Consider the following 57,671-nt stretch of genomic DNA (forward strand, 5'->3'; position numbering starts at 1 on the left):
AACCACCTGCGAGCCACACCCAGTTACGGGCCAGGGGGGTCTGCGCACCGATCAAGCAGCATTCATGCCCACTCGACTCCCAGCTCCGCGAGGGCAGCGCGCTGCTCCTGCGCGAGCTTGTCGCGGCGGGTCTTGGTGTTGGAGACCCATACGCCCAGTTTCACGAGCACCGGTTCCGTCTCGCCGTCGACCGTGATCCGCTCTGCATGAGCCCTGGGGACGCGGTCGTGGCCTTCGCGGGCGATGTACTGAGCGAGGGCCGCAAGGCCCCTCGGGAAGGCCATCGATGCCTTCCCGGAGCCCTTGGCTGTGGGGGCCGGGACGGGCCGTTCGGCAGGCTGTACGCCCAGCCTGGAGAGGCGCTGTTGCTGCTCCTTCGACAGCTCCGTCCAGGAGCTGGCCTGCCGCTGGAGCCATCGGCCAAGGTCATCGCCTTCGAAGAGCACGCCCGGCTCAATCTGCGGCAGCATGCCGTCGGCATCGACGAGGTCGGCGAGGATGCGGTAGTGGCGTTGCCAGTCCAGCGGCCAGGTGATGGTCTGCATGAGGATGGCAGTAGAGATTCGTCACCTGGATGTCAGTGAGATAAGCCTAGTGACCTGCTATTTGTCACTGCCAGGGCGTGACGAACGGGCGCTGAAGTGAGTGACGAACGGCCAGGTCATTTTCATGCCGACTCCTATGACAGTCGCCATTTTCCCAGTTCAGAGAGGGCTCTTAAGGGAGATCTGGGGCGGGGATGTTGACCTTGAGTGTGGTGAAGCCTCCCGGCCCTCCGATGCCGAGGAGAAGTGAACCATCTGCGTCGCGCAGGGTCGTGATGGCTTCGACGGGGGCGGCAGTGACGAGCGTGTGGAGCTTCTCTGCGGTGAGCGGATCCCACAGGGTCAATGCGTGACCGCTGCCGCTGGCCAGGAGGTGATGGGTAGCGGACAGCGGTACGGCTGCCAGGGACTTGGTCCAGGGTGAGGCGATGTGGGCATGGGGCTTCCAGGTTGTTGTGTCCCAGGTCTGGATGCGTTCTCTGGTGGCCGCGGCCAAAAGTGTCATGCCATCGCTTTGAAGGACTGCGAGAGCCTTTACGTCCGTCCTCTGCCGGGGAATGCGTACTTCTATCACCAGCTGCTGTGAAGCGAGGTCCCAGAGCGTGACGCCGCCGCTGCTGCCGAACGCGATCCACTGGCTGGTTCCGTCCGGCGCGGGAACACCTACGACGGCGCGTGGAACGGCGGATAGTTGAACCGGCACGAAGGAGCTCTGTCCATCATCGATGGATGTGAGGAGCACGCCGTGCCGGTCGGCGGTGGCTACCAGGGCTGAGCCCGACGGCCAGTCGAGGAGGCAACTGGGCGCGCTCCTTTCGGGTCTGTTAGCCGTCTCGTGCTTGTCTGGCCGTTGGGGTCCGCTCTGCAGCAGGGTGTCCCGCACGACGTCCCAGACCGCAACTCCGTAACCGCTGGCGACTGCCAGGTGTCCCTCGGGCGTGGCATACAGCGCCGACGCGGGGCGCGGGGGCAGACGGCGGTAGGGGCGGCGTCTGCCTGGCCTGACGATGTCGACACCTGTTGCTGTGCCGATGGCCCACACCTTCTGCGTCGAGGTGCCGTCCAGAGAGATAGGCAGGGTGGTCAGTGCGGTGACAGGGCCGAACTCCAGGGCGGTTTCCCGGGGCATGGGGCTTGAGTTGGAGTCCCACACCCGCACGCCGGCCTCACTGGCCGTGGCCACCCGCCATTGGCCCTGACTCGAGGGCAGAGCCGCCATGGCAGTAATCTTTCCTACGCGGGCTGTGTCTATCCGATGCCACGCCGTCCGCTGCAGTTCCCACACTTGCACCGATCCCTTTCGTTCCAGGGCGAGTGCCACATGGTCACAGGCGCCAAGGATCTGGACGGGGTGCGCACCCGGCCCGTCACCCAACTGCCGGCATCTGCCTGTGTCGGGATCCCAGACCACGACGCGCTCGTCGGTCATGGCGAGGACCAGGTCGGTAGCTTCCTCACGCCGCACACCCAGCAGCTTGCGCACCCTGCCTGGAACTTTCACGCGCATCGTGTTGCTGCCGCTTGCCAGGTCGTGCAGCAGCAGATGGCCCTTGGTGTGGGAAGCGAGCAGGGTGCGTCCCTCGGGCCCGCGGACAATCGCGTATCCCACAGCCGAGGAGGGCGCCTCGTCTGAGGACTCGAACGAAGGCGGGCCGATGCGGTTGTCATCGGGGTTCCAGATGAAGGAGCGGTTGCCCTTGCGGATCAACAGACGCCAGCGCTGATGGCCATCAGCGACGACCTGGACCCGTGAGGTGCCGGGAAGCGGGGCTGAGCTGACACGCAGCCCGGACAGCGGATCCCAGACTGCCGCGCCTCGTCCTCCTGCGGTGGCCAGGAAGGAGCGCCCGCTGCTGCCCCGGATCTCGCACATGCTCTGCACATGGCCGGCCGGAAGGTTCAGCAAGTGCTGGCCGGACGAGGCATCCCAAATGCCTACCCCGCCTTTTGTGCCGATTGCCAGCAAGGCACGCTTCGGCGATATCTCGATGGCGGTGAGCGCAGGCACATGCTGCCCGACCGACGCAAGCACATTTGTTGCCGACTGCCACCAGCCGCCGCGGGGGTCCAGCACAGGCAGAACATCCGGCTCCGGCCGGTCGTCACCGCTGAGCTCGGCCAAGTGCAGGGCGATGCTGCTGCGCCGGGAGGCATTATCGATGCCCTGGTCGAGGTAGGGCTCGATCAGGGCGGCCGCGGTCACCGTCAGCTGGCCTGCGTGCGCCGGACCGTCCGGCAGCGGCAGGCCCAGTTGCGCACGCAGGGAGTGAGACGTCTCCTGGGCCAGCAGCTGCACGGGGACATGCGCATCGTCCAGCACGTTGCCGGCCGCGGCGTGCGTGACGAGGTGACGACGGATGTAGGGGTGGGCGAGTGATGCAGGGTCCGTAGGCACCAGGCCGGCCAACGCCCGGGTGATGTCAGCCTGCTCTCCGTCCGCAGAGGGCTGGTCCTCCTGGCCGTGAGCGGCGGAGGAGGAACCGACGAGCCAGGCAGGCTCCTGCGTCAGCACCTTGGCGATCTGCTGGTGCACCGGCCGGTAGGTCAGGCGCCCGTCTTCCTCGCTTCTGGCGAGGTAGCCGGTCAGCCGTGTCGTCTGCACCGTGTGGATGGCCGCGTTGTATGTCTGCACCGGCACGGGGCCTGCGACTGGAGCGTGCAGCGCATGCGCGACGGCCGGCCAGACGTCTGCCCAGGGTAGGCCTGAACCGGCGCCGAACGCGGTGGCCCGCATCACTCTTACCAGCAGTTCCACGGGCACATCGTGATCACGCGCCACCTCGCCTACATCCTCTTGGAGCAGCGCGACCGTTCCCTGACTGAGGCGATCCCGCCACAACGGAGCACTCAGATCCTGCACCTGCTCGGCAGTGCGCAGCTGTTCTGCAGCCAGGCGAGCGTCCAGGAAAGACGGAGCCACTGCCCGGGCCACCTCTTCGGCCGCGGCCCGGACGCACTCGGCCGCACCCGCATACGGCCCCGCTCCGCTGCCGCTGAGCAGGGCCTCCACGTACGCAGAGATGTCGTTGCGAGCCGTGGCCTCGTCAGTGCGCTGCACCTCGATGGGCACCTGCTGGCGATCGTCATGAGCCAGTGCCCGATAGAGCAGCTTCAGAAGTTCATCCGCATCCACATCCCGCAGATGCGCCGAACCATCAGCTGACGCGGGCGGTGAACTGCGCACGCCCAACACCATCCGCAGCAGCGGCGCATGCTCGTCCGACTGCATGCGAGCGAGAGGCAAGACGACGTCGTTGAGACAGGCAAGTGTGTTCCGGGCCTCATCCAGCCCGTCGATGACCACCGTGGGAACCCTGCCCGCCAGGGCGCGTGCGGACAACAGCTCCTGCAGCTTCTGCAACGGCGCTGTCCCGGAATCAGACACATCAGCGCCCAGCGCACCAAGCAGATCCTCGACCAGGGCCAAAGACGTCTTGTTGCGGGCAAGCACCGCAGCATCCACCGACCCCACAGGAGGCCGTTCCTCCTCCGCCACGGCCTCCGCCACCTGAGCCAAGTCCGGCTGCGAGAGGAACACCGGGTCGGTGAGCGTCACCAGGCGCGCCAGCAGAGCCGACTTTCCCGAGCCTGCAGCGCCTGTGACCACCATGACTCCGCTGCCTTCCCGGACGAACGAGGTCAACTTGCGCATCACGTCATTGCGGCCGCTGAAGTACCAGCCCGCATCCTGCTCACCCGCCCGGCCGGAGGCGCGGTCGCGCCAGTGGTCGGCGAACAGACCTGCCGCGTCCGGAAGCTCACGAACAGCAGCACCCAGTTCCCTCGGCGCTTGATACCGCGGATTGGGCAAGCACGGGCTGGGCTCCTGCGAGACCTGTGAGGGCCATACCCATTCCGCTCTGATCAGCCCACGATCGTTCTCGGCGACGGTGTCGAGGAGCTGCTGCCATTCCCTGAGTGACAAGTGGGGGCCAGCGAACCCTGGTTCTTCGCTGTCCAGTCTGTCCAAAGCACGCTGGAGGAGCTCGGTGAAGGATCCGACTGGGGACTCCAGGTCGTAGTCGCAGCCTGCGACAACCGCGAGGGAACCCGACGTGCGGCGAGTGCCCAGATCACGCAAGACTTCCGGTACCTCGTTGGCCAGCGCCCCAGCGAAGCAGGAGTCCACCATGACCAGAACGTGTCCGGCCCTACTTCCCATAGCGGCGCTGATGACCTCGCTGGTCGTCAACGCCGTACCAGGCAGCCGGCTGGTATCTGTGCGGGCGAAGCGCAGGTAATGACGGCCGGAGGAGGGGCCTCGTTGCCCGTGGCCGGTGATGTAGACGACGAGGGTCTCCCCCCGCTGCGCACTGACAAGATCCTCATCGGCCAAGAACTTGCGTACCTGCTGCACAGAGTGCAGCGTCTCCTGCGGCTCCTTGAGCGTGAACTGCCGCTCGGGTCCCAGGCCGGGATCGGCCAGCCATCCGGTGACAACCGCGACCTGGTCGGTGATCCCCTTGACGAAGTCGGCATTGCCGTCTGCATAGTCGCTCACCGCGATCACGACCAGCCGACGCATTTGACCTGTCGGCATGCCTACCAAGCCCCTCAGCCCCTCATCCGCCCCGCTCAAGGCGAACACTCTACCCACGGACCCGGCCGACCTCTGATCCCGAGAGAGTAGGACGGCTAGCATCCGCATAGTGCCTCACGACCCGGTGGCACTCGGCAGAAGGGCGGGGGAGTGGACGATCTGCAGGTAGTGGGTGTGCACGGTATCCGGCAGCGGGACACCAACAAGGTCAAGCTGGCCGAAGACTGGAGCCAGGCGCTGTCCAGGAGCATCGCCATGCACATCGGAGCGAACGCTGCCGCACCGGGGATGACCACCCCGTACTACGGCGATGTCTTTCCCCGTGGCCGATTGCAGCTCGGTGACAACGAGGAAGCGGCCGAGCTGGAAGCGGACGGCGACGAAGAAGAGTTCCTCCTGCAGGCTCTGGAAACGCACACTCCGCCGGACGTCGCATGGCAGCCGCCAGCAGGCACCCTGGGCAAGGTGCCGCGCACGTCCCCCCGTGTCACCGCGGCTCTGGCAGCAATTGATCGCCGTTTCGGCCCCCGTGCGGGACAGGCAGTGCTCAGCAGGCTCAGCGAGGTGCAGGGCTACTTCAGCGACAAGCACAAAGACAAGGCCGACGAGGTCCGAGACCGGGTACTGCAGTCGATCAAGCAGACCGGCGCCACGCTGATCATTGCCCACTCCCTTGGCAGTGTCGTCGTGTACGACATGTTCCGCCGCGGTCAGATCCCGGCGTCGGTGAACCAGCTCATCACGTGTGGCTCGCCACTGGCCTGGCTTCCCATTCACCGCAAACTCCGTCTGGAGACGCCAGGGACACTGCAGCTGCCGACGCACGTGGCCTGGCTGAACGTCCTCGACCCCTACGACCCGATCACTGCGGGCCTCGGCCTTGCCGCCCTGGCACCGGATGTTACCGACGAAGTCGTCGACAACCAGGACGACCCCCATTCCGCTGAGCTCTACCTCGAACAGCGACCCGTGGCACTCACCGTGCACGCCCGCATCACACAGCAACAGCCCGCACCGTGAAAGCAGTCGCGTCCCTCCGAGCCCGGGCCCTTGATGCGGGAGGCTGAGAGAGCCTGTCCAGCAGAGATACGGAACGGCGCCGTCCTTTCCGCGATTGAGCGGCAGGCCGACGCTTTCGAAGACTAGTTGACGGGCTGACAGCGATGTGGTCTGGCACAGCCTCAAGCGCAACGTCGAAGCGGGGCGGGGGGAGTGGTCACGTCATCAGACCGCGAGCCAGCGGGGGTTCCTAGGGCCTGTTGCGAAAGTGGATCTTGCACGTGAAATGATCACGCGTTGTGGCACGTGGAGATCTGACGGACGAGCAGTGGGCCCGCCTGGAGCCTCTGTTGCCCAGCGGCAAGAAGCCCGGACGCCCGCCGATATGGACCCGGCGGCAACTGGTCAACGGGATACGGTGGCGGACCCGGACCGGGACGCCGTGGCGCGATGTGCCCGAACGGTATGGGCCGTGGGACCGGGTCTACGACCTGTTCCGGCGCTGGCAGCGGGACGGGACCTGGAAGCGCATCTTCACCGAATTGCAGGCCCAGGCGGACGCAGAGGACCTGATCACCTGGGATGTGAGTGTCGACTCCACTGTCTGCCGAGCCCACCAGCACGCCGCCGGAGCGGCGAAAAGGGGGATCTCCAGAAGGAGCCGCCCGGCGGCATCGACACCGAGCCGGCCGACCACGGACTCGGACGCTCGCGCGGCGGGCTGACCACCAAGCTCCACCTCGCGGTCGAGCAGGGACAGAAGCCCATGTCCCTCGTGATCACTGCCGGTCAGCGCGGGGACTCACCCCAGTTCGAACCGGTCCTGGAGAACATCCGGGTGCCTCGCCTCGGCCTGGGGCGCCCACGCAAGCGCCCGGACAGAGTCCGTGCCGACAAGGCGTACGGCTCCCGGAAGAACCGCGCCTACCTGCGCGGACGCGGGATCCGATGCACGATTCCGGAGAAGAAGGACCAGATCCGCAACCGCAAGAAACTCGGCTCCCGCGGCGGTCGTCCACCGGCGTTCGACAAAATCGACTACCGCGAGCGCCACGCAGTGGAATGCGGGATCAATCGCCTCAAGCGCCACCGGGCCGTGGCCACGAGATACGACAAGCTTGCCGTCCGCTATGAAGCAACGGTGCTGGTCGCGGCCATCAACGAGTGGCTGTGACCAGCTACCCGGACCGTGAGCGTGTGAGCCTCAAGAAGACATCGCTGCGCGGTCGGCCTCGCTGCGGAGAACACAGAATTCATTGCCTTCAGGGTCCGCAAGGACGGCCCAGCCGGCACCATCGGGTTCCCGGCGATCGGCGACGAGAGTGGCACCGAGGTTCAGCAGCCGCTCGACCTCCTCCTCGCGCGATGTCTTGGGGCGCAGGCACAGGTGGATCCGGTTCTTGATCGTCTTCGGTTCTGGCACCTGGTTGAAGTGCAGCAGCGGGCCCTCCGGCAGCATCACCTCAGTCTCCAGCTCACCCGGTTTGTCCTCCGGATGCAGCGGACAACCGAGCGCCTCGCTCCAGAACCGAGCCAGCTCATAGGCATTCACACAGTCGACCGCCACGTTCTGCACTACCGAAACCATGCACGAGATCCTGCCTGGAGCTCCGCTCGGTCCGCAAATTGCGGCCAGACCGCACCAGCACTTTCGCAACAGGCCCTAGATGGACATGGGGCGTGGGGTCGGGACATCAAGACATGACTACCCCCGGAAATCCGCAGCCGTTCTTGTCCCTGCACACGCAGTCGTCCTGCTGATCGCCCTCGCGATCGGCTTCGCCATCGGTGCCCTGACCCTGATTACCGGCGCTCCTGCAGCTGCTGCCCTCATCGCAGGCCTGACGAGTGCCGGGGTCAGCGTTGTGCCCTTGCGTGGTCTTATCCAGTAGCCCTTACGGGCTAGCGCCAGCTCATCGGTGCCGAGCTCGGCTGTACGACGCCTCTCGCCTCAGGGAGGCGTCGTACACATCCCGCACCGAGGCGTTTCAACGCGATCGCGAGTCGGGTTCGGCTGTCACGCTGCCGACCGGTTCACTCGGGGCGCGGTCTGCCCGCTGCCTGATACGGCGCCTGATGCCGTGCGCTATGGCTAGCGTGAGTGCTGCCGCGAGACTCGCCATGTACTCGGCCGCAGCTGAGCTGAGCATGTTCACCTGCCCTCCGTCGGCACTGGGGCGCAAGGGCTCGATGCGGCGCGGTGGCGCAGCCCCAGCCGTCTGAGCTTCCGACGCACCCGGTTGCCGAACGCATCCGGATCCACGGCGCCGCCCAGAGCCGCAGCCTGGCACCATGTCATGCGCTGTGTGCCGTAGGCCATGGCTACGGCTCTTTCCGCGGGTGCCAGGTCCGCGAGCACGGCCAGGACGCGAGAATCCTCCATCTCTTCACGCATCAAGCCGTCCTCCGGGCGCCGGCTGTCAGTGATGACATCTCTCAACGAAACCCCCGACGCGACAGCGTCTTCCAGCAGCCGCACCGTCCGACCGCCGGTCTTTCGCTCCCAGAGCGGCCGCAGGAAGCGATGTTCCCCTTCGGTATGACGGTGCAGCAGTTCCATGACCTCGGCATCGCCCCTCAAGTGGCGGCCGAGAGCATTGACCCAGTCACCCAGCAGCGCCATCTCCACGGCCGGGCGCCACGCTTGCGGCCGGCCAAGATTGAGCCAGGTCCGGGAGAACTCGTCCACGGCTGTGGTATCACCCTCGATGCAGGCGTTACGTGCCACGAGCGCGGCCATGACGGCCTCGCGGGTCGTGAATGCTTCCGGGCCGCTGAGCTGTCCGGCGAGCGTGTGCAGGACGGCGGCGACGAAGTTCACGGGGGAGTGCCTCGCGTCGGTGTCCCAGCCCTTTCTCCGGCTGTACAGCACTGCGTCCATGACATCCCGAGCGAAAGCACTGTCACGCTCCTGGTCCATGTTCACTGCATGATCGGGAAGGCGCTGCTCGCTCCACAAGCGCACCATCTCGTACGTATGGCGCACAACAGCCCTGCGGCGGGCCCTCTCGCCGGGGCCGAGCGCAGATTCGGTCGGTTGCTTGGCCATTCGGAGCAGCCTCTCAAGCACCCGGGGGCCCGCAGGCCGGGCATGCGCCAGCCACGCGCCCCGCTGTACGGCCATCGGCTTGATCCGCACCGTGTACACCGCCTCGTGTACGGGTCTTCGCACCAGGCTCGGCCGCTTGAGCGGGCAGCGCACGCGTCCACCGTCGGCACAGCAGTCCTGGCACAGGTAGCGAAGGCGGACATTCCTATCCAGCAACTGATCCTGCGCATGACGGAGGAAACGGATAGTCCGCAACGCCATTGACTTGGCCTCGGGTGCCCCGTCCTCGGTGGGCGAGGTGAAGGGGACGGGCAGGCGGTCGGTCCGATCCTGGGTGTCAGCCAACAGGCGTAGCACCCACTCCTCCAGCGCAGCGTGAAGTGCCGAGACGTCTATGCGGTCGTCGTCCTCGAGATTCGAGTGACACAGCATGGCCATGCGATGCTCCTTACCTGGGGCGCGTGATGAGGGTGCTATCCCTAAAGACCGGCCTGAAGGAGAATCGGCAATCACCCCCACCTTTTCGCAAGTGACGTGCGTCACAAGCGGTGTTGAGGGGTCACGCTCCTGAACTCAGCGATGTGCCACGCTGCGGCTTGGGCTGAAACCTGTCGGGCGAGCTCGTCCGACGCCGAATGATGTCGGTCGACGTACCGAAGATCGAAGCGAGGATTCCCGAGCCGAGAGTGACGGCTTCTCGCTCATCCGTGGGCTGCTGTTCCCGAGCGGCCTCAAGAAAGCGGACAACCTCGAGGTCGAAGCCGGCGTCCAGCAGGCAACGGCCGCGACACCGCACTGCGGGGCGTGAGCTCGATGCAGGTGCACGTCCTGCTCATCACCGGCCCCCGCATGCAGCGGCCCGCCTGGTGGTTCATCCCAGCCGTGAACATGCCGCTCCTCCTCTCCGCGCATGAGCCTGCTGTCCGGGAGCCACGCAGGCTCGGGCGCTGGCCGGCCCGCTGCACCGTGACAGGTTCCGCGAATGGCTTGGTGCCGCCAGTTGCCTTAACGAAGGAGTAACCAGTTGGAGCGCGACTTCCGGCACACTCGCCGATGAGCGACGCAGACTGCAGGACACTCAGACGACGCGGACGAGCACGTCGCGCCCTCTCAGGAGCTCAGCCAGTGTGCCGGTCTCGCTTTCGGGTAGTGCGATGGCGGCCAGGCGGCGGGCACGGGTGACCGCGACGTACCAGATACGCAGTACTTCGTCGGTGGCCGGGTCCGCTGTGGCCCAGGGCTGGGCGCTTCCGGCATCGGGCAGCAGCAGCAGGACCCCGTCAGCTTCGTCGCCCTTGAGCTGGTGGACGTTGTTGGTGCGGATGCCGGTGGCCGACTGGGGCCGTGAAAGGGTGGGTTTGCCGGCTGGGCGGCCCTTACTGCCTTGTGGGGCGGCTCCGGGAAGAGGGGGCCAAGCTTTCATGGCTTGCCATACCTGGGGGCCCCATTCCTTGTGGGGTGCAGGCAGGCCTGGCTGGGCGTGAGGCGGTGTCTGGCGCTGATGCGGTCGGTGCCGCCGGTTTCTCCCGGATACCAGTAGCCGAATGATCCTCACGGAGTCGGAACTCGGGGACACCGCGAAGACGGGCGACGAGCAATGCACCACCACGACCTACGCCCGCAACACCGCGGCCAATATCCTCACCCTCGTCTCCGAGGCCAAGACCGTTGCCCGAGCGTGCGGCACCACCCCCACGCTGCCCGATGACCTGATCTCGGCACAGCGGAACTATTACGACGGTGCGACCAGCCTCACCACCGCACCCGTCAAGGGCGATGTGACCCGCCTGGACGAACAGGACGCCAAGGGCACCGGCTATCTCACCACCGCCACCCACACCTACGACCAGCACGGCCGCGAGAAGACCGCGACCGACGCCCTGCAGAACACCACCACCACCGAATACCTCCCCGTCACCACCGAGGCCCCCACCTCGATCAAGGTGACGAATGCGGCGAAGCACGAATCCACCACGACCTACGAGCCCGCCCGCGGCGTCGCCACGGCGGAGGTGGATGCCAATGGGAAGCGCACCGACGCGGTCCATGACGGCCTCGGCCGCGTGCTGAAGGTGTGGGAGCCGGGATGGACCAAGGCCGATCACGGTGACAAGCCGTCCGCCCAGTACAGCTACACGATCTCCAAGACGGCTGCCAACGCCGTCGCCACCAGCACGTTGAAGCAGAACGGCGACTACCGCACCACCTACGCGCTGTACGACGGGCTGCTGCGCGAACGCCAGACGCAGGCGCCGGCCACCGGCACCCAGGACCGCATCATGACCGAGACGATGTACGACACCCGTGGCTGGGCCTGGCAGTCGTACGCCGCCTACTACGCGGCCGGGCTTCCCTCGGCGGAGCTCGAGTCCACCACGGTGAACAAGGTCCCGGCCGCGACACGGAACCTGTTCGACGGCATGGGCCGGATCACCGACTCGCTGTCGGTCAAGTATGGGGACGAGCAGTGGCGCACCAAGATGGCTTTCGGCGGTGACCGGACCACGGTGATCCCGCCGAAGGGCGGAACCGCTTCGACCACGGTGACCGACGCGCGTGGGCGCACGACCGACCTGCTCCAGTACACCGACACAGCACGGACCGCCTCACAGAAGACCACGTACACGTACGGAAAGTACGACGAACCGAAGGCGGTCACCGACCCCGACGGCAACGTCTGGAGCTACACCTTCGACAGCCGTGGCCAGAAGACCGTGGTCGACGACCCGGACCAGGGTGAGGTCCACAACACGTACGACGACGCCGGTCGCGTCACGGCTGTGACCAACGACCGTCACATCACCCTGACCACGGAGTACGACAAGCTCGGACGCAAGACCGGCGTCAAGCAGGGCGACACCGTACTGGCGAAGTGGACCTACGACACCCTGGCCAAGGGGCAGCTCACCAGTAGCACGCGTTACGTGGACGGCGCCGCGTACACCACCGCGGCCGGGGCCTTCGACGACCGCTACCAGCCCACTTCCACCATCACCACGGTTCCCTCCGCGGCCGGAGGACTGGCGGGTACGTACACCTGGACCTACGGCTACAAGCCCGAGACCGGGGCTCTGCTCTGGACGTTGAACCCGGCTGTCGGGAACATTCCCGCCGACCGCGTCACCACCAACTACAACAGCGACGACCTGCCCTTCCGCGTCAGCGGCGGACTCGGCGTCCTGGTCTCCAACACGACCTACGACGAGTTCTCCCGCTCCCAGCGACTCGAGTACGGGGCCACGCTGGGCAAGAAGGTCTACAAGTCCCAGATCTACGACGAGCACACCGGCCGCGTGACCCGGCAGATCACCGACCGGGACATCGCACCCCAGCGCGTGGACGACACCTCGTACTCCTACGACCCCGCCGGTAACGTCACCGGAGTGACATCGGTCAGCGGCCAGGACACGCAGAAGTCCACCGACACCCAGTGCTTCAAGAACGATCCCCTGGGCCGGCTCTCCGCGGCATGGACCGCGAAGACGGACTGCGCCGCTGGTCCTTCGACAGCGACGGTTGGCGGGCCCGACGCCTACTGGCAGAGCTACGGCTACGACGCCCTGGGTAACCGCACCGAGCAGACCGACCACGCCGCCACGACCACCGGCACGGACGCGATCACCACTTACACCCACCCCGCGCCCGGAACGGGCCTGCCCCACGGTGTGCAGCAGGCCAAGGTCAACGGCGGCCCGGACAACGGCCGCACCAGCACCTTCGAGTACGACGAGACAGGCAACACCACCAAGCGCACCATCGGCACCACCACCCAGAACCTGACCTGGGACCCGGAGGGCCACCTCGCCACCCTCACCGAGGCCGGCAAGACCAGCAGCTACCTCTACGACGCCGACGGCAACCGGCTCATCACCAAGAACGCCGACGGCTCCAGCACCCTCACCCTGCCCGACGGCGACCAGCTCGACCTGGCCGCGAACGGCACCAAAACCGGTACCCGCTACTACACGCACAACGGAGAAACCGTCGCGGTCCGCACCGGCGGAACCATCTCCTACCTCATCAGCGACCACCAGGGCACCGCGATGAGCGCCATCGCCATCGGAACCCTCGCCATCACCCGAAGAAAACAACTCCCCTTCGGCCAGCTCAGATCCTCACAGTCAACGGCCTTCGGAAACCGCGGCTTCGTCGGCGGAACCAACGACCCCACCGGCCTCACCCACCTCGGCGCCCGCGAATACGACCCCACCCTCGGCCGCTTCCTCAGCGTCGACCCCATCATCGACACTGCAGACCCGGCCCAGATGAACGCCTACAGCTACGCCCACAACAGCCCCCTCACCAAATCCGACCCGGACGGCCTCCGCCCGGACGGACCCGCCGGCGGCGCCACGTACAACGACGACCGTTGGGCAGAAGACCGTGGAATGAACGCGGGGTACACGTACAAGAGCGGAAAATGGGTCTGGCACCAGACACCCAAATCCTGGTTCGATCCCCGCTATCAGGCGTATCGGGCCAACCCAAGCGGATACAAGGTCTACCACTACAATGCGCAGGCGGTAGCTGCGAAAAAAGCTCAAGCTGTCAAACTAGCGGCCGCCCGAAAAGCTAACGCCGATGCCGAGCGCCGCGAGATGGGCGTCAAAGAGGCCATCTCGGAGATGACCGTCGGAAACCTGAAGAAGTTGTGGAACAGCTACACTTCGGGAGATACTGCGGGGCGCTGCCTTAGCGGTTCGGCGGGATTCATAGTCGGGGGCACTGGGCAAGTCTGCTTGGTCACTACCAAGCGCCCCGACGGAAAGACAGACTATGGGCTGTCTGCCAACTACGGTGCGGAGATGTTGTCGTTCGGGGCCGGTCTGCAGTACGAGATGTATGGCAGCAACGCTGACGATTTCGAACAGCTGCGAGGCGACAGTACCGGAGCTAATGCATCCCTTGGGATGGGCGTGCAAGTCTCCGGCAGTCACGAATACGCCATAAATCGGTCGGGGAATTCGGTTACTGTAGTACGAAATAGTCGCGGAGAGCCTGTCACGGCCACCTCCTTGGCTGCAGGGGCCGGGGTTGGGGTCGAAGTAGGTGTACAGAGCGCATATGGCACTAGGATAGGGCACCTCTTCACCCGGTAACTTTGGCGATCACTTGAGGCGCACGGACCTATCAGTCCGTGCGCCTCCGGAGGTAAGAATGTACGAAATGATCCTTGCGGCTCGAACCTCGCATTCTGTGAACTACGGAGAACTCACCATCGGGGCAATTGTCGCTATATTTGGATCCGTCCTGGCATTGAACACTCGAGGCTGCGCCGAGGCGGCTGCCGACTTCTTGGGAAATAAGGCGTTCCCGGCCCTCTATCACAATGAAATCTTCTTGAGAGTTCCGGCCGCATTCTTTGCGATATTGGGGTCGATATTCGCTTTGATAAACATCAAAATTCTATTCTTTGGGTTCTAGTACTTCAGTCGCGCTTCTTCATTTGTCCTGGCCACAGGGCCCTTTTGAAGCCTAGTGTTTCGTGATCCCGTTCATGTCAGTTCGAGTTGTTATTGACGAGTTTCTTCACGTTGGTCGCGACGAGTCTGACCTTCGCGAGGACCTCGCCAGCGGTCGCGGTCCAGGTGAACGGGTTCGCGCTCTCGTTCCAGGAGTTGATGTAGTCGCGGATCTGCTTGATCAGGACGTTGACGCTGGAGAAGGTTGCCGCGGCGGATGGACTGTCGGGTCAGGATTCCGAACCGGATCTCGATCAGGTTCAGCCACGAGGACCCGACGGAAGTGAAATGGAAGTGGACGTGCGGGTTCTTGGCCAGCCACTCCTTGACCTCCGGGGTGGTGTGCGTCGAGAGGTTGTCCAGGACGACATGGATGTCCTTCTCGGCGTGCAATCTGACGCCTTCTTCAAGAAGGCCAGGAAGTCCTTGCCGTTCCGGGTCGGCTTGCACTCGCCGATCACTTCGCCGGTGGTCACGTTCAGGGCGGCGAACAGGTTCGTGGTGCCGTGCCGGACGTAGTCGGCGGTGCGCTTCTCGCTCGTCGCCTGGATCTGCGTCTTCTCGTCAATCGAGAGGACCACCGCGCCACCAGGTGGGGCGAGGTAGAGGCCGATCACGTCGGCGACCTTCTCCGCGAACGTGGGGGCCTTCGAGATCTTGAAGGTGCCGTTCCGGTGCGGCTTGAGATGCTCCTCGCGCCAGATTCGCGCGATGTAGTGCCAGGACCCGGAGATGCCCTCGGTCCGCTTCAGGTATTGCGCCAACTCGCGTGTGGACCAGTGCGAAAGCCCCGTGCCATCGACAAACCGCAACCCAGAGCGGCACCGTCTCCTACCTCATCAGCGACCACCAGGGCACCGCGATGAGCGCCATCGCCGTGGGAACCCTCGCCATCACCCGAAGGAAACAACTCCCCTTCGGCCAGCTCAGATCCTCACAGTCAACAGCCTTCGGCAACCGCGGCTTCGTCGGCGGAACCAACGACCCCACCGGCCTCACCCACCTCGGCGCCCGCGAATACGACCCCACCCTCGGCCGCTTCCTCAGCGTCGACCCCATCATCGACACCGCTGACCCGGCCCAGATGAACGCCTACAGCTACGCCCACAACAGCCCCCTCACCAAGTCCGACCCGGACGGCCTCCGCCCGGACGGCCCGGCCGGCGGCGCCACGTACAACGACGATCGCTGGGCCTCCGACCGTGGAATGAACGCGGGGTACACGTACAAGAGCGGAAAATGGGTCTGGCACCAGACACCCAAATCCTGGTTCGATCCCCGCTATCAGGCATATCGGGCCAACCCAAGCGGATACAAGGTATTCCACTACAATGCACAGAAGGCCGCACAAGCAAGGGCTCAGGCTGTAGCGGCGGCCAAGGCGCGAGCCGACGCAGCACGACGCAAGAAAGAAAGCGTTTTGAGTGCAGTTGTGCGTGGATTTAATTCTACTCGCTCCGCCGGTGGTGGGACCCCTGCAGGAATTCTCCTCTCCAAGTTGGGTGGAGCGGTTATCGAGGGCGTGGCCGCAGCCACGGGCTTGACCAATGCTAAAGGTAGCTGCGCTTATATGAGCTTCGGAATTGGTTCGGTGTATGGAGCCTCCTTCTGCATCGTTATGGTTAGGCGCCCAGACGGGTCCACCCAAATCGGGACTACTCGCTCCCTCTCGGCAGGTGGGTTTGGTAAAGGGTTTGGCGGAGGCGTGTCGACTCTCAGGAGCAATGCAGACGATATCGGGGATTTTGAAGGCTTCGGACGCGACATCGGTGGCGGAGCGTACAGGGGGGTTGGTATTGAAGTCAACCATGAAACGGCCATCGGAACAAAGAACTCCCAAGGGCAGCAAGTGTATTCGGCTGAGCTTGGGGCCGGTGTCGGCACAGGCTTTGAATTCAGTGCAGGTGAGAACTTCACTTGGGCTAGAGAATGGTGAAGGCAAACTATGAACGGAGCTGAGTTCGAATGCTATCGACTCTTGTCGGCGTGGCATTCTTGTTGTTCGGGGTCTCGCTTCTCGGGAACTTCTGGAATGTTGCAGGGAGAATATTCGAACGGGTCTCCGACTTCGTGAATGACGGGGTGGCCACAGTGAATACCTTCAGGATGATCGGCGTGTTTGTTGTGGTTATCGGTATAGGCTGGGTTGCGGAAGGGGTGCGACAAATTCTTTAGTCTCGATCTTTCTTGACGCTGACGGATTCGGTGCCTCGCCGCATTGCCGGGACGTCCGCATGCATCCAGCATGCGGACGTCCCTCCGCCTGCGATGCGCCATATCTGGTGTAAATAAGATCCAGAGTGGCAAATGATTCCCGCTGTTGAGCGTGCATGTCTCAGTCATCCTGCTCACCGTCGCATGCGTGGGTGTACTCATCGGCTGGGGTTTGCCCGCGTTTCACTTAGGGCTTGCAGAAGAATAAGTTGCGTGTTGCCAGTCTTGACACCACAGCTCAGGCCGGGTGTTCGAGAGCAGGTTAATTCCCTGCAAGTTACAACGGCTAACACAATGAGGTGGATCGGTCCTGTTGACCGTGTCCGCGTCAGGAGTAGGGCGTTGTCCGGGCATGGGGACTTCGCCGTGGATTGTGTCGGATGACCTGTGGGAGCGGATCGAGCCGCTGCTGCCACGCAAGGAACGCCGATTCAGGCACCCGGGCCGTAAGCCGCTGCCGGACCGGCAGGTGTTGTGCGGCATCCTCTTCGTGCTGCACACCGGCATCCAATGGGAGTACCTGCCCGCGGAGTTGGGCTTCGGCTCGGGCATGACCTGCTGGCGGCGGCTGCAGGACTGGAACGAGGCCGGCGTCTGGCAGCAGCTGCACGAAGTGCTGCTGGCCGAGCTCAACGCGGCGGCCCGTCTCGACTGGTCGCGTGCGGTGGTCGACTCCAGTCACGTGCGGGCCATATAAGGGGGAGCCAGACGGGACCGAGTCCGGTCGATCGTGGCCGAACCGGATCGAAACACCACCTGATCACCGACGGAAACGGCACCCCGCTCGCCGTGATCCTCACGGGTGGCAACCGCAACGACGTCACCCAGCTCATGCCGCTGATCGACGCCATCCCGCCCATCAGGGGCCGGATCGGACACCCCCGGCGCAAGCCGGACTCACTCTTCGCGGACCGCGGGTACGACCACGACATCTACCGCGACCAGGTCCGACAACGCCGCATCGTGCCAGCCATCGCCCGCCGCGGCACCCTCCACGGCACCGGGCTGGGCACCTACCGCTGGGTCGTCGAACGCAGCTTCGCCTGGCTCCACGGCTTCAACGCCTCCGCATCCGCTGGGAACGACGAGCAGACATCCACGAAGCCTTCCTCAAACTCGCCTGCTGCCTCATCACCCACCGACAGATCAACTCATTGTGTTAGCCGTTGTAAATCAGCCATATTTGCCAGACAGGCAACACCACCAAGCGCACGGTCGGTACCACCACCCAGAACCTGACCTGGGACCCGGAGGGCCACCTCGCCGCCCTCACCGAGGCCGGCAAGACCAGCAGTTACCTCTACGGCGCCGACGGCAACCGGCTCATCACCAAGCACGCCGATGGCTCCAGCACCCTCACGCTGCCCGACGGCGACCAGCTCGACCTCGCCGCGAACGGCACCAAAACCGGCACCCGCTACTACACGCACAACGGAGAAACCGTCGCGGTCCGCACCGGCGGAACCATCTCCTACCTCATCAGCGACCACCAGGGCACCGCGATGAGCGCCATCGCCGTCGGAACCCTCGCCATCACCCGAAGGAAACAACTCCCCTTCGGCCAGCTCAGATCCTCACAGTCAACGGCCTTCGGCAACCGCGGCTTCGTCGGCGGAACCAACGACCCCACCGGCCTCACCCACCTCGGCGCCCGCGAATACGACCCCACCCTCGGCCGCTTCCTCAGCGTCGACCCCATCATCGACACCGCTGACCCGGCCCAGATGAACGCCTACAGCTACGCCCACAACAGCCCCCTCACCAAATCCGACCCCGACGGCCTCCGCCCCGACGGACCCGCCGGCGGCGCCTCCTACAACGACGACCGATGGGCCAGTGACCGGGGCATGAACGCCGGGTACACGAAGAAAAGCAGCAAATGGGTATGGAAGCAGACACCGAAGAAAGATCAAGAATCCCAGCGCCGGTACAGCAACTACCGTGGTGACTCCGGTAGGTACATGGTTCGACGCTTGCCCAAGTATGTTCCTGGCTATCAGATTCATCGAAGCAAGAAATTGCAGAATGGCCCCGATGTTGCTGGCGCGGTTAAGCGAGGGGCCAAGGCGGTGGGTACGAATATTAAGAGCACTGGTGACTACGTCATGTCATACAGCAGAACGTCAGGCATTTGTGTAAGTGGAAGCGCAATGATCGGTGCTGGTGTGGGGCGTTCTGCGTGTTTCATGAGCGTGGGGGATGATTATGCATTCGCTTGGACCAAAGAGGACCAAGTTGGAAGCCCCGATCAGCGCGAACCATCGTGGAACTTTCGGCACCAGAAATTCGAGAGGTGAAATTGTGCATAGTTTCACGATATCTGGGGGCCCCTATGCCGGAATTGGTGGAAACTTCGGGTCCGGTTATACTCACATCGCCACAGCGGGTACTGTTGCCGGCGAGGTGGGGGATTTCTTGAAGTTCTGGTAGTGGGTGCTGCTGCATCGTCAATACTAATGACGATGCAGCAGCTAATCGCCGCACGGTGTCAGATGCGGTATATCGCAAGACGGGGGGTGCCGCGCATGCTTGATGCATTCGGGTGTTCCGACAGTGCGGCGAGGCACCTTAGCTGTCGACGTGTGCTCGCGAGAGATTGCTGGAAACCCTTGGGTGGGAATCCAATTGACCCTTCCCGCCTATTGGTTAAATTTCAAGTCAACATGTAAGGAGGGGACAGTGTCAATCGGTGCAGAGATACTTGCGGCAGCTCCTGAGGCGGGGGCATCCTATGCATATGCGGCAGGACAGGGGATTGTTGGGGTAGCTGGGATTCTCCTGGCATTTAATTTTCGTGATTCTGCCTACAGAATACACAGTTTCTTCATGAATCGGGGCCCGTTTGGTCCTGGTCCTGGATTTAGCCCCGTCGTTATTCGACTTCTAGGAGCATTCTTGGGTGTCGCTCTGAGTTGGACATGTGTCTCCGTCTTGCTTGCTTAGCCTCGATCGTTCATGAGTCCTCGTCGGTTATCTGACGGGGACTCTTGCTTAGAGCTCGTAACAGGATCTTGTTGAAGCGTGCTGGTGGGGCGTAACCGGTGTGACGATTCGGCCGTTCGTGGGGTGTGGGTACTCGACCGTGGATCGTGGACGATGAGTTGTGGGCGCTGATCGAGCCGTTACTGCCGCCGTGGCCGGAGCGGTCCCCGGCTCGGCGCGGTGGTGGTCGGCCATCGCCCAGCCGACCACCTCCCGCGTCGCGAGATCGATACAGGTCGCCAGATACAACTTCCCCTCCAGCGTGCCGAGTTCGGTCATGTCACCGACGAGCCGCATTCCGGGTCTGGGTGCGGTGAAGTCCCGGCCGATCAGGTCGAGGGCGAATACCGCCCGCTTCGCCTGCCGGGCCAGGCCCCCACGCCGACGGCGGGTGATCCCGGCGATCCGGTGCTTGCGCATCAGCCGCTCGACCTTCTTGGAGTTCACCACCCGCCCGGCCCGCCGCAGGGCGGCGTGGATCCGCGGGGCCCCGTAGGCGCCGCGCGATCCGGCGTGGAGCACCCGGATCTCGCCCACCAGCACCTCCTCGGCCCGCTCCCGCACCGTCCGGGCCGGCCGGGACATCCTGTGCGCGTAGTAGGTGGAACGGGGCACTCCCAGCACACGGCACAGAAACGCAACGCTGTGACCTGCAGGATTACCCTCCGATGGCTTCTCCGCATCGATGAAACGACACCGTGCCGCGGTGTCTACCTCATCTTGTCCTGAGCGAAGAAGGCGGTCGCTTTTCCCAGAACATCGATCGTGGCCTCCTGCTCGCGAACCTTCCGCCGCAGCCGGACCAGCTCCTTACGCTCCGCAGTGGTCAAAGCCCCAGCCGGCCCCTCACCGCGGTCGATCTTCGCCTGCTTCACCCACCCGCGCAGCCCTTCCGGACTCACGCCCAGATCCCTCGCGACCTCGGTGACCGTCTTCTCCGACGACAACGCCAAAGCGACCGCGTCCCGCTTGAACTCGGCCGTGTACCGCTTACTCATGTTGCTCTTCTTGCTCACTACCTGTGACTGCTTCCTCCGGGACCATCCGTCCCAGTATCAAGCTGTCCAGCCAGCAGGGGGAACCTCAGAAGTGCCATTCATGGTGGAACCAGTTCCGAGCAGGACTGGCGGTCCTCCGCAGGACAACAGCCGTGGTTGGCAGGTGCAGCCGTGCGAGCATCAGACGTGGTCGCAGGGTGGCCGACGGTGTGCGGTACCGCGTGGTCGGCCCTGCGGTGGTCTGTTCTGTGGGGCCTGGCCTGCGGGCTTGCGCGGCCCAGCAGCTCGCGCGCCGACGGCGGCGGCACTACGGAGGTGGGCAGCCTCGTGCGGCCGCAGCCGCACGAGGCTGCCCGGGTGCTTCAGTTGAGTTGCGCCTCAGCGGAAAGCGGTGGTGTTGCGGGCGACCCATCCGTTGAAGGAGCGCGGTGCGCGGCTGAGGACCCGTTCCACGTCCGGGCTGATCCGCAGCTCGGCCGGGTTCGGGGCGGAGATGATGTCAAGGGTGTCGTCGGCGAGTTCCATCGGTACGAACCGGATCATCGTGGTCTTGGCCTCGTCGCGGGTGAGTTCGTGGAACCGTACGGGCGAGCCGAGCGCGGCGGCGATCGCCTCCGCCTGCTGACGCGGCGTGATCACCTCTGGCCCGGTCAGCTCGTACACCCCGCCGATGTGCCGGTCGTCCAGCAGGCAGGCCGCCGCGACCTCGGCGATGTCCGCCGGGTCGACGACCGGCACCCCCACGTCGCCGAACGGCGCGGCGACCGTCCCTTGCGTGCGGACGGACTCCGCCCATGCCAAGGCGTTGGAGGCGAAACCGCCCGGTCGCAGGACGGCCCAGTCCAGGCCGGACTCCCGCAGTGCGTCCTCCACCGTGCGCATCGCGACCCGCGACGGGCCGAGCGGCCTGGTCGCCACGCCCTGCGATGACAGCAGGACGACCCGGCGGACCCCGCTGGCCGCGGCCAGGCCGATGATGTCGGCCGGCCTGGCTTCGGGGGCGTGCAGGTCGCCGGACAGCAAGAGGAACAGCGCCTTCGCCCCGTCCAAGGCGGGTGCGAGGCTCGTGAGCTCGGCCAGGTCGGCCGCCACATGCCGGACTCCGTCCGGCATCGCCACCGCGCGCCGCGACACCGCCGTCACCTGCTCGCCCGCCTCGGCCAGGGCCTGTGTCAGAGGTCGGCCCACATTCCCGGTAGCACCGGTCACCACGATCATGTTCAGCTCCTAGTCCGTTGTGCGCTAAGGCAATTGACGCTAGGAGCCGGGCTTACTTTTCGTAAGAACGTACCCAGGGGTAAGCTCCTGACATGACGGAAGGTGCGCAGCTGACGCGGGCTGAGGCGGGCAATCGGTATGAGGTGTTTCACACCGACTGCCCCGCGCGTGACGTGGTCGACCACGTGACCAGCAGGTGGGGTATCTGGGTGCTGATCTCCTTGCGGAGCAAAGGCCTTCGGTTCTACGAGCTGCGCGACAGCATCCAGGGCATCAGCGAGAAGATGCTCGCTCAGACCCTGCGCGCGTTGGTCCAGGACGGCTTGGTCTGGCGGAAGGTGGAGCCGACGACACCGCCCCAGGTCACCTATGGACTGACCGAGTTCGGTCAGGACGTCAGCGAGCCGCTGACGGACTTGTTCGACCGGATCACACAGCGGCTACCGCCGCGCAGCCCGGGATAGTGCGGCAGTGGGCGGCCTCGAAGGCGAATCCAGCGTGACCTGGTCACATGGATGATGGTCGCCCCACACCTGACCTCGAGCCTGTCCTCCTCCCGCCTGTGCTGACTCGTTCCAGCCCGGCGGTCCAGAGCCACTCCAGCTCAAGCGAATCCGCACCCCACCGAATGGCACACAACGCCACCGGTTCCAACCGTCGTGGCCAGGTTCCAACTACCGTGTCCGGGCTCACCCGAACAGGTTGTCCCCGTCTCGGCGCACCCCGCCTATATCGAGTTCGGCCAGGTGCCAGCCAGGCCCGCGAAGGACGAGCCGGACCACTACCACTTGGACATCGGCTATGCCTTCGCGACGGGCGTCGCCGAGGTCGGACCTATCCAGGAGTCCGAGGTGACCGGCGCCGCCTGGTACCCACTCGATGTGGCGGAGCGCCTCGTCGGATCCCGGATCGCGCGGGCGGTCACCACATCGACCGGAATCAGGTAACCCCTGCACCACCGGAAGCTCTCGCGGCGGCCAGCTAACGGGCAGGGAGCATCCCGTCGTAGAAGGCACTGGGGCGGGCGCGATCGGCGTCACGCCTCCTCCGGGAGCTCGGCGACGATCACGAGCCAACTCGTCACCGTGACGTCGTCTGGCTTGTTCCCGGCGGTGGCCACGGCGAGGTTCGCCATCTTCTGCTCGTAGCCGCCTGACGTCCAGCACTCACCGGGAGCGAGACCATGAAGACCTGCGACAACACCTCGGTCGGCATCGTCATCACCGATCACCAAGGCCGCTGCCTGATGTTCGACCGCGCCACCTTCCCACCCGGCACGGCACCCGCCGCCGGCCATATCGACGACCACGGGACCGCCGAGGACGCGGCCCGCGCCGAGGTCGAGGAAGAGCTCGGCCTCACCGTCACCGGCCTCACCCACGTCACCGGCGGCTGGCGGGACAACCCATGCCGCCGCCTTCCCGGCGCGCGAAGCACCGGTCACCGCCACGAATGGACCGTCTACCTGGCCACCGTCACCGGCGACCTCACCCCGAGCGCCCACGAGACGAAGAACGTCCGCTGGATCGCTCCCGATGCTCTGCAGGAGCTGGCAGACCGGACGGTCGCCTACGCCCGGGGACACATCACGACGCCGAGTTCGAGGCCGCGCCCGGCATCGAGCCGGTGTGGATGCAGTGGCTCGCCAACATCGCCGCGATCCACATCAGCCCCGACGACCTGCTCCGGGTGGACCAGCTCACCAGATGATCGCAGCACGCCCTCCTGACCTACCGCGGCCGCCGCCCGGCTCCATGCCGAGCTCGACGCGCCGACTCTGCGCCATCGGCCGGCCCTTAAGTGCCCTGCTGCTACCGCGGGCCCAGACAAGCGAGTTCGCTGCCCGGGGTTGCGACTTGTGTGAGGTACGCCGGCCATGGGGGTCATGAACTCAGCGAAGAGCGTCACGCAGGGCCTCTTCCATGACAGGGAGCCGGTCCAGCAGCATCAGAGCTGCCTCGTGCCGCACCCGCCCGTAGGCCTCCATAGCAGCGTCGAGGATGTGCGGTCGTTCCACTGGTACCGACAAAGGAAAGGCCGAGCAGAGCATGGCTGCACAGCCGACACGAGGCGAGGACACGAGGTCGTCCACGGACGCCTTCGGGTTGGCGTCCCGGTAGGCCAGGGTGAGATCGGTGTATCCGGTGAGCCAGCTCTCCGCACTGTTGTCCAGCACGCTCTTGGGGTCGCAGCCAAGACGCGCGATCTCCCAGGCGAGGTACCCGGGTGCGGGCGGTCGGAAGTCCACGATCGCGGCTATCTCGTTGTCCTTGAACAGGACGTTGGGGCCGGCCGTGTCGCCGTGCAGGACCTGGACGGTCAGCTGTGGAAGCAAAGCGAGGGCGCGCTCGACGTCCCCCAAGATGGCTTGTCGCTCACGGGCCGCCTGCAGCGCCCACGTCTCGAACTCCCCGAGCCTGGGCATGTGCTCGTACGCATGGATCAGGTGCTCGAAGCGGTCACGTGAGGCGGCCACGTCGCACACCGCGGCACCGGGTTCCAGGGTGGCGGCGGCGGGGTGAGCGGCGAGCCGGCTGTGGAGGCGACCCATCGCTGTGCCGACGGCCGCCCACCGTGCACCCGCCAGGCCGCCTTCGGCGGTCTCGGTGTGCGGCACGTACGACCACAGGGACATCGGCAGGCGGCCCTGGGTCTCGATGAGTTCGTGCTCGCGCGTGCGGGTTGCCCGCGCGGTCGCGACACCTCCGTCGGCGCAGTACTCGGACAGTTCGACCGACGTCCGCTCCAGATCCAGGTGTTCCCGAGTGCGGTAGACCTTGGCGAAGTGTCGCCGACCCGCCTGGTCCACGACGGCGTAGTTGTCTGTCGCGGTGCCTTCCGGAATACGCGTGATGTCTGCCGGGTGCAGCCCGTACGCGAGCACCAGCGTGGCGGCGACCGCCATGATCTGCTCCTCCTCCGCGGTGCGGCCGGGTGGGGAAGGCACGGCGAGAGGCTTGGAGGCGGGCTGCTGAGATGCGGTGGACATGGTCTCCTCGTCGAAGCGCACAGCAATAGCGGTCAGATGATGGGCAGGCGTTAGGTGGTCGGGGCGATCCGGTGGCGGGCACGGACCGTGGCCGCCAGGGGATCAGCGGGCCGCGGCGGGCCGTGCCTGGGCCGCAAGGTCGCCGACGGACAACGCTTCGTCAACGCGGTCATCTGATTGCGCCTCCCTCGTTCGGCTTGTCGCAGTACCCGAGCCCCGGCCCGGCATCGCCACCAGCCGCCGGCAGGGGACCGGCCAACCAAACCGACACCGCGGCCCCTTGCCGCGTGAATCGGCTGATAGAGGCGATGACCGCAGTAACCGACACCGGTTCTTCGGGGCGAGGGCGACCAGTTCGGCATCGCACAGGCGGGGCGCAGGGCCGACCGGGGCGCCGCGCCGGGTAGGGATGCCCGTCGCATAAAGTGCGACCGCACGGGTGTCTACTGTCGTTCACCAAAAGATGATCTTGGGCGCCTTCGTTCTCGTCTCCGCAGGCATCCCTCGGGCCGCACCACCAGGAGGAATCAGTGTCATCCCCGCAAGTGATCACCCCCGAGGAAAAGCTGGCCGAGGCGAAGAAGCAGCTGAGCTTTCCACGAATTGTTGCGATTTGCGGCTCCACTCGTTTCATGGCCGAAATGGCTGAGGCCGATGTGCGGGAGACCGAAGCCGGACGGATTGTCGTCAAGCCGGGTTGCGACCTGAAGTCATCGCACGAACTCTGGTCCGATCCTGTCGAGGCCGAGGCGCTGAAGGTTCGACTCGACGCGTTGCACCGATCGAAGATCTTGCTTGCTGATGAGGTGCTCGTTGTCGGCGACTACATCGGAGACAGCACTCGAGCCGAAATCGCCTACGCCCGGTCGCTGGGCCGGCCCGTGCGGTTCACCCACCCCGAGGTCGACCCCGACGCCTGACCCGAGGACTCGCCCCGCACCCCCGCCGGCACCCCGCTGGAGTTGATCGTCTGGCGGGTCGCGTGGCGATGCGAGCGGGCTCAAGGAGCTGCGGAACGCATCGCGGCCATGATGGCTGCGGCGATGCGCTGCTGGTGGTCCATCAGGTAGAAGTGGCCGCCGTCGTACCTCTCGAGTCCGCGGAAGTCCGTCGTGAGCCTTCGCCAGGCGACGAGTCGGTTCTCACCGATCATATTGTCGCGCTGGCCCGTGAATGCCGTGAGCGGTACGGGCAGCGGCTCGGGGCTGCGGGGCGGAGTCCAGGTGTCCACGAGTTTGAAGTCGCTGCGGAACACCGGGGCGAACTTGCGCCAGACGTCGTCGTTGTCGAGGAGCTGCGGTGGGCTGCCGCCGCCGCTCCGCAGCCAGGCGCGCAGTTCGTCGTCGGCCATCAGGTGAGGGCTGCTGTCGGCGTCGGCGTCGCCTCGCGGGGCGCCGTAGGCAGACACCCCCAGCCAGGTGGGGAGCGGTTCCCCCTGGCGCAGGAGTCGGCGGGTGAGCTGGTAGGCGATCAGCGCGCCCATGCTGTGGCCGAAGAACCCGAAGGGCCGGTCGAGCAACGGTGCGATGGCGGCGTGGAAGTAGTCGACCAGCCGGTCGCAGTCGTCGATCAGCGGCAGGGCCTGCAGGGTGCCTCGGCCGGGGGCCTCCAGGAGGCACAGTTCCCAGTCCTCGGGGAAGTGCTCCGCCCAGCCCCGGTAGAGCAGGTGTGAGCCGCCGGCGTGGTGGAGCAGGAATAGGCGCACCGCTGGGTCGCTCACCGGCCTGGGGCGGATGAGCGGGGAAGTCGGCGGCTCGGGGGTTAGCTGCGAGGTGAGGAAGGCGTGCAGCTCGGCGAGGGTGGTGGCGCCACTGGCGGCCACGGCGTTCTCCGGGACGCCAAACGCGCTCTCCACGCGGGTGGAGATCTCCAGCATCAGCAGCGAGTCGATGTCGAGCTCGTGGGCGAAGTGCGCGTCGTCGGTGACCTCCTCGGGCTCGGTCTCCAGTACGCCGGCTATCAGAGTGCGGAGCTCCTCGATGGTCACGCTCGTCGTGGTCATGGGTGTTGTCCTCGTTCCTGCGTGGATGGGCGAAGGGCCGGCGGCGGGTTCAGCAGCAGAGCGGCCGTCGCGTCGCGGCGGGGGCCTCCGGCCGTGGCCAGAACGTTGCCGGTGGCGCCGCCCGCCAGGTAGGCGGCCGCGGCAGCGCACTGCAGGACGCCGAGCGCCCCGGACAGCGGGCCCAGCTGGGATTCCAGGTCAATCCGGCGCCGGGCTGCGAGCAGATGGCTCGCCCCGGCCCCGGCGGCTTCCGCCTCGTCCGCGAGCCACAGTCCGACAGGCCCCTCCTCGGTCGCCCCGGTGCCGACCAGCGCCGCGGCAAGGTTCCGGGCCCGTGCGTAGCCGGTGATCGTGGCGCGGGGCCGTGCGCCGCGGGAAGCGGCCGCGTCCGCGGGTTCCAGTACGACCGCGACCGCCGCGTCGATGGACTGCTGCCCGAGGACCCTCGTCACCACGTCGCCTGCGGGTTCGACGCCGACGACGACGGCTGCTTCGGCACGCCCAGCGATGATGAGGTTCCGGGCCCAGGCCACGGCGTCCAACCCGCTCGTTGCGCCGTTGCAGACGGAGAGGTTGGGGCCGCGCAGCCGGTAGCGGATGGCCACCCAGCCGGCGATGACGTTGCTTGAGGTCTGGGGCAGGGCCAAAGGGCTGAGACCCATAACGCCTGCCGTGGCGATGGTGTCGGTGGCTTCGCAGACGCTGTCCGCGTTGCCAAGGTTGGTGCTGACCACGACGGCGGTCGAGCCTGTGAACGTGTCGTCGGCGTCGGTCAGACCGGCGTCGTGGAGGGCGAACTCGGCCGCGCGCAGGGCAAGCCGGGACGCGCGGTCCTTGTGGCGCAGCTCGCGTCCGATCAGTCCGGTGGCCGGGTCGAAGCCGCCCTCACCCGGCAGCGGTCCGAGGAGGTCGCCGTACGTCGCGACACCGGGCAGCGCCAGGCCGATGCCCGTGACGACGACATCCCGGGCGTTCGGGTTGCTCGTGTGCGTGGTGCTCGTCGCGTTCATCTGGCTGCCTCCACGATCGCGACGGCGTTGATCCCTCCGAAGCCGAACGCGTCGATCTGAGCGATGGCCAGGTCGCCGGCGGCTGGGCTGCCCTGCACCAGGCCCAGCCCGGCGGCCTCGGGGATCGGATCGGCCAGGCCCAGGATCGGGGGGACCGTCCCGTTCTTCATGGCGAGCACCGCCATCACGAGGCTGAGCAGTCCCGAGCCGCCCAGGGTGTGTCCGGTCATCGCCTTGATGGCGGTCATCCGCGGACCCGCACCCGCGCCCTGGAATATCTGGCGAAGGACGCTCGCCTCCGTCGTGTCGTTGCGGGGGGTGCCGCTGCCGTGCAGCATCACCAGGTCGATGTCGCTCGCCCGCACCCCTGCTCTGCGGTAGGCGTCCAGCACCGCGCGGGTGATGCCGTCGGGGTCGGGCGCGGTGGCGTGGTGGGCGTCGCAGCCCATGGACACACCGCGCACCCGGGCGTGCACGGGCCCGCTCCCGGAACCGGCGCGCTGGACGACGACGGCCGCCGCGCCCTCCCCCATCAGCATGCCCTTGTGCGTGACGTCGAAGGGGCGCAGCGCGTCGGGGAGGTCGTTCTGCACCCGGTCGAGCGTGCCGAAGCCGCCCTCGGTAGCGGCGTCGGTGCCCGCGACGACGACCGTGTCGGCCAGACCGCCCTCGATCATGTCGGTGGCCATGCCGAGCGCGTACAGCGACGCGGAGCAGGCGTTGGCGAAGGTGTACGTGGTGGACGCCCCGAAGGCCGCCTTCAGCGCGGTGCCGAAGTGCAGCTCCTCAAGAGCGACGTCCGCGCCGTCGCGCCACCAGAGTTCGAGGCTGCGCTGCTCGCGCATGGTCGTCCCGACCAGCACGGGCACCTGGGCCAGGTCCTCGCCCAGGCCCGCGTCGTCGGCCGCTTGGCGCACGACGGTGGTCAGCCAGCGGGTGGCACGCCGCGGCAGGTCGCCGCCGCCCTCAGGCCGGTCGTCGATCTCGTAGGCGTACGCCGCCCGGTACTTGTCCGGGGCGAACGCCATCAGGGGCCTGCGGCTCTCCCGACCCGCGCACAGCGCGGCGAAGATCTCCCCGGGGGTGGCGCCGACGTTGGCGACGGCCGCCATGCCCGTGATGTTCCAGGTCACGATCGGGCTGCCGCCTTCCTCAGCTCGAAGACGGCCACCTTGCCGGTCGACGTGGTCGGGAGCTCGTCGAGGAACTCCAGACGGGCGGGGCGCTTGAAGGCGGCGAGCCCGCCACGGATCGCGGCGGTCACCGCGCGCCGCACCACGGCCTCGTCGGATCCCGGCCGGGCCACCAGGTACGCCACGGCCTGCTCCAGGCCGTCGGCGTCGCGGCCACCGACCACCACGCAGTCCTGGACCCCGTCGACACTGCGGACGACGCTCTCGATCTCACTCGGCACGACCTTGTAGCCGCCCAGGTTGAGCACGTCATCGGCGCGGCACAGATGGGTGAACGTACCGTCCGGCGCACGGCGCACCACGTCGCCGGTGTAGGCGCCGCCGTCAGCGAAGGTGACCGCCGCGGCCTCCGGCCGGCCGATGTAGCCCAGGGCGACGGTCGGGCCGGCGATGTGCAGCCGGCCACGCTCCCCGTCGGCGACGGGCGTGCCGTCCGCCGCGCGGACGGTCGCGGTGATCCCGGGCACCGGGACCCCGAAGGTTCCCGGCCGGTCCTCCTTAGGTGGGGTGCCGACGACGATGTAGAGGACCTCGGTCGCGCCGAGGCCGTTGAGCAGCTCGGCCTGGAATGCGGCGCGGATCCGCTCGCTGAGCGGACCGGGCAGGTTCTCGCCCGCCGCCACGCACAGCCGCACGGAGTCGACGCTGCCGGGGGCGGGCTCCGTCCCGGAGGCGTTCAGCAGCGCCGCGTACAGCCGTGGAACGGAGAACAGCACGGTGGGCCGGTGGTGCTGCAGCGCGGCGGCGAGGGAGTGTACGTCGACCGTGCCGCGGAGGAGCGCGACGCGGGCGCCGGCCGCCAGGGGGCACAGCACGGAGCTGCCGAAGCCGTAGCCGAAGGACATGCGGGCGCTGGACAGCACGGTGTCATCGGGCGTCAGCGTCAGGACCGTGCCGACGCCGTCGGCCATGGCCGCGATCGCGCCCGCCGAGTGCCGCACCCCCTTGGGCATGCCAGTGCTGCCGGAGGTGTACTGGACGAGCGCCTCGCTCCCCGCACTCCACGCGGCGGGGAGCCCGGCCTCCTGCGGGCGGTGCGCGGGGCCGGTCGAGGCCGTTGCCAGAGCGGCGCGGACGTCAGCGCCGGCGAAGCGGGTGGTCGTGGTGAACAGCTCCTCCAGGGCGCGCTGGCGCGCGGGAGCTGCGTCCAGGTGCACCATCGCGGCGGCGCAGTCGGCGGCGATGTAGCGGACTTCGTCGTCCGTGAGCACCGGGCTGATCACCACGGGGATGCAGCCGTGCCACCACAGGCCGAGGACGGCGGCCACGGTCGCCACGGAGTCGTCGGCGACCAGGAGGCCGCGGGCGCCTTCGGGTACTCCTGCGGCCCGCAGGGCGCCCGCGTACCCACGGGCTGCCTCCAGGAGGCCCGCGTAGGTGATCGCCCCGGCCTGGGGGTCGAGGTAGCTGGCCCGGTCACCCCGGCCGGCGTCGACATGGCGCGCCACCAGGCGGTCGATCAAGTCGACATCGACACCCTGGCGGCTCCTCGCCCGCTCGCCGAGCACGGCCACCGCGGCGTCGAGGCTGGTGAAGGCTGCCGCTTCCTGCGCGGACAGGGCCCCGAACTCGCGCTCGACCGCGACCACGACCTCGGTCTTCTCCAAGGAGCTCATGCCGAGTTCCTCGTAGAACTGGGCACCAGGCTCGATGGCTTCCTTGTCCACCTCAAGGACAGACGCCACGATCTCTCGCAGCCTGTCGCGCGCTATGTCGATGTGTTCCACCGGCGGGAGTCCTTTCCGTATCTTCGTAGCCGAGAAGCGGGGTCGGGTTGGACAGAGAGGACGAGCAGGCGACCTGTTCCGGGAACTGCACCGTTCACCGAGACCTGATCCGGGCGAAGATTCGGGAACGGGGTGGGGTGCGGCAGTCCTCAGCGGGTTGGGCTCAGGCGCCCAGGCCCACCTCGCAGGGGAAGGAGACCGACACGCCCTGGGGCTCCTCGGTGAAGATGACCCTCTTGCCGAGCGCGGACATGAAGCCGAGCTCGAAGACGGTGCCGCTTCCGACGCGACCGCCCGGGTTGCACACGACGACAGCGTCGGCCTGCCGAAACGCGTCCATGTGCCCGTACTTGTGCCGCCACCTGTCGCGTTCGTTCTTCAGCAGGTCCTGGTAGTCGAAGAGGATGAAGTCCGTGCCCTCGGTCTCCGGCTTGATCCTGGTGCTGCGGGGGCTGAGCACCTCGGTGCCGGTCTCGCGCAGCCGGGCGATGGTGCCCTCGATGGGCTCCAGCCACTGCTGGAAGCTGCCGCAGACGACGGCCGTCCGGAACTCCCGCCGGATCAGGCCTTCCAGCATGTCGTTCGAACCGCAGGCGGACATGCCCGTGTCCAGATAGAACCGCTCCAGTTCGGGCCCCACGACGTTGAAGTACAGGCCTGTGTCGACGTAGACGCTGTTGACCAGCGCGGCCGCCTCCGGCTGCGGAAGCTGCTGGAAGACCCCGGTGGCGTGCACCCGCGTGCTCTTGTTGTCGACGGCCTCGGCGTACTCCTTGAGCCCGGCGCAGAACTCGCCGACGCGCTCCGCTAACGCCTCGCCGGCGAGGCCGGCTCCGAACGGAAGTCGTTCCCTCGTGAGCAGCTGCAGTCTGCTGCCCTGGGAGCGGTGGACGCTGACGTGTTCCGGGCCGAAGTGGACCAGGATCCTGCCTTCTGACGCCACTGTGCTGTTCTCCTTCTTCTCGATCCGTCGCGTTGGGAGCCCTCAGCCGGGGAGCTGGCCGGGGAAGGTGCTGCGGAGGGCGCCGCTGCTAATCGCCTTCTCCGCGCAGAGCATTGAGGTACTTCTCGGAGAATTCTTCTTTTCTTCCGCTGTTGTATTGCGTGATGAAGCGCGGGTGCTCCAAGGGCACGATCTTCTTGAAGTACCCCTTTTCGCCGTTTAGGGCCGAGAGGAATTTGAAGTTCTCGCCGCTGCCGATGCAATAGCACACCGAGGTGTCGGTCCCGAATTCCAACTGGCGCTCCAGGGCGTCCACAAGGAAGGATCGCAGGAACTCCACCAGCTTCTTGCTCTCGTAGTAGTTGCAGTTGACCTCCCTTTCCTGGGTCTTCGTTCTCACCAGGCCGAGCGGGCACACGAAGCTCATGACGAAGTCGGCATAAAACCGTGTCCGGCCGCCGTAGCGCGCGATGACGTCGTGCAGGAACCCGGCGGAGGGCCGACTCACCGCATAGCCGTCGGCGACGTCGATTCCCGTGTCGCTTTCCAGGAGCTTCGCGTCTTCGAACGGGACCCCGGTCACGGCCGTGCCCCGCCGGGCGGGCGAGCTGCCCAGGACCAGCCGGCGGGGCCTGTCGTCCTCGTAGTACCTGCGGTAGAAAGCGGTCGTCACCTCGCGGACGCGCTCCTTCTGCGGGCCGCTGAAAGGGTTGACGACCCTGAACCCGGGGGGAAGTTCGAGCGTCGTGCCCGCGAGTCCCTCGTTGAACTGCAGGATGCGATCGGCAACCGTCGTTCGCCCGTTCATTGCAGAAGTCCTTCCTTCACGCTGTCCTCCAGGCCGTCCGGCCGCCCACGCCGTCCGCCGTCCTTCCCGCGGAGCCGACGGGACGTCGGCGACCGCGGCCGGCCGGGCAGGCGGAGGGTTAGACGGTGACCGCCGACAGGTAGATCTCGGTACTTGTTGGGAGCATTCGAACATCTTTGAACCCGGCGCACTCGAGCTCCGCGCCGATCAGATTGGCTGTGTCCATCCCGCGATAGAGGTCGACGAATTCAGTTCCGGGAATGATCAGTCCCGGCACGACCCAGCCCCGCTGAGTGTACATAAACCCGTTGGCCACGGAGACGATAATCACCGCGCCGGGCTTCAGCACTCTGTGCGCTTCTCGGGCCGCTGCTGACGTGTCGAAGAATGACGAGTTGTATGTCCGCAACGAGACATACAGATCGAAACTGCCGTCCGGCAGGGCGGACAGATCTTCAGCGCTGGAGACGACAATTCTCGAACGAGGAATTCGTCCGCTTATGTTTGCGAGGCCACTTTCCGCGATATCGGCGAAGGTGATTCGCGGGCAGTCGGAGAACAGGGCCGTTGCCTCGTGGCCAGCGCCGACGCCAACGTTGAGGACGTTGACGGCGGACAGGGGCCTTGTGGACGTCCTCCTGTACACCGACATGAAGTCGTCGGCCCACCCCGCGTCGGCGGTGCGGGCATCGAACGCGTAGTCGTAGGCGCCGTACTTCGTGTCGAACGCGGCGGCCAGTGCGTCGCCCACGGCGCGATCCGCCTCCTCAACCTCCGTTCCGTACCTGTGGGAGATGAGAGAGGCGAGCGCCGCCCTCCCTCGGTGCGCGTTGACGTCGTCCTTGGTCAGCGCGAACCCCATGGATACCAGCGTGGCGGTGACGGCTTCACTGATCCGGTAGGTGGAGTAGTGGGGGTTGCACTCGATGCTCTGCCCGCTCGCCGCATAGAGCTCCCGGTTTTGGTCCAGGATCTGGCGCTGGAGTTCGTCGGGGAAGCGCAGGACGTGGCCTCGCTCGGTGACGGGATCGCCACTGAGGTAGCTCGTCAGCGCGGGGTCCGGTAGACCGATGAACACCCTGTCGATCCGCACGTCGTTCAGGAGCTCGGCCAGTTCGAACGCGCCGGCCTCCGACAGGGTGTTGATCGTCAGATAGATGCTGTGCGCGCCGGACACTCCGAGTTCTCGAACCCTGTGCCGCAGAATGCGGGACCAGGACTCGCCGTGGACTTCGCCCTCGAAGGCGGAGCAGATCAACCGGCCGAGTTCGGAGACGAGCGCAACGCCGACTCGCCGACCTGGGTAGGGCGCCCTTTGTGCGACGCTAATGGCGTAGTTCATCCAGTAGGTACTGTTCGGGCTCATGTGGGCCTCTGTCCCTCGGCGGAACGGCGCGTCCTGTTGGCTGGCAAAACCAAGCGGGTGATCACCATCACCGGCGCCCCTCGCGGTGACACGAAACGTGAACCTCGGGTGAGGCCGCTGCGGCAACGGTCGGAGGACGACGAACACGCCGTCCTGGAGGTTCGCCGGGGCCGCTGCCTAGCACCATTGGGCTTCAACCGGGCAGGATGAGGCGACCATGAGGAGCGCTCACTCACGCTCGTCAGCAACTCCCGGAGAGGAAAGCCACCTTGGAGAGGGCGGAGCGGGCTACGTTCGCTGCGGAACTCACGCACTGGCGCAGCGTGCGGGGCCTGTCGAAGGCGGCTCTCGCCCAGCGTCTGAACATCGACCCCTCGTACGTGAGCCACCTTGAGGCCGGCCGGGAACACGGCAGCTCCCAGCTCGCCCGCCGGGCGGACACTGAACTCGACGCCGGCGGAGCACTGTGGCGGGCATGGCAGCGCACCGACGCCTCCCCCCAGACGGCCGAGCAGAACGACCCGCCGTCCAGCACCGGCCTGCTGGTCCTGGAGGACGAGGCAGCGCTCCGCTACGACGACGGACGCTTCCACCTCAGCATGCGCAGGCTCCTGCACAACAACGGTACCGAGCCCGTCACCCGCTACCTCGTACGAATCGCCGTCGACCGATACCCCTCCGAACCGGAACGGTCCAACGCCCTCTACCGCCGTAACCCTCTGACCTGGGAAGAACTCCAGCTCACGGCGCAATGCGCGGACGAGCCGATGGGCTGGACCGTCAAACACGACCGGGACGCGTTCAAGGAGGTGTGGCTCCAGTTCCAGAACCCAACGAGCCGCTTCCCTCTCTACCCCGGCCAGGAAGCCGAGATCTCCTACTCGTACTGCGTCGGCGCCGAAAAATGGGGTCCCTGGTTCCAGCGCGCGGTGCGACTGCCCACCCGACGCCTGGCTGTGGAACTGGCCTTCCCCCGAGACAGCGAACCGTCCGTCTGGGGAACCGAGACATCCATGAGCGCCGACTTCGCCCCACTGCGCACACCCCCACAGCGCACGGAACGAGGCGAGCACAGCGTCTTCTCCTGGGCCACCCTCGACCCGCCCCTGCACGCCCGCTTCCGCCTCGAATGGCGCCTGAAGAACGCACCCGACGAGAAAGAGAACAACCTCGTGAGCACCTTGTCCGCGAGCCAGGCCATGGCCAACGCCGGCATCGTCCAGGACGGCGACCCCGTCCTTACCCGCGCCGCCCGTCCCTTCGACCTGCCCACCGAGGCCGAAGAGGCCCAAGAGGTCATCACCTCCCTGCTGAACACAGTCGGCCGCGTCCGCCAACTTCACACGTTCGGCAAGGGCATGGGCATCGCCGCCCCCCAGATAGGGGTCGACCGCTCCGCCGCCGTCGTCTTCCCACCCGATGCCGGGACAGAGCCCATCGTGCTGCTGAACGCCCACCTTGCCGAGGCCTCCGAGGACGAGGACGAGCAGTACGAAGGCTGCCTCAGCTTCTTCGACGTCCGAGGACTCGTGCCTCGCCCGCTGAGCACCGTCGTCGCTCACAGCAGCCTCGACGGCTCCACCCACCTGTCGCGGTTCACCCACGGCCTGTCCCGGCTCGTCCACCACGAGGTCGACCACCTGGGCGGCGTGCTGTACCGCGAGCGCATGCGACCGGGTGTGCAACCGATCCCTGTAGAGGAGTACCGCGGGACCGGCCAGAACTGGACCTACAGGTAGGCTCCGGACGAAAGTGGAGTAGTGGCAGGCCGCCCTGCCCCTGCGGAGATGGCCCCCAGCCTCCAACCGTTGGCGCAGTCGCTGTTCCTCGAAAGGGCTGCTCCTCGCGTACTTCGAGGCCTGGGAGTAGAGGGAGTGTGCGGTCTCGGAGCGGCCGGATGTGTCCGCGGTCTGGCCGAGCACTTCCAGACTGTCAGCGATCCACTGGCAGGAGCCAGTCCCCACGTACTCGTGGCTCACGGTGAGTCCAAGCCGCTTGAATTCGTCGCGGTGACCGGCGGCGGAGTGGGCGTGTCTGAGGCAGGCTTGGGTCCGGGCCGCGTCGTGCGGGACGTCTGCGTCCATCGTCCGCGCGCTGGTGAAGACCTCGACGGCTCCACCCGCATCTGGCCGTCCCGCTTGCAGGCCACATCCCGAACCCGCCTCGTACAGCTCGCGTCCACTCTGGGTGGAGCGATTGCGAGCGCGTACGAGCGCTGCCGTCGCCCATCGATCCCCACGGCGATACAACGAGGGCCTGGCGCAGAGTGGTCGGCCAGCGCCACGGGGCAATTGCTGGCCGCTTCGGTGCTACGGGCAACCTGGTTCGCGTCGCAGGTCAGCCTCATCGAGCGCTCCCTTCGTCCATGGCCGCCCCGACGGACCGGGGGCGCCACAGTGTTCCTGCGAGCAACAGTTCACCTGCCTTGCGTGTGGCGCTGCCAGCGATTGCCTGTGGCGATGCACGCGCCACAGCCCGCGCGTCGGGCTGACTCCCGTACGGTCGGTCGCCCGGCAGGATCCCCGAACGATCGGACCGAAGGGCCGCCGATGCAGGCTGAACTCATGGGAACTGCGGCTCTGGTCACTGGGGCATCAAGTGGCATTGGGCGGGCAACCGCGTGCCGGCTGGCCGCCCACGGGGCGACCGTGGCACTCCTTGCCCGCCAGGCCGAGGCCTTGGAACAGGTATGCCGTGAGATCCGCAGCGCCGGCGGCGATGCTTTCGTCGTCTGTGCGGACCTCGTTGACGCCGTCGGGGCCGAACAGGCCGTCGCACAGGTCATCGACAGGGCGGGCAGGTTGGACATGCTGATCAACTGCGCGGGAGCAGCGCATCTCAGCTCCTTTGCCGACGACGCGCCGAGCCAATGGCAGTGCATGATCGACACAAACCTGAGCGGAACGCTCAACGTCTCCCACGCCGCGCTTTCGTACCTCGCCGCCGCGGCCCGGTCCGACCGCGGGACGGCAGACCTCGTGACCGTCGGGTTTACAGCCGGGCGACAGAGCGGCCCGGTCACCAGCGTGTACGCGGCCACGAAGCAGGCCATCACCGCGTGGAGCGAGGGGCTGCGCCGGGAACTCGCCCCGTCAGGTGTACGGGTGGGCCTCATCCAGCCCGGCCTCGTCGACACACCGCTCGCCAGAAGGCTTGGAGCCGGGCCGGGGCAGGGCCTGAACGCCGCCGTCGTCGCTGATGCGATTGTCTACGTCGTCACCCGGCCGGCCGGCGTGGCCGTAGCCGAGCTGGTCGTACGGGCCGTCGGCAGGTAGAGCAGCGACGGCTGTGGCGACCGCTGTGGCGAGCGCATCGCAACGCCCGCCCCTCTGGTGGCGCCACACCCGGGCACGGTCGACTGGCGCCCGGGCGCTCTGCGGTGCCCCTCTTTCAACCAGAAGGGCATTGACGGGCGCATGAGCGACGACGAAGTCACCCGGCGGATGGGCAGCCGGATCACACAGCACCGCGACCGCTTCCAGGACCTCTTCCAGAAGTACTTCGCACAGCTGCACCCGTCATCCGACGTACCCGAACTCAGCCGTTTCGCTCCCGAGTGCCTGCGCATGGTCGAAGAACTGGCTCTGCGTGGCGGCAAACGGCAGCGGGTCGCGTTCGCCTACGAAGCCGCGAACCTGATGCCCGGCGGAGCGACGACGGTAAAAGCGGTGGACACCGCCGCCCTGAGTATCGAGCTGCTGCAGGCCCACCTGCTCATCCACGACGACATCATCGACAACGCGGCCACCCGCCGCGGCGGCCCCTCTACCTACTACGCCTACCGCGACAAGTTTTCCGACCATCCCCAGCACGCCCTGGGCCTCGCCGTCCTGGCTGGCGACCTCGCCCTCGTTCTCTCCCAGCAGGTGATCACCGAAGCCGGACTGGACCCGTGGCTGGCCCAGTCGATGACCGCAGTCCAGAACACGGCCGCCCTGAGCACGTTCATCGGCCAGGTCTTCGACCTCGAACGGGACTTCCTCGGCGTGCCGGAAGAGGAACTGCTGCACTCCGTGTGCGACTTCAAGGCCGCCCGGTCCTCGGCGCTCGCCCCGCTGCAGCTCGGCCTCCTGGCCGCCGAGCAGGACCCGAAGGAGCACGAGCCGACTCTGCGGCGCTACTCCACCTCGTTCGGCATATCTGGGCAGATGCGCGACGACTACCTGTCGCTCTTCGGGAACGAGGAGGTCACCGGCAAGCCCGCCACGGCCGACGTCGCCGACGGCCGGGTGACCTACCTGATCCGCCGCACCCTGCTCGCCGCCTCACAGACCGAGCAGAAGATCCTCTCCTCGGTGCTGGGCCATGCCGGCGCGACACAGACGGACGTAGACAAGGTCCGGGAGATCGTCACCGCACACCGCGTCGACCAGAGCCTCCTCGCCGACATGCGCCGCTTCGCCGAGCTGGCCAGCACCGAGGCCGAGCAGTGGACCTCCTGGGCGGAAGCGGACGCGGTCGCCTTCTTCCGGGACGTGCCCGTGTGGGGCGTCCAGCGGCTGCTGTGACCACCGGCGGGCCGCAGCACGTCGGCATCGTCCTGGACGGCAACCGGCGGTGGGCCAAGGAACACGGCCTGTCCCCCTCCGACGGGCACCGGATCGGCTTCGGCCGCATTCCACAGGTCCTGTCGTGGTGCGAGGAGAGCGGCGTACCCATGGTCACCCTGTGGATGCTCTCCACCGAGAACCTGCGCCGCGACCCGGCCGAGGTCGAGGCGCTGATGGAGATCATCACCGGTGCGGTCCTGCAGCTGTCGTGGGCCGGCCGGTGGCGCATCCGTCATCTGGGTGAAGGCGACGCCCTTCCGGCCCGTGTGGCGCAAGCCGTCCGACACGCTGAGCAGGCCAGTGCCGACGTGTCGGACACGCTGACGGTGAACCTGGCCATCGCCTACGGAGGACGCCGTGAGATCGCCAGCGCTGTCCGCCGTCTCATGACGGGCTGGGCCCGCGAGGGCGTTCCCGTCGACGAGGCCGCCAAGCAACTCACCATCGAGGACCTGAGCCGCGCCATCAGCGACGGCCAGCCCGACCCGGACCTCCTCATCCGCACCTCCGGCGAACGCCGCAGCTCCGGCTTCCTGCTCTGGGGAGGCGTCGGCGCCGAGCTGTGGTTCACCCTGGCTTTGTTCACTTTCAGCAGCAGCGTTTGTCGGCCTGTTTGGGAGGCGGTGGGTGATCTAAGCCTCCGCAGATGTGGACGAGAAATGACGGCGCTCAGGACGTTCGGGGCATGATCGGGGGACGACCGCGGATCTGTGAGGGCGAGGAGGCACTGCGATGGTGATCAGAGGGCTGCATCCGGAGAGGACGGCCCGGCTTGAGGCGCTCGTGGATGAGTGCCGACCGCTGCTGACGAGTGCTGGTGGGATGGCCGTCGTGCAGAGGCTGCTGAGTGAGCGGCGGGTCGAGGTGCTCGACGCGGTGGTGATCACGCGCGAGCTACTGGGGGCTGGCCCATCGGCTCTCGGGGAGGCGAAGACCATCGTCTTGACGAGTCCTGGCAGGGGCCGCGAGCTTCGAGTGCACGAGCAGTTCATGGATGGCCTGGAGCAAAGCGGCGGTCTCGACCGGTGATGAGCGGTCTCATCACGGCCGCCTCGGTGTCCCTTCCGGGCCGCCGCCCGCTGGGTGGTGGCCCGGATCCGGGACCACGAGGTCAGCCGGCCTTTGCGGGCTCTTCAGCTCGGGCTCGTGTGCTGGCGAGGCGGTAGGAGTCGGTGCCGGTCTCGATGATGGTGCCGTTGAAGGTGAGGCGGTCGACGATGGCCGCGCAGAGGCGGGGGTCGGTGAAGGTCTTGGTCCAGCCGCCGAAGGACTCGTTGGAGGCGATGGCGACGCTGTTCTTCTCCTCCCGTTCGGTCAATACCTGGAAGAGGAGTTCGGCGCCGCGGCGGTCGAGTTCCATGTAGCCGAGCTCGTCGATGCAGAGCAGGTCGACGCGGCCGTAGCGGGCGATGGTCTTGTTCAACTGCTTCTCGTCGGCCGCCTCCACCAGCTCGTTAACCAGCTTCGTGGCGAGCGTGTAGCGGACCCGGTAGCCCTTCATCGCGGCCTCGGTGCCAAGGGCGATGAGCATGTGGGACTTGCCCGTGCCGGAATCGCCGATCAGGCAGAGCGGCTGACTCTTCTTGATCCACTCACAGCTGGCCAGCGTGTGGATGGTAGCCGCGTCGATGTTCGGGTTCGCGTCGAAGTCGAAGGCCCGCAGCGACTTCTCCCGCGGGAAACCGGCCGCCTTGATCCGCCGCTCAGAGCGGCGGCGGGACCGGTCGTCGCACTCGGTCATCAGCAGCTCAGCGAGGAAGCCCCGGTAGGTCATCTGGTCCTTCATCGCCCGGTCAGCGATTTCGGAGAACTCGTTGCGAATCGACGGCAGCCGCAGAAGCCGACAGGCGCTATCGATGGCGGCGTCGGCGGCCTGTTCGGTCAAGCCTCGCTGGCGGGGCAGGGTCACTGTGCTTCTCCCTCACGGTGGTCGCTGCCACTGGTGCGGCGGCGTCGGAGCAGTTGGTCATAGGGGGCCACCGAGGGCAGCGGCCTGGTGTCCGCAGGAAGGTGCGCGAGCCGCCACTCGTGCAGCGACGTCACCGTCGCCGACGGCTTCGCGGGAACCAGCCGGTCCGCTGCAGGGGCGGGCTCGGTCTCCGCCTGGGCAGCCTTGCGGGCTTCCAGAGCAACCGCGTCCGCAGTCATCGCCCCCGCCCGCAGAGCCGCAGCCAGGCCGGCGACGACATGCTCATGGGGCAAGTGACGCCCCAGCAGGAGCACTTCGATCAAAGCCCGGGTGCCGTCCCGCTCACCATGGATTTTGCGGGCCTGGTCCCACCAGGCGTCGTGGACCGGGGTGAACCTGCCTGCCGAGCGGGCCTGTTCGAGGGCTGTGGAGCCAGGGAAGGCGCCGGGCTTGCGGACCAGGACTTCCAGGTAGTGATCCAGGTCCAGACGGACAGCGCCTTTCGCGATCAGCCGCTCGTGCCGGGCCACCTCCACGTTCTGGTCGTAAATCACCAGGTGAGAGGCGTGCAGCACGACACGCACGCGTTTGCCGATCAGCCGGATCGGAACCGAGTAACGGTTGGTGCGGACCGGGATCTGGCCGTAGCGGTCGACCCGCGGGGTGAACAGCCGGCCCGTCTCGAACGGTTCCTCAGGCAGCGGCATCAGCAGCGGTTGTTCGAGCGCGAAGTACTCCGCGACCGTCTTGGGCCTGGAGCCGATGCGCCGGGCGTCGTCCTGCCGGTCCCACTGCTCGACCATCTCGTTCAGCTCGGCGAGAGAGGAGACCTCGGGGACAGGGACGAAGTGGTTGCGTCGAAAGTAGCCGATCATCCCTTCGACGCCGCCCTTCTCGTGGGCGCCTTCGATGCCGGGGCGGCAGTAGAAGCTTTCGATGCCGAAGTGCGAGCGGAAGGCGATCCACCGGTCGGCCTCGACTCTCCCCCGGCTCTGCCCCAGCACCCTGGCGACGGCGGCCTTCAGGTTGTCGTAGCGGACCTTGGTGCGCGGGACCCCGCCCAGGGTCCGCAGTGCGTGGACGTGGCCTTCGAAGAAGGCTTCCTGGCCGCAGGAGGCGAACACGCGGTGGACGGCCTTGCCCGAGTACGACAGCCGGAAGGAGAACAGGTAGCAGGTCACCAGCTCGTCGCCCAGCCGCACAGTTACGTCACCGAAGTCGACCTCGGCTTCGTGACCGGGCAGGTGGGTCTGCGGGACGAACGCCTCCAGCGGTGCCTTGCCGGACTCGACCAGGATTTCGGGCTTTCGGCCGGCGACGTAGTAGCGCACCACTCCGTAGGAGACGTCCGCCCCGTGCTCCTCGATCAGCCGGTGAAAGATGCGGGTGACCGTGTGCCGCTGCTTGCGCGGAGCGTCCAGATCCGCCCGCAGGATCTCGTCGATCACCGGCTTGTACGGATCCAGCGTGGTGGCTCGTGGAGGCAGCTTCTTGCGGGGCTCCGGCCAGGACGAGTCCAACGCCTTCCGGACCGTCCGCCAGGTCACGCCGTGCTTGCGCTCAAGTTCCCGCATCGACATGCCGCCGCGATGGTCACGCCGGATCGCCGCGTACAGCTCGACCTTCGACATTTGCGGCATGACCAGGACCTTTCACCAGGAGCACCTCGATGCTGCCCTGGCAAGAACCCCGGTGCCTCCCGAACTCGTCGACATCACCCATCCGTGGAAATGGGCACCTCCCAAACTCATCGACAAGCGACGTCACTACTGCTCGATAAAGCCACTTCGTCCAAGGCGATGACGGCGTCCTCGTGACTGATGAAGCCGAAGGCGCTCTTGTAGAGGGAGCAGTCCCCGCGGTGCAGGAGCGCGGCCTCGTGCGAGCGCTGCGGCTGGATCTTCCACGACTCCCGGGCCCGCGCCCGCTCAGCCTGCCGGCGCTCCTTCTCCTCCGCAGCCTCGAGCTCGCGCACCCTCTGGTCCGCGCACCGCAGCTGCCACGCGAGGTACTCGCGCGTCGCCCGCCACTTCTCAAGGCTGGATATCGCACCAGAGCTGGCGCCGGACATCGCGTCAGCCCGCCTCACCGGCCGGCTGCTCATGGGCGTGCTGCAGCGCCATCCGGGCCGCGACCACGTTCTCACTCAGCCCCTCCCAGTACGGGTGCGTCATCACCGCGGTGCTCAGCTCCAGGAGCTGCGCCCGGTAGGCCGCGAGCTGTTCGCGTTGCTCGTCGGTGTAGCCAGGGCTGTCGGGCTTGGCGGAGCGGTAGCCGGAGTGCAGCTGCTTGTCCGCCTCCCACCCGGGCATCGGTTCGGCCGACCACGCCAGCGTCTTGGCGTACTGCTCCATGGCGGCACGGGTGCGGTGGAGGGCGAGCTGGGCGTCGCGCAGGTCCTGGGGGAAGTCGTACGTGGGCACACCTGAATAGTACGACTGTTCGAATATGGTTTGCGAGGACACGCCGGTCACCGTTCCCGCGCTCACCCGGGCGGCCCCGCCCCACTCCGGCCGCATCCTCAACGAAGCAACCGAAACCGCCGACCCCTCAGGCTGATGAGGCTCTTCGGGATCACGGAGAAGACCGCCATGCACTACGTCACCGCCGCCCACCCCGAGAAGACCGCTCGCCTTCCTCGCTGAACACCTGGGGCTGATCCGTGGACCAGGATGGCTGGCCCCCGCCAACCTCAGCGGGAGCCAGCCAGTAGCTGCTTAGCGCTCGACGAAGGTTCGGATGGCCCAGTCAGTCACGGCGCGGGCCGCGCCCGAGAAGACGCCGCGCACAGCTGAGCAGAGCACTAGCAGCTTGCCCGCCGGGGCGGGTTCAGGACACGTACCGTTGGACATTAGGGTCCCTTCTCTCAGGTTGGTGATCCGAGGCCCGCCGGCTTGGTTGGACGCCGTCCGGCGGGCCGCTTTTATGTCAGCACCCAAGTCCCAGTCTGTTCAGATTCTGAGATCAAGCAGGATCATGTGAGACTTCATGAGACTTTGTGGTGTGCTGCGGAGGGGACTCGATGCCGAACAGACGACGATCGATCGATGCTTCTACTCCACTGGGCGGCTTCGCGTTGAAGTTGTTGGACCTGAAACGGAAGGCACTTGCGCAGGCGGGCTCGTCTTCCCGCGCCCGCGCGATCAGCATCGACAAGATTGCCGCCCCGGACGGCTTGTGGAAGACCAGCAGAGCCTCGATCTACGCGGCGCTGAACGGCACTCGGCTACCGTCGACGGACACGCTGTGCGCGATGGTGACGGCGTGGGACGAGGACAGCGCTGAGGCAAGGGGAAGGTGGCTGCGGCTTCGGTCCGACGTGGAGGACGCGCTCATGGGCACGGAGCCCGCCTCGTCACCGGGGAACGTCGACGCCGCCATGGAGAAGCCGCTGCCCGGGCCGCAGGACCAGCTGGGCGAGGCAGAGTTCACGGGGTCGTCCAAGGTGGTGCCCGATGTGGCCTCCCACATCGAGCTGAAGCAGATGCTCAGGGATGCTCTGGAGAGGTCGGGACTGACCAAGTCCCAGGTCGCTGCGCGCACAGAACTTGGCCGCACGACGGTGTCCCAGGCATTCAACACGGAAGGCTCATCTCCGTCTGCGAATACCCTGTACGCCTTGTCCAGAGCCCTGCGCCTGGACAAAACGGAGCAGGCTCGGCTCTTGGCTTTGCGGGAGCTGGCCGTCACTGGGCGCGGCCCGCGGAACATCGGCCACGTCTAAGACGGGGCGCGTCCCGACTCCGGCTTGCGGCAGAGGCAGCCCATTACGCCTGCGTGAGGCGACTCCAGGTAGGACCCAGCTACTCACCACGAGCACGAACCCGCGCGGGAGACCCCCCGAACTGGCGCGTCTCGCGCGAGTTCCGCTCTCGCCACGTCCAGGAATCCGCGAACTCGCGCGTTTCCCGTAACCCGGGGCGGAACTGGCGGCCGGTGCGCAAGTCCGGCACGAAGGCGTCCAGCACGACCCGGCGGAAGAGCCGGCGCTGGGCGGGAGCGAGGTGCTGGAAGTCGGCGGTGAAGCGGGGGAGGGTCTCGAAGGTGGGCACGGTGGTCTCCTCCGGGCAGCACGACGAAGCCCCCGGCGGGCGCCGGGGGCTTCCTTGGCGGTGCTCGTTCCTTGGAGCGTGGTGATGCTCAGCGGTGTTTGTCGGTCCCGTTCGGGTCGTGATGTGCCTGCGGCCGGAGAGCGATGACATTCGCATTCGGCCCGGGGCCGCTTCCCGCCTGACGGCCAGTTGGGAAGAAAGTTCGGCCGCTGCTCCCGCCTGGCGGGACGTACGACTGTCCGGCCTTTTCTTGCAAGTCAGGGCCGTGTGGCGTGGTCTTCATGATGGATATCGCGATCATTCGAGCCGGTCAGATGTACCGCTACTACCTGCGCCAGGTCGTCGTCGGTGACGGCCGTCGCCCGGCCCGCACGCCGCTGCGCGAGGCTCAGGAGGGGGCCGGTGTCCCGGCCGGTCGATGGATGGGCCGCGGCCTGGCCGCGCTCGGGCTGAGCGAGGGTGAGGAAGTCACCGAGGCGCAACTGCGGAACCTGTTCGGCGAGCGGGGCCGGCACCCGTACGCGGACCGGATCGAGGCCGAAGAGCTCGCCGCGGGGAAGTTCCCGAAGCAGGCGTTCAAGGCCGGCGCTCTGGGGCGCCGGGTGACGGTTACCGGGTTCGATTTCGTGTTCCGGCCGCAGCCGACGATCTACCTGCTGTGGGCGCTGGGTGATGAGGAGACCCGGCGGGTGATCGAGGCCGCGCACGAGCGGGCGATTGAGCGGGTGCTGGAGTGGATTGAGGACGAGTCGGCGGTGATCCGGTACGGCAAGGACGGCATCTACAAGGTCCGGCCGCCCGGCGGTCTGGTCGCCGCCCGCTTCCGCCACTACGAGGCACGCTCCGGGATGCCGCTGCTTCACGACCATGTGCTGCTGTCGGTGAAGGGGCAGCGCCTGGACGGGAAGTGGGGGTCGATCCACTCGGAGGTCGTTTTCGAGAACACGGTCGCCGCGTCAGCGCTCTACAACGAGATCGTGGCTGCTGAGGTCTGTGAGGAGTTGGGCCTGGCGACCGAGCCGCGCGTGGTGAGCACCGGGCGGCGTCCGGTCATGGACATCGCGGGCGTGCCCCACGAGCTGATCCGCTGGACCGCCAGCCGCGGGGAGCAGATCGCCGCCTGCCTGGCGGACCTGGAGCACGAGTACGTCACCGCCGTCGACGACGAGGGCGAGCTGAAGTACCTGCCCGCGGTCTCCGAGCGGGCCCGGGTGGAACTGATGCGGATCGCCGCTCACAAGACCCGGCCGCCCAAGCAGAAGAAGGCCCGCTCTCTCGCGCAGCTGCGCGCTGATTGGAAGCAGAGCGCGATCGACACCTCGAAGGTGGCCGCCGGCGTCATCAACTCGCTCCTCGAGCGCGCCCGCGCCGCAGCCGCCCGGATCCGGGCCCGGGTCGCCGCCGTGGTCGACGTCGCCCTGGCGGCCGTCGATGTCGCCGCGGTGGTGTTCGTGATGAACGGCGGCGGCCGGTTTCACCGCCGGCACCTGCTCGCCGAATCTCGCCGCCACCTCGCTCTGGTCCTGCGCGGCCGCCGCCGCGACCCGGGCCTGGACGAGGGCATCGTGCGCGCCGCCATCTCCACGTACTGCGTGGACATCAGCGAGCCGAAGTCCACCCGCGGCCTGCTGGCGGACTACCGGCTCTACACCGCCCGGTGGGCGCTGTCCGATCTCGTAACCGCCCGGCGCCCGCCTGCCGCTGTCCCCGACCCGGACCGACTGCCGCCGCCGGGCACACCGGCCTCGTTGTCCTTGGCCACTCCCCGGCCACCGGGTCAGGCGGTGGGGGAGCGGGAGATACCCCGTGTCCCGCTGAGCTACGACCGTGCCGTTCTCGCCGGTGCGGCCGTACGGGAGAAGCTGCGCGCCTCCGTCGTGCGGGGCCCGGCGTACGACGTCGTCGCGCACCAACAGGCGGCGATGCCCGAGCAGCTGCTCGCGCCCGAGGCCGTCGACCCCGAGGACGACGACCAGGAGCCGGAGGCCGGACCTCGGGAGGCGATCGACATGACGGCGCTGCGGGCCTTGAGGGAGTCCCGCACGGACGTGGAAGCCCTCGATCTCACTGCCGAGCGGTTGCGCCACCTCCAGGACACGTTCACCAAGGCGGCCGACGACTCCCGCACCCGTGCGACCCGCTACACCGAACAGGACGACGTTGACGCGGTGCGCCCGGTACGCGAGGACGACCAGCAGGCGCACCGCCGGCCGGAGCTCGGACCGCACCGGGGCCGGGAGGCCGGCCACTGAGCGCACTTTGATGTCGTGCACCCACTCGGTGGTGTGCATCGACGATGCCCGGCAGCCACTCCACCGAGTGGAGCACCGGCGGCCCCCGGGTCACGCGCCGGTAAGAACGCTGTCACCAGCCGCTGGCAGACTGGCGCCGTGATGCATGCCGGGTATCTTGCCGACGCGCCGGACGGTAGCCCCGTCCACTCCTTCCATCCCGCGCCTTCCGTGTGGTGCTGTGCAAACCACGTCCTGGGACTGCCGCTGGAGACGGACCGCCAGGGGGTTGCCGTGCACGAGGCGGGGCACCTCGTGGCCGCTCTCGTCGGGGGTACTCATGTGATCGACGTCGGTCTGACGTCCGAGGAAGCGCTGTTCCCGTGCGGCCCGGTCCACGGGGTCTCCGGTGTCACACACACCGGCCCGATGGCTGTCCATCCGGAGAGCTACCTGACGATGCTGGCCGCCGGTGAGCTGGCGCACCAGCGCTGGCTGCGAAACTCCGGACTGTTCACGCCAGCCAGAGCATGGGCGGTCGAACGCGGGGCGGTGGATGACACCGGCAAGGCCATCGGCGTCCTGCGGCAGCACTCCCCGGGGATCCCGGATGACGGGTACCGGCAGTGGTTCTGGCAGTACCGGCCCGCCGCAGAGGCTCTGCTGGTCGCGCACTGGGAGTGCGTGCTGAACGTCGCCGGACCTCTTGGGAGCCGGGGGCATCTGAATGGGGACGAGGCCGCCACGCTTGCCGGGCTTCCCAACCCTCCCGAGCTCCCATCCGAACTCTAGGGGGCGTTTGCGCCTGGTGGGTTCGAGTAGCTGTGCCCGTCGCTATGATCCGCGTCGTACCGAAATATCAGGTCGCGACCCCCGCTTTCGTCCCCCACAGAGACCGGCCGAGCAGAGCCTGCCGCAGTCATCTCGCTGAACGTGAAAGGCAGACATGACCCGCCGGTTCCTTCCTGTCATAGCCACCTGCGCGGCCGCACTTCTTGCCGCCGGTTGTAGCGGCCGGGCCCCGCAGCCCGCTGCGGCAGCCCCCACGGTCACGGTCACCCGGACCATCGCGCCCACCCCCAAAACGACACCAACGCCTGTAGCCAGCCGAACTTCGGCCACCCCCACACCGGCCGTCTTCTCCTCGGCACCCGCGCCAGCCCCGGCCCACACTCCGCAGGGATCGGTCGCCCTGACCGAGTGGCACGACGGCGACGCGACGAACAAGTGCGTGAACGTCATGAGCGTCTACGAGAACCGCTCTGACACCGCAGTCATCTCCATCACCCAGAAGTTCCAGACCTCGTACACGCCCAAGCACGCCGACGGCGAGTACCCCGACGACCTGGACGGCCCGGTCAAGACGCTCACGCAGGACGCGGGCATCGCCCCATACGGGACCCGGACCCTGTACTGGCAGGTGTGCGCGCCCGAGCTGGCTTTCAAGCAGAACCCAGTTCCGCCGGACGGCACCGACTCGTTCATGTCCGAGATCGGAGCCCAGCCTCGCGCCACCGCCTGGGACTGGGCGCAGTAGATCACCCGGTTTGCGGCTGGTGGCGATCCTGCTCGCCTATTCGGTCATGCGGCGAGGGAGAGGTCGAGCCGGGCAAGGTGGCTGACGCGGGTGCGGTCGAGCGGGTGGCCGTGTCGCTTACAGAGCCAACCTGGCCCACTCCACCGCACCCAGTGCGCCTTGTGCGCGTGGCTACGGGCGCGCGGTCAGGGACTGCACGGTGCGGGCTCACTCCAGGTGTTCGTCGCGCATGGTCTCCAAGGTGGCGGCGGTGTCTCCGTGGTCGTCAGGGTCAGGGATGACGTTCTCGACGAAGCGGATGATGCTGCGGGCGATGCCCAGCACGGCCGTAGTGGGGGAGTCACGCGTCCAGTCCCGCAGGGCGGACAGCAAGATGCACCCGACCTCGTCCAGGGCGAAGGAGTCGCGTGCGGCTCCCCGTCGCCCAGGACCCCCGTGACGGGGAAGACGATGTTCTCGGCGAGCCGCAGCAACAGGAAGGCCAGCTCTGGAGTGGCCGACGTGCGGCCGGAGACGTAGTTCCCGCCGCCCATCTGCAGAGCGAGGAGGTAGTCGAAAGCGAGGTCGACTTCCTCCGCGGTGAGCGGGGTACGGGACGGGATCAGGTACGGCATGAGGTCTCCTCAACCGGGTGGTCGCCGCGCGGATCGCGACGACTCCCAGCAGCCTCGGACGATCGCCCTGTGGACAGTGGCCAGGGATTTCTTCCCCGCCCCGCGAGATCGGACGAACGAGACTGCAAGGGGCAAAACTGGACCCTTTGTCCACCTGCCGACTCGGATGGCGAACCCGGCCGCCGACCCCTTGTCCAGGTCGGCCGCACTGCCGCGAGTGCCACGTTTCTCCTTGACCACCCCGGCTATCGGCCGCCGTGAGACAGCGGACAAGGGGTCTCCCTGCACGCTGCTCCTTCGGACCGGAGGCCCCGGCCGGGGCAGCGAAGGAGAGAAGACGATGACGACCACCCACTCAAGGGCCGGGGACAGGCAGGCCACAAGCCGGTCAAGCCCAGAAGCCAGTTCGTGGCGGGCAAGCCGCGGCAGGCTCCTGCGTGCCCCACTGCGGAGGGCCCTTGGGAACCCCCTTTGGTGCCCGACCTCCCGAGGCGAGGGAAAACCCCTGCTCAGACCGTGAATCGGCGCGATTTCCGCACCGTCACAACCCTCTTCTCTCCTCATATGTCTGTAGTGGAGGAGATCATCGGGTTCCGGGGGGCCCGCACGCCCTCCCAGACCGGGCGCGGTCGGAACTCAGCCGGCAGCCGACCGCGAGTGACGAAGGAGCAGAGCTGATGGCGGGGAAGCGGAAGACCAACCCGGCGGGGTCGACGAACAGCTACCGCGGCGACGTGCTGCGCAGTGCTCGGAGCGCTGAAGGTGGCTACAGCCGATCAGATCCAGCGGATCGGCGCACCGCACCTGACCCACCGGCACGCCGACAAGGAGACCCCGTCGAAACGGAAGCAGGCCCGCACCGCCTCGCACACCGGCGCGCTCTCCGACATGCGCAAGCACGGCCTGTCCGAGAACAGCGGCTCCACCGACACGGGGGAGGCGCTGCGGAACCTGACCCTCAAGGGACTGGAAGCCGCCTCTCCAGCGCCAAAACGTCCGAGAGAATGCGGGGTCGGGCAGGGAGGTCCTGCCCGACCCGCCGGCTAGTCGATCAGGCTGTTCAGCCCCACCACGCAGCCCCCGGTGGTGAGGAGACCGGCGAGAGCCGCCTTGGGGTAGGACCTTTCGGCGAAGAAAGTCAGCACGCCAGCGCCGACACCGATCACGACGGCGATGAAGAGGATCAGCGCGGTGCGCTGCGACAGAAGCGCTGGCTTCCCGCCAGGGCCCGGTTCGGGTGTGCTGGGCGGACCAAGGCGTGCGGACGCGGGGGAGTGCGGTTCCCGAGTCATCGGGATTCTCCTAGAGAGCAGGGGGAGCAGGGACGGCGGGCACCTGCGCGGTGTCGTCCGCGGGGAAGTGCGCCGCGCGGTCGGCGGTCCTGCTGCGGCTCTGCGTGAGAGCGTCCCTGTGAGGCTTCAGCCTGGCCCAAGGGTGGCGTTGGTGTCGTATCCAGCGTAGCGGTGGTCGGCATGTTCGTTGCCCCTGCCGCCTGGTGGCTGGTCATCGGTACGGCCTTCGGCGTGAGTTCGACATGGCGGGCGGGGCAGTGACAGGACGAAGGCCCGGACGTCTCTGGTCCGGACCTTCGTTCTGTCGGAAACCGTATAGCGGGTCGAAAGCCAGTATCGGCTGGCCCGACGACAGCGGGGCCCGAGCAGGATTTGCCCTGCTTGGCCCCGCTGCTCATCCCGGCGGACGACGTCCTCATGCGCGAGGTATTCAGTTACCGAGTCGGCACCGATGACCCTGCTCAGTGGTGTATATGAAGCCACAGCGCTGGCACTCTTGCAGCCCATCGACCACGTCTGCGCAATGGAAGCAGTAGTCGATAGGCGTCTCTGGAGCGGCAGCGGTCCCGGCCCCTCGCACCAGGCTGCTCACCGCGCAGACGGGACACCGGTCCGGGGCGTCGCCGTCGTACGAGGCATCAGGAGCGGCACGGTCGAGAACGTGTACGGCGTAACCCAGCGCAAGGCCCGGAGCGCCATAGCCCTCCACGCAGAGGTGACAGTACATGGGGGAGAGGTGGGCGTCTGACTGGCACCACTCGGGCACACCTTTGATCATTGTGGGAGTGAGGGCGAACTGACGGCACTGCGGGCATTGGAGAGTAAGCGCTCTGACCGGGCCCAGCACCGGAGCGAGGTCCTTCATGCGCTCTGCTACATAGCCCTGGATCGTACGGACCCCTCCGCGGATCCGCTCCATGTCGATCTCCGCGTGGTGTCGTTCGTCCGCATCCTTGATGCGCTCCAAAATGTGCTCATTAACGAAATTAATAAGGAAGTTCAGCACTTGGGCAGTGGTGCTCTCCACCTTGCCAGCTTTGGCGTTCTCACCGACCAGGCCGTAGTGCTGCAGGGCGTTGCGGCGTTTCGCCAGTTCGGAGAGGGCATCCTTTTCACTCTGGCTGAACTTGATATCCGCCATGTTAGTCAGGCGCTTACGTGTCTCTTCCGGAGAGCAACTGTTCAGCGTTCCGTTCTCGAGCGCTTCTCGCGTAGCGTCCCCGGGGTTGGCGAACACCAGAGACCAGTGCACCATCTGCAGACGCGCCTTCAGAAGCACTTCGGCGCCCGCAGCCAGGTGCAGCACGGCGTATTTCATGGCTCTTGCACTTGGTTCCCCTCTAATCGCTAGGTGCTCTGCCACGCTGACCAAGTAGTCCAGACCGTTCCTGACGGGTGGGAAGTGCACATCTCCTGTGAGCTCCGCTTGGCGTACCTGGTAGTAGGACCCGTTATGCTCGACCAAGCGCTGATCCACTGACTGCGGTATCTCCTCAAGTTCGTGAATCGACGCATCGTCGAGAAATTGCTCATCCATGGGGATCCTTCAGGGCGAGTGAATCTTGACGGAGGATCTTCCCACGCATCCGGTCCTGGTGTGCGCCTCCTGGAGGGTTGCCAGGGCTGTCGCCTTACCAAGGCAGCTGGTGTTGTTCGCGCGATGCCGGGCGGGACAAGCCGTCGGGCCTGTGGCTGCGGCCTGCGCCGGACGTGGCCGGACGCGCAGCGGGGCTGTCCGCCCCCGGACTGGCTGCCTCAATGGCTGAGGGAGATACGCGGCGCCCACGCGAGCTCGAGTTCCAGCAGGACATCCTCCGCCTTCTCTCACCGGCCGGCACCGTGGCATTGGCACGTCCCAAGCAGCTCACGCGCGGTTCTGGACCCAGACGGTGGCCCAGGTGACAAGGAAGCCGCCGACTGCACTCGCTGCGCCCCGAACTATGTAGAGACTGGCTTCGCTGCCCAGGCGCCGGAGCCGGCGCCTGCGTTTCGCAGCAGGGGAGTTCGAGCGCGGGCGGTCGTCCTGGTCGTCACTGGGCATGAACTGTTCCTCCGTGTGTGTTGTCTGCCTTCTTTGATTGGTGAGTCGCTGCCGTAGGCGGTGCGCTCACGGAGAGTTCAGCCCACCGGGCGGCTTCTTCCTCCACTGGGCGAAAAACCCGTCGGACTGCCGCAGGGAACCACGCCCTACACCGATTTCCGCTGGTGTGCGTAGACCTTCACTGTTTTCCAGTTGACTGCGCGCTTGAGCGCCTAGCCTGGTGTTTTGGTGGTCTTCAAGGCTGGTTGTGGGGGCAGAGATGAGTGCTGTGCTGGTTCGTGGCGCCCGTTTTCAGGAAGAGCTTGAGGCAGCGGCTGCAGAACTGCGCACGCTTCGAGCAGCACACGGTCGCCCAACGCTGAAGCAGATCGTGAGCAGGGCCGGTCGCGGCAACCTTGGCGCCTCGATGGTCAACGCAGTGTTGAACGGACGTAAGCTTCCCGGCTGCGACTACTACCTGACCTTGGTGCGGGTGCTGCTCACCTACAACACCGGGAAGCTCGCCTCCCTGCAGCACGGGGAAATCAAGGTCTGGAGGTCTCGCTGGCAGCAGCTGCAGTGCCTGAAGGAAGATGAAAAGCTTGGGAGGGGCGTCCCGGCGCACCTCGCACCGCAGCAGTCGCCGACTGCTGGCGGTCTGGCCGAGCGTGTCCTCCTCGGTGCTGTACGCGCGGGTGAATACGTACAGCTGCTTCCTCTGGCTGAGGACACTGGTGGCGTATGGGCTGTGGCATTCTCACCGGATGGTTCGCTCATTGCGACCGGCCATGGTCCCAAGATCGCGCAGCTCTGGGAGACGGTCGCCCGACGAAGGTCGGGATCCCCGTTGTTCGGGCATACAGGCCCGGTCGTCAGCGTGGCCTTCTCTCCGGACCAGGCTCTCCTCGCCACAGGAAGCGACGATGGAACTGTTCGTCTATGGAACGTCGCCAGCCGGACGCCCGTGGCTGAGCTCGATGGCCACGTCGGCGGCGCTTCCACCGTTCTCTTCTCTGCCGACGGTGCCCTTCTAGTGACCGTAGGCAAGACGGTGCGTTTGTGGGACCTCGCGGACGTGGCCAACCCCTTGAAGATCGGCAAGCCCTTTTCCGGCAGTCTGGCCGCTGCGCCGGCGCTGTCCTCAGCGGGAGTGCTGGCCACAGGCCACGAAGCCGGCGTCGCCTACCTCTGGGATCTTGCCCAGCAGACGAAGCTCGGTGGTCCATTGCGGGGGCATGCGGATGATGTCACGGCACTCTGCTTTTCACCCGACGGAGAGCTCCTGGCCACTGCCGGGCAGGACATTCAGCTGTGGAACGTCGCTCGTGCCGAAATGATCCACGAGCCCCTTGAATGCGAGGACGAGCAGGTTCTACGCATGGCCTTCTCACCCGATGGACGAGTGCTTGCCGCTGTCACCGGTCACCACAACGAGGAAGAGGCGACAAACCACGTGGTCCGCCTCTGGGACACCAACGAGTGGAAAGAGCTCGGAGCCCCCTTGGCAGGCCATCAGGGTACCGTCGACGCTGCTGCGTTCTCGTCCGACAGCCGACTGTACGTAACCGGCGGACACGATGGGTTGCTGCGTCTTCGAGTGCTCCCTGCACCGGCGGCCTGACCGATGCGGACCGAACGCCTACCCCTTACGTCCAGCGCAACCCGACCTTGGACAGCTGCTCCATCCGCTCCGAGGACAGCGCGGCGGCCCGGCTCCGCTGGTTGTTGACCCATGCCCCTAGGCGGTACTGGTCCTCCCGGCCGTCCTGGGAGAGCACGGTCTCGACATGCTTGCGGGGCACCTGGAGGTGTCCCTCCCGCTCGAAGAACTGCCGGGCGGCCACGAGGTTGGCACTCCACTTGTCGGCCTGCGTACGGCGCGACTTCGGCTTCTCGTCCTCGGTCGCGGGTGTGATCCCGAGGACTTGCTCGCACATCCACTGCTGCACGCCGGTGAGCTGGTCCCACCCGAGCCGCACCGACTGCACCCACCGCCCGAGGTCCTCGCCCTGGCGCAGGACGTCGCCCGCCTCGGTGGGCAGCGCCTCGCCCGCGTCCAGGTGCATCCGGACCAGGTGGAAGGAGCGTTGCCAGGTCACCGGCCAGCTCGGGCACCAGGACGCGTCGATCTCCTCCAGCTGGTCGCGCCGCGTATCCGACAAGGCCCCGGCAGAGGACTCCACCGGCAGACCCTCCGCACGCCGCTGCTCGTTCTCCTGCGCCTTCCGGGCGGCAGCCCGCGCGTTCTTCAGCCAGATGCCCACCGCCGCGCCCTGGAAGGTGGCGTCCAGCGGGGCCAGGAGGTGCCCGTGCTCGGCCGCCCACCCGCGCGCGGCGGACAGGCCCTCCTCCCACGCGACGTCGAAGTGCGACCAGATCATGCCGAGCTTCTCCAACTGGACGATGCGATCCTCGTCCATGTCGCCGCGGGCGTAGAAGCGGCGGGCGTCGGCGGTCCACTGCCCGAGAGGGAACCCGGCGAGCGAGGCCGGCCACCCCTCGCCTTCCGCCTCCTGGTTGTCGACGGTGGGCACGCGGAACGTGAACGGCACCTTCAAGTCGCCGTGCTCGCGGGCATAGATGACCGCGGCTTCCACGCCGCGCCGCCAGTGCTCGTGTGACGCTGGGAGGGGGGTTTGTTGGTGTATGGCGAGACGGCTGGCCTGGTGTGTTGCTGGTTCGCTGAGAGGTGGAATTGGGGGCTCGGGCAGGTTGGTCAGGGTGTGTGGGCTGGGGTTATGTGTTCTGTGCTGAGGGTGGCTGGGTGTGTTGTAGGTAGTTCTAGCGTGTAAAGGCCTGATCGGTGTTTGTGCTGGTCAGGGCCTTTTGCCTGTCTGGCGGGTGTGGGGGCGGTGGTGGGTTTCGGCGAGGTGGTCGAGGCGGATGGTGTCGAGGGTGGTTTTGGTGATGCGTTCGGTGCCGTCGCTGATGGCGGTGATCGCGGCTTGGCGGATGAGTCGGGTGAGGGATCCGATGCGGCCTGCGGTGCGCTGGTGGAGGTAGGGGGCGTGCCGGGGGAGGGTGCCGGATTTGTGCTGGGTGAGGTCGAGGTTGTTCTCGATGTCGGTGATGACGTCGCTGAACGGGTGGCGGCTGCCGTGGCGGGCGGGTAGGGGGCCGCAGTCGACGAGGGTGGCGCGTCCGGCGAGTTGGGCACCTCTCACACCGGTGAAGAGGGGTGTGTCGGTGACGTTGATACCGGCGTAGACGAACGTCGCGGGGAGACGTTCGGTGAGGTCTTTCAAGAGGTCGGCGGTTTGGGCGCCGGTGGTGGTGCGGGGGTTGAGGCGGTGGATCTCGTCGATCATCACCAGCTGGACACCAGCCTGGGTGTAGGTGTGGCAGACGGCTTCGGTGATCTGGGTCTGGGTCATGCGGGCGGTTGTGGGGATGCCGAGGTAGCGGGCGAATTCGGTGATGAGGGTTTTCGCGGTCGCGCCGGGCGGGACCAGGACATACGCGACGGGTACCGCGGCATGCGCTGATCCGGGTGGCGGCGGGTTTTTGCGGGTGTGGGCGAGGTGGCAGGTGCGCCCGACGTTCAGGAGCGTGGTGGTTTTCCCTGCGGCGGCGGGTCCGGTGACGATGAGGGAGGGCCGTGCGGTGGTCTGCTGGTGGCGGCCGAGGATCATCAGGGTGCGGACCTGGGTGGCCAGGGCGTGGATGGCGGGGGTGCGGATGGTGACGAACGCGGAGTGGTAGGCCAGGCGTTGCTCTGTGCTGCGGGGCGGGTCGCCGGGCCGGGGAGGGACGACCGGGTCGGTGGTGGCGAAGCGGTGCCAGCCCTGCCAGGTGGTCAGGGGCCAGGACAGCTCGGCCTCGCCGCTGTCGTCGGTGCCGTCTTGTGTGCTGCCCGCGCTTCTCTGGTTTCGGTTCACCATGTGGCGGCTTCCTCGTGTGCGTTGTAGAGCCCGAATCCGGTGGCTGGGGCGGGGCGGCTGTCGTCGTCGGGCAGGTCGTCGAGGTCGTCGATGCTGTCGTCGTCCTGCTGTTCCGGGCTGTCGGCGGGTGCTTCGGTGTCGTGGTTCCCTTCGCGGGCTGTGGGGAGCGGGACGTGAGCGGTGCGGGCCAGGAGAGCCTGCTCCGTTTTGGTGGCGTGACCGCTGCGGACGCGGCGCATGAGCTGGTCGAGGGTGTCGGCGAGGTCGGCTTCGTGCTGCTCGGAGTCGCTGTGGTTGCCGTGCAGGGTGAGGGTTCTGATGTGCTGCCAGGTGCGTTCGTCGAACGGCCGGTGGACGTGGTCGCGATGGATCCAGCCGATCTCGGTGAGTTCGCCGTCGGGCAGGCGGACCCAGATCTGGCGCACATCGTGAGGGTTGTAATGGATCTCCCATTTCCCGCCGCGGCCGGCGACGGGGGAGGGCTGGCCGCGGTGCGGTGCGAGGAGGTCCGCGTCATAGGTGCGGTGGTGGATACGGATGCCGGAGGCGGTGATCGTTTGCCAGCGCACGGGCAGCAGCTCGAGGTAGTCGCGCCTGGTCAACGGGACGGGCACGTACCCGGCGACGGCGACGAGCGCGGCCCACATCTGGTTCGGGGTGAGGGCCTTCCTGGGCATCATCGGGTGGCGCAGCCCTTCGTGGGGCCGGTGGTGGTAGTGCACCAGCCACTCATCAAGCAGGTCCTGCAGCTGGGCGACGCTGTAGCAGGCGTCTTTCTCGGTGTCGGGGCCGCGGCGGGTGACGTCGGAGCCGGTGTAGCCGGGCAGGTGCTGGCAGAACAGGTGGTTGATGGTGCCGAAGGTGCGCTCGACGATGCCCTTCGCGGTGGGGGCGCGGGGTGGGGCCGGCTGAACGCTGATGCCGAGGTGTTCGCAGGCGGCGGTGAACGCCCGGGAGACGAAGATTTTGCCCCGGTCGACGACGATCGTCTCGGGCAGGACCACCGGCCGGGCCGCCGCACCGGCCAGGCGCTCGTCGAGTGTGGCCAGCCGCTGGTGGGGCAGTACGCGGGCATGGTCCATGCGCAGGATGTCCGGCCAGGTCGGGCGGGCGGGGTGTGGCACGGCCATCTCCGCGAGCAGCAGGGCCGCGTCGACGGCTTTGGTCGTGCTGGGGCACAGTACGGCGGCGAGGATGGCTCGGGTGGCGACGTCGACGGCGATGGTGAGTTCGGGGCGGGCGAGGGTGCCGTCGTCGAAGAGGGCCAGGACGTCCAGGCGGGTGGTGTCGATCTGGACCTGCTCGCCGGGACGCAGCGCCATGGCGGGGGTGAAGGCCCGCCCCTCGAAGCTCGCGGGCACCTGGCGGACCGGACCGCTGGGCAGTTCGCCGGGGCGGGCGAGCGTGGTGACGAGCCGGTAGAGCGTGGCCTGGGACGGTACGGGCACCGTACCGGGGCCGTGCTGTTCCTGAAGGATCTGGTTGATGAGCGGGAACAGGCCGTTGATGGTGCCCTTGGAGCGCCCGCGCCGGCGGCGCA

The 57,671-nt window shown here is 67.0% G+C and carries 47 protein-coding genes and 4 pseudogenes (1 of these 51 running past the window's edge); 22 read left to right on the plus strand and 29 right to left on the minus strand.

Going from position 1 to position 57,671, the window contains the following annotated elements; genetic code table 11:
* Nucleotides 1–62: 62 nt before the first annotated feature.
* Nucleotides 63–530, minus strand: a pseudogene (locus tag FHX80_RS32640) (helicase associated domain-containing protein); the annotation flags it as partial.
* A gap of 187 nt (nucleotides 531–717) precedes the next feature.
* Complete coding sequence (locus tag FHX80_RS32645) at nucleotides 718–5,085, minus strand: AAA family ATPase (RefSeq protein ID WP_167523797.1); 4,368 nt, start codon at nucleotides 5,083–5,085, stop codon at nucleotides 718–720.
* A 150-nt stretch (nucleotides 5,086–5,235) separates the two neighbouring features.
* Between FHX80_RS32645 and FHX80_RS32650 the strand changes: the two genes are divergently transcribed.
* Together FHX80_RS32650 and FHX80_RS32655 are read left to right on the plus strand one after the other, a co-directional pair.
* Nucleotides 5,236–6,105, plus strand: coding sequence for a lipase family protein (locus FHX80_RS32650; RefSeq protein ID WP_145768060.1), 870 nt, complete (start codon nucleotides 5,236–5,238; stop codon nucleotides 6,103–6,105).
* Between the two features lie 278 nt (nucleotides 6,106–6,383).
* A protein-coding gene (locus FHX80_RS32655; protein ID WP_370374970.1) for an IS5 family transposase occupies nucleotides 6,384–7,258 on the plus strand; the annotation gives its coding sequence in 2 pieces (ribosomal slippage) (nucleotides 6,384–6,777 and nucleotides 6,777–7,258; 876 coding nt in all).
* 30 nt (nucleotides 7,259–7,288) lie between these two features.
* Here the strand turns inward: FHX80_RS32655 and FHX80_RS32660 are convergent.
* From FHX80_RS32660 to FHX80_RS32675, 3 genes are all read right to left on the minus strand, one after another.
* Nucleotides 7,289–7,672, minus strand: a complete 384-nt coding sequence (locus FHX80_RS32660) for a VOC family protein (RefSeq protein ID WP_123467700.1) — start codon at nucleotides 7,670–7,672, stop codon at nucleotides 7,289–7,291.
* Between the two features lie 564 nt (nucleotides 7,673–8,236).
* On the minus strand, nucleotides 8,237–9,571 hold the full coding sequence (locus tag FHX80_RS32670) for a hypothetical protein (RefSeq protein WP_145768061.1): 1,335 nt from the start codon (nucleotides 9,569–9,571) through the stop codon (nucleotides 8,237–8,239).
* Nucleotides 9,572–10,211: 640 nt separating this feature from the next.
* Complete coding sequence (locus FHX80_RS32675; RefSeq protein WP_145768062.1) at nucleotides 10,212–10,556, minus strand: hypothetical protein; 345 nt, start codon at nucleotides 10,554–10,556, stop codon at nucleotides 10,212–10,214.
* 121 nt (nucleotides 10,557–10,677) lie between these two features.
* Between FHX80_RS32675 and FHX80_RS32680 the strand changes: the two genes are divergently transcribed.
* A complete protein-coding gene (locus FHX80_RS32680; RefSeq protein WP_145768063.1) occupies nucleotides 10,678–14,232 on the plus strand; it encodes an RHS repeat-associated core domain-containing protein in 3,555 nt (1,184 codons plus the stop codon).
* Between the two features lie 414 nt (nucleotides 14,233–14,646).
* Here the strand turns inward: FHX80_RS32680 and FHX80_RS36920 are convergent, their stop codons facing one another.
* Entirely contained in the window at nucleotides 14,647–14,970 is a 324-nt protein-coding gene (locus FHX80_RS36920; RefSeq protein WP_425281713.1) for a transposase, read from the minus strand.
* Nucleotides 14,856–15,359 carry a hypothetical protein gene (locus tag FHX80_RS36200; RefSeq protein ID WP_244318732.1) on the minus strand — a complete coding sequence of 168 codons (504 nt, stop codon included), beginning with the start codon at nucleotides 15,357–15,359 and terminating at the stop codon, nucleotides 14,856–14,858. Before FHX80_RS36200 ends, FHX80_RS36920 begins: the two co-directional genes overlap by 115 nt.
* Nucleotides 15,360–15,364: 5 nt before the next feature.
* Between FHX80_RS36200 and FHX80_RS36485 the strand changes: the two genes are divergently transcribed.
* The 4 genes and pseudogenes from FHX80_RS36485 to FHX80_RS36925 all read left to right on the plus strand — a co-directional run.
* Nucleotides 15,365–16,531 carry an RHS repeat-associated core domain-containing protein gene (locus FHX80_RS36485; protein ID WP_483025194.1) on the plus strand — a complete coding sequence of 389 codons (1,167 nt, stop codon included), beginning with the start codon at nucleotides 15,365–15,367 and terminating at the stop codon, nucleotides 16,529–16,531.
* A 630-nt stretch (nucleotides 16,532–17,161) separates the two neighbouring features.
* Nucleotides 17,162–17,972 (plus strand): annotated as a pseudogene (locus tag FHX80_RS32700) (IS5 family transposase).
* Nucleotides 17,973–18,044: 72 nt separating this feature from the next.
* Entirely contained in the window at nucleotides 18,045–19,106 is a 1,062-nt protein-coding gene (locus FHX80_RS36215) for an RHS repeat-associated core domain-containing protein (protein ID WP_483025195.1), read from the plus strand.
* A gap of 789 nt (nucleotides 19,107–19,895) precedes the next feature.
* A pseudogene (locus FHX80_RS36925) lies at nucleotides 19,896–19,994 on the plus strand (IS5/IS1182 family transposase); the annotation flags it as partial.
* 187 nt (nucleotides 19,995–20,181) lie between these two features.
* Here FHX80_RS36925 and FHX80_RS36930 read toward each other — a convergent pair.
* From FHX80_RS36930 to FHX80_RS32725, 3 genes and pseudogenes are all read right to left on the minus strand, one after another.
* Nucleotides 20,182–20,376 (minus strand): annotated as a pseudogene (locus FHX80_RS36930) (IS3 family transposase); the annotation flags it as partial.
* Between the two features lie 125 nt (nucleotides 20,377–20,501).
* Complete coding sequence (locus FHX80_RS32720) at nucleotides 20,502–20,807, minus strand: transposase (protein ID WP_145768067.1); 306 nt, start codon at nucleotides 20,805–20,807, stop codon at nucleotides 20,502–20,504.
* A 360-nt stretch (nucleotides 20,808–21,167) separates the two neighbouring features.
* Nucleotides 21,168–22,007, minus strand: coding sequence for an SDR family oxidoreductase (locus FHX80_RS32725; protein ID WP_145768068.1), 840 nt, complete (start codon nucleotides 22,005–22,007; stop codon nucleotides 21,168–21,170).
* A 92-nt stretch (nucleotides 22,008–22,099) separates the two neighbouring features.
* Here FHX80_RS32725 and FHX80_RS32730 point away from each other — a divergent pair, with 92 nt between their 5' ends.
* The 3 genes from FHX80_RS32730 to FHX80_RS32740 all read left to right on the plus strand — a co-directional run bounded on the left by FHX80_RS32730 (nucleotide 22,100) and on the right by FHX80_RS32740 (nucleotide 23,736).
* Nucleotides 22,100–22,471, plus strand: a complete 372-nt coding sequence (locus tag FHX80_RS32730) for a winged helix-turn-helix transcriptional regulator (protein WP_145768069.1) — start codon at nucleotides 22,100–22,102, stop codon at nucleotides 22,469–22,471.
* A gap of 282 nt (nucleotides 22,472–22,753) precedes the next feature.
* The gene (locus tag FHX80_RS32735; RefSeq protein ID WP_244318735.1) at nucleotides 22,754–22,954 is read left to right on the plus strand and encodes an NUDIX hydrolase; all 201 of its coding nucleotides are present in this window, start codon (nucleotides 22,754–22,756) and stop codon (nucleotides 22,952–22,954) included.
* Nucleotides 22,955–23,190: 236 nt separating this feature from the next.
* A complete protein-coding gene (locus tag FHX80_RS32740) occupies nucleotides 23,191–23,736 on the plus strand; it encodes an NUDIX hydrolase (RefSeq protein ID WP_145768070.1) in 546 nt (181 codons plus the stop codon).
* Nucleotides 23,737–23,898: 162 nt separating this feature from the next.
* Here the strand turns inward: FHX80_RS32740 and FHX80_RS32745 are convergent, their stop codons facing one another.
* The gene (locus tag FHX80_RS32745) at nucleotides 23,899–24,996 is read right to left on the minus strand and encodes a phosphotransferase enzyme family protein (RefSeq protein WP_145768071.1); all 1,098 of its coding nucleotides are present in this window, start codon (nucleotides 24,994–24,996) and stop codon (nucleotides 23,899–23,901) included.
* Nucleotides 24,997–25,526: 530 nt separating this feature from the next.
* Between FHX80_RS32745 and FHX80_RS32750 the strand changes: the two genes are divergently transcribed.
* The gene (locus tag FHX80_RS32750; RefSeq protein WP_136243065.1) at nucleotides 25,527–25,916 is read left to right on the plus strand and encodes a hypothetical protein; all 390 of its coding nucleotides are present in this window, start codon (nucleotides 25,527–25,529) and stop codon (nucleotides 25,914–25,916) included.
* Between the two features lie 80 nt (nucleotides 25,917–25,996).
* Here the strand turns inward: FHX80_RS32750 and FHX80_RS32755 are convergent, their stop codons facing one another.
* The 7 genes from FHX80_RS32755 to FHX80_RS32785 form a co-directional block, all read right to left on the minus strand.
* On the minus strand, nucleotides 25,997–26,998 hold the full coding sequence (locus FHX80_RS32755; protein ID WP_145768072.1) for an alpha/beta fold hydrolase: 1,002 nt from the start codon (nucleotides 26,996–26,998) through the stop codon (nucleotides 25,997–25,999).
* Entirely contained in the window at nucleotides 26,995–28,008 is a 1,014-nt protein-coding gene (locus tag FHX80_RS32760; protein WP_145768073.1) for a beta-ketoacyl synthase N-terminal-like domain-containing protein, read from the minus strand. The genes FHX80_RS32755 and FHX80_RS32760 overlap by 4 nt, the downstream gene beginning before the upstream one ends.
* Nucleotides 28,005–29,141, minus strand: coding sequence for a beta-ketoacyl synthase N-terminal-like domain-containing protein (locus tag FHX80_RS32765; protein WP_145768074.1), 1,137 nt, complete (start codon nucleotides 29,139–29,141; stop codon nucleotides 28,005–28,007). The genes FHX80_RS32760 and FHX80_RS32765 overlap by 4 nt, the downstream gene beginning before the upstream one ends.
* Entirely contained in the window at nucleotides 29,138–30,928 is a 1,791-nt protein-coding gene (locus FHX80_RS32770; RefSeq protein WP_244318736.1) for an AMP-binding protein, read from the minus strand. The genes FHX80_RS32765 and FHX80_RS32770 overlap by 4 nt, the downstream gene beginning before the upstream one ends.
* Before the next feature lie 163 nt (nucleotides 30,929–31,091).
* A complete protein-coding gene (locus tag FHX80_RS32775; RefSeq protein WP_145768075.1) occupies nucleotides 31,092–31,871 on the minus strand; it encodes a nucleoside 2-deoxyribosyltransferase in 780 nt (259 codons plus the stop codon).
* 88 nt (nucleotides 31,872–31,959) lie between these two features.
* Nucleotides 31,960–32,679 (minus strand): uracil-DNA glycosylase family protein, encoded by a 720-nt coding sequence (locus tag FHX80_RS32780; RefSeq protein ID WP_145768076.1) that lies wholly within the window; start codon nucleotides 32,677–32,679, stop codon nucleotides 31,960–31,962.
* 118 nt (nucleotides 32,680–32,797) lie between these two features.
* Nucleotides 32,798–34,045, minus strand: a complete 1,248-nt coding sequence (locus tag FHX80_RS32785; protein WP_145768077.1) for a class I SAM-dependent methyltransferase — start codon at nucleotides 34,043–34,045, stop codon at nucleotides 32,798–32,800.
* Between the two features lie 269 nt (nucleotides 34,046–34,314).
* Here FHX80_RS32785 and FHX80_RS32790 point away from each other — a divergent pair, with 269 nt between their 5' ends.
* From FHX80_RS32790 to FHX80_RS32810, 5 genes are all read left to right on the plus strand, one after another.
* On the plus strand, nucleotides 34,315–35,784 hold the full coding sequence (locus FHX80_RS32790; RefSeq protein ID WP_145768078.1) for a peptide deformylase: 1,470 nt from the start codon (nucleotides 34,315–34,317) through the stop codon (nucleotides 35,782–35,784).
* Nucleotides 35,785–36,609: 825 nt separating this feature from the next.
* Complete coding sequence (locus FHX80_RS34985; protein WP_167523798.1) at nucleotides 36,610–37,320, plus strand: SDR family oxidoreductase; 711 nt, start codon at nucleotides 36,610–36,612, stop codon at nucleotides 37,318–37,320.
* Nucleotides 37,321–37,461: 141 nt separating this feature from the next.
* Nucleotides 37,462–38,553 carry a polyprenyl synthetase family protein gene (locus FHX80_RS32800; RefSeq protein WP_145768080.1) on the plus strand — a complete coding sequence of 364 codons (1,092 nt, stop codon included), beginning with the start codon at nucleotides 37,462–37,464 and terminating at the stop codon, nucleotides 38,551–38,553.
* The gene (gene uppS / locus FHX80_RS32805; protein ID WP_167523799.1) at nucleotides 38,550–39,284 is read left to right on the plus strand and encodes a polyprenyl diphosphate synthase; all 735 of its coding nucleotides are present in this window, start codon (nucleotides 38,550–38,552) and stop codon (nucleotides 39,282–39,284) included. The genes FHX80_RS32800 and uppS overlap by 4 nt, the downstream gene beginning before the upstream one ends.
* Before the next feature lie 43 nt (nucleotides 39,285–39,327).
* Nucleotides 39,328–39,624 carry a hypothetical protein gene (locus FHX80_RS32810; RefSeq protein ID WP_244318737.1) on the plus strand — a complete coding sequence of 99 codons (297 nt, stop codon included), beginning with the start codon at nucleotides 39,328–39,330 and terminating at the stop codon, nucleotides 39,622–39,624.
* Nucleotides 39,625–39,706: 82 nt separating this feature from the next.
* Here the strand turns inward: FHX80_RS32810 and istB are convergent, their stop codons facing one another.
* The 4 genes from istB to FHX80_RS32830 form a co-directional block, all read right to left on the minus strand.
* The gene (gene istB, locus FHX80_RS32815; RefSeq protein WP_145768082.1) at nucleotides 39,707–40,504 is read right to left on the minus strand and encodes an IS21-like element helper ATPase IstB; all 798 of its coding nucleotides are present in this window, start codon (nucleotides 40,502–40,504) and stop codon (nucleotides 39,707–39,709) included.
* Nucleotides 40,501–42,135 (minus strand): IS21 family transposase, encoded by a 1,635-nt coding sequence (gene istA / locus FHX80_RS32820; RefSeq protein ID WP_167523810.1) that lies wholly within the window; start codon nucleotides 42,133–42,135, stop codon nucleotides 40,501–40,503. Before istA ends, istB begins: the two co-directional genes overlap by 4 nt.
* 116 nt (nucleotides 42,136–42,251) lie before the next feature.
* Entirely contained in the window at nucleotides 42,252–42,479 is a 228-nt protein-coding gene (locus tag FHX80_RS32825) for a DUF6233 domain-containing protein (RefSeq protein ID WP_145768084.1), read from the minus strand.
* A gap of 100 nt (nucleotides 42,480–42,579) precedes the next feature.
* Entirely contained in the window at nucleotides 42,580–42,927 is a 348-nt protein-coding gene (locus tag FHX80_RS32830; protein WP_145768085.1) for a hypothetical protein, read from the minus strand.
* 599 nt (nucleotides 42,928–43,526) lie between these two features.
* On the opposite strand from FHX80_RS32830, the gene FHX80_RS32835 reads away from it, so the two are divergent.
* A complete protein-coding gene (locus tag FHX80_RS32835) occupies nucleotides 43,527–44,228 on the plus strand; it encodes a helix-turn-helix domain-containing protein (RefSeq protein WP_145768086.1) in 702 nt (233 codons plus the stop codon).
* A gap of 79 nt (nucleotides 44,229–44,307) precedes the next feature.
* Here the strand turns inward: FHX80_RS32835 and FHX80_RS32840 are convergent, their stop codons facing one another.
* Nucleotides 44,308–44,556, minus strand: a complete 249-nt coding sequence (locus tag FHX80_RS32840; protein WP_145768087.1) for a hypothetical protein — start codon at nucleotides 44,554–44,556, stop codon at nucleotides 44,308–44,310.
* Between the two features lie 281 nt (nucleotides 44,557–44,837).
* On the opposite strand from FHX80_RS32840, the gene mobF reads away from it, so the two are divergent.
* The 3 genes from mobF (at nucleotide 44,838) to FHX80_RS34990 (ending at nucleotide 48,324) form a co-directional block, all read left to right on the plus strand.
* Entirely contained in the window at nucleotides 44,838–46,808 is a 1,971-nt protein-coding gene (gene mobF / locus FHX80_RS32845) for a MobF family relaxase (protein ID WP_145768088.1), read from the plus strand.
* A gap of 273 nt (nucleotides 46,809–47,081) precedes the next feature.
* Nucleotides 47,082–47,579 (plus strand): hypothetical protein, encoded by a 498-nt coding sequence (locus FHX80_RS32850; RefSeq protein WP_145768089.1) that lies wholly within the window; start codon nucleotides 47,082–47,084, stop codon nucleotides 47,577–47,579.
* 439 nt (nucleotides 47,580–48,018) lie between these two features.
* Nucleotides 48,019–48,324, plus strand: coding sequence for a hypothetical protein (locus FHX80_RS34990; protein WP_167523800.1), 306 nt, complete (start codon nucleotides 48,019–48,021; stop codon nucleotides 48,322–48,324).
* A 207-nt stretch (nucleotides 48,325–48,531) separates the two neighbouring features.
* Here the strand turns inward: FHX80_RS34990 and FHX80_RS34995 are convergent, their stop codons facing one another.
* Nucleotides 48,532–48,696, minus strand: a complete 165-nt coding sequence (locus FHX80_RS34995) for a hypothetical protein (protein ID WP_167523801.1) — start codon at nucleotides 48,694–48,696, stop codon at nucleotides 48,532–48,534.
* Between the two features lie 1,004 nt (nucleotides 48,697–49,700).
* Between FHX80_RS34995 and FHX80_RS32860 the strand changes: the two genes are divergently transcribed.
* The gene (locus tag FHX80_RS32860; protein WP_145768091.1) at nucleotides 49,701–49,985 is read left to right on the plus strand and encodes a hypothetical protein; all 285 of its coding nucleotides are present in this window, start codon (nucleotides 49,701–49,703) and stop codon (nucleotides 49,983–49,985) included.
* On the opposite strand, the gene FHX80_RS32865 is transcribed toward FHX80_RS32860, so the two are convergent.
* Together FHX80_RS32865 and FHX80_RS32870 are read right to left on the minus strand one after the other, a co-directional pair.
* On the minus strand, nucleotides 49,982–50,230 hold the full coding sequence (locus FHX80_RS32865) for a hypothetical protein (protein WP_145768092.1): 249 nt from the start codon (nucleotides 50,228–50,230) through the stop codon (nucleotides 49,982–49,984). The two genes, FHX80_RS32860 and FHX80_RS32865, sit on opposite strands and share 4 nt — an antisense overlap.
* 430 nt (nucleotides 50,231–50,660) lie before the next feature.
* Nucleotides 50,661–51,767 carry a hypothetical protein gene (locus FHX80_RS32870; protein WP_145768093.1) on the minus strand — a complete coding sequence of 369 codons (1,107 nt, stop codon included), beginning with the start codon at nucleotides 51,765–51,767 and terminating at the stop codon, nucleotides 50,661–50,663.
* Between the two features lie 763 nt (nucleotides 51,768–52,530).
* On the opposite strand from FHX80_RS32870, the gene FHX80_RS32875 reads away from it, so the two are divergent.
* Nucleotides 52,531–53,871, plus strand: a complete 1,341-nt coding sequence (locus FHX80_RS32875) for a WD40 repeat domain-containing protein (RefSeq protein WP_145768094.1) — start codon at nucleotides 52,531–52,533, stop codon at nucleotides 53,869–53,871.
* A gap of 25 nt (nucleotides 53,872–53,896) precedes the next feature.
* On the opposite strand, the gene FHX80_RS32880 is transcribed toward FHX80_RS32875, so the two are convergent.
* The 3 genes from FHX80_RS32880 to FHX80_RS32890 form a co-directional block, all read right to left on the minus strand.
* Nucleotides 53,897–55,051 (minus strand): helicase associated domain-containing protein, encoded by a 1,155-nt coding sequence (locus tag FHX80_RS32880; protein ID WP_425281714.1) that lies wholly within the window; start codon nucleotides 55,049–55,051, stop codon nucleotides 53,897–53,899.
* Nucleotides 55,052–55,066: 15 nt separating this feature from the next.
* Nucleotides 55,067–56,050, minus strand: coding sequence for a TniB family NTP-binding protein (locus tag FHX80_RS32885; RefSeq protein ID WP_145768171.1), 984 nt, complete (start codon nucleotides 56,048–56,050; stop codon nucleotides 55,067–55,069).
* A 74-nt stretch (nucleotides 56,051–56,124) separates the two neighbouring features.
* Nucleotides 56,125–57,671 carry the 3' portion of a Mu transposase C-terminal domain-containing protein gene (locus FHX80_RS32890; RefSeq protein WP_167523802.1) on the minus strand. The gene runs 556 nt beyond the window's last position, so only the last 1,547 of its 2,103 coding nucleotides appear in the window; its start codon lies beyond the right edge, outside the window — the gene reads right to left on this strand; it ends in the stop codon at nucleotides 56,125–56,127.

The organism is Streptomyces brevispora, assembly GCF_007829885.1.
GTDB classification, from domain to species: domain Bacteria; phylum Actinomycetota; class Actinomycetes; order Streptomycetales; family Streptomycetaceae; genus Streptomyces; species Streptomyces brevispora.

What these genes read in the sequence shown, in the direction of transcription:
- FHX80_RS32645 (WP_167523797.1), bottom strand. Translation starts at nt 5,085, where the DNA reads ATGCCGACAGGTCAAATGCGTCGGCTGGTCGTGATCGCGGTGAGCGAC.
- FHX80_RS32660 (WP_123467700.1), bottom strand. Translation starts at nt 7,672, where the DNA reads ATGGTTTCGGTAGTGCAGAACGTGGCGGTCGACTGTGTGAATGCCTAT.
- FHX80_RS32670 (WP_145768061.1), bottom strand. Translation starts at nt 9,571, where the DNA reads ATGGCCATGCTGTGTCACTCGAATCTCGAGGACGACGACCGCATAGAC.
- FHX80_RS32675 (WP_145768062.1), bottom strand. Translation starts at nt 10,556, where the DNA reads ATGAAAGCTTGGCCCCCTCTTCCCGGAGCCGCCCCACAAGGCAGTAAG.
- FHX80_RS32680 (WP_145768063.1), top strand. Translation starts at nt 10,678, where the DNA reads ATGATCCTCACGGAGTCGGAACTCGGGGACACCGCGAAGACGGGCGAC.
- FHX80_RS32725 (WP_145768068.1), bottom strand. Translation starts at nt 22,007, where the DNA reads ATGATCGTGGTGACCGGTGCTACCGGGAATGTGGGCCGACCTCTGACA.
- FHX80_RS32730 (WP_145768069.1), top strand. Translation starts at nt 22,100, where the DNA reads ATGACGGAAGGTGCGCAGCTGACGCGGGCTGAGGCGGGCAATCGGTAT.
- FHX80_RS32740 (WP_145768070.1), top strand. Translation starts at nt 23,191, where the DNA reads ATGAAGACCTGCGACAACACCTCGGTCGGCATCGTCATCACCGATCAC.
- FHX80_RS32745 (WP_145768071.1), bottom strand. Translation starts at nt 24,996, where the DNA reads ATGTCCACCGCATCTCAGCAGCCCGCCTCCAAGCCTCTCGCCGTGCCT.
- FHX80_RS32755 (WP_145768072.1), bottom strand. Translation starts at nt 26,998, where the DNA reads ATGACCACGACGAGCGTGACCATCGAGGAGCTCCGCACTCTGATAGCC.
- FHX80_RS32760 (WP_145768073.1), bottom strand. Translation starts at nt 28,008, where the DNA reads ATGAACGCGACGAGCACCACGCACACGAGCAACCCGAACGCCCGGGAT.
- FHX80_RS32780 (WP_145768076.1), bottom strand. Translation starts at nt 32,679, where the DNA reads ATGAACGGGCGAACGACGGTTGCCGATCGCATCCTGCAGTTCAACGAG.
- FHX80_RS32785 (WP_145768077.1), bottom strand. Translation starts at nt 34,045, where the DNA reads ATGAGCCCGAACAGTACCTACTGGATGAACTACGCCATTAGCGTCGCA.
- FHX80_RS34985 (WP_167523798.1), top strand. Translation starts at nt 36,610, where the DNA reads ATGGGAACTGCGGCTCTGGTCACTGGGGCATCAAGTGGCATTGGGCGG.
- FHX80_RS32800 (WP_145768080.1), top strand. Translation starts at nt 37,462, where the DNA reads ATGAGCGACGACGAAGTCACCCGGCGGATGGGCAGCCGGATCACACAG.
- FHX80_RS32810 (WP_244318737.1), top strand. Translation starts at nt 39,328, where the DNA reads ATGGTGATCAGAGGGCTGCATCCGGAGAGGACGGCCCGGCTTGAGGCG.
- istA (WP_167523810.1), bottom strand. Translation starts at nt 42,135, where the DNA reads ATGTCGAAGGTCGAGCTGTACGCGGCGATCCGGCGTGACCATCGCGGC.
- FHX80_RS32835 (WP_145768086.1), top strand. Translation starts at nt 43,527, where the DNA reads ATGCCGAACAGACGACGATCGATCGATGCTTCTACTCCACTGGGCGGC.
- mobF (WP_145768088.1), top strand. Translation starts at nt 44,838, where the DNA reads ATGATGGATATCGCGATCATTCGAGCCGGTCAGATGTACCGCTACTAC.
- FHX80_RS32865 (WP_145768092.1), bottom strand. Translation starts at nt 50,230, where the DNA reads ATGACTCGGGAACCGCACTCCCCCGCGTCCGCACGCCTTGGTCCGCCC.
- FHX80_RS32870 (WP_145768093.1), bottom strand. Translation starts at nt 51,767, where the DNA reads ATGGATGAGCAATTTCTCGACGATGCGTCGATTCACGAACTTGAGGAG.
- FHX80_RS32875 (WP_145768094.1), top strand. Translation starts at nt 52,531, where the DNA reads ATGAGTGCTGTGCTGGTTCGTGGCGCCCGTTTTCAGGAAGAGCTTGAG.